Annotated in this window: 46 protein-coding genes (1 of these 46 running past the window's edge); 29 read left to right on the top strand and 17 right to left on the bottom strand. The window is 74.4% G+C overall.

Annotated elements, in window-relative coordinates; all coding sequences use genetic code 11:
* The 3 genes from recC to AB7F12_RS25935 all read right to left on the bottom strand — a co-directional run.
* Positions 1–2,914, bottom strand: the 5' portion of a protein-coding gene (gene recC / locus AB7F12_RS25945; protein WP_428499006.1) for an exodeoxyribonuclease V subunit gamma. It extends 452 nt beyond the left edge of the window; only the first 2,914 of its 3,366 coding nucleotides appear in the window; it begins with the start codon at positions 2,912–2,914; its stop codon lies off the left edge, out of view.
* Between the two features lie 72 nt (positions 2,915–2,986).
* Positions 2,987–4,462: an SDR family NAD(P)-dependent oxidoreductase gene (locus tag AB7F12_RS25940; protein ID WP_428499005.1), complete on the bottom strand. Its 1,476-nt coding sequence runs from the start codon at positions 4,460–4,462 to the stop codon at positions 2,987–2,989.
* Positions 4,463–4,469: 7 nt separating this feature from the next.
* Entirely contained in the window at positions 4,470–4,865 is a 396-nt protein-coding gene (locus AB7F12_RS25935) for a DUF6319 family protein (RefSeq protein WP_428499004.1), read from the bottom strand.
* 148 nt (positions 4,866–5,013) lie between these two features.
* On the opposite strand from AB7F12_RS25935, the gene AB7F12_RS25930 reads away from it, so the two are divergent.
* Genes AB7F12_RS25930 through AB7F12_RS25920 form a run of 3 tightly spaced genes read left to right on the top strand, consistent with a single transcriptional unit; the run spans position 5,014 to position 6,208 of the window.
* Positions 5,014–5,487 carry a MarR family winged helix-turn-helix transcriptional regulator gene (locus tag AB7F12_RS25930; protein ID WP_428499003.1) on the top strand — a complete coding sequence of 158 codons (474 nt, stop codon included), beginning with the start codon at positions 5,014–5,016 and terminating at the stop codon, positions 5,485–5,487.
* Positions 5,484–5,705, top strand: a complete 222-nt coding sequence (locus AB7F12_RS25925) for a hypothetical protein (protein WP_428499002.1) — start codon at positions 5,484–5,486, stop codon at positions 5,703–5,705. The genes AB7F12_RS25930 and AB7F12_RS25925 overlap by 4 nt, the downstream gene beginning before the upstream one ends.
* A complete protein-coding gene (locus tag AB7F12_RS25920; protein ID WP_428499001.1) occupies positions 5,702–6,208 on the top strand; it encodes a universal stress protein in 507 nt (168 codons plus the stop codon). Before AB7F12_RS25925 ends, AB7F12_RS25920 begins: the two co-directional genes overlap by 4 nt.
* Positions 6,209–6,340: 132 nt before the next feature.
* Here the strand turns inward: AB7F12_RS25920 and AB7F12_RS25915 are convergent, their stop codons facing one another.
* Positions 6,341–6,700 carry a DUF3040 domain-containing protein gene (locus AB7F12_RS25915; RefSeq protein ID WP_428499000.1) on the bottom strand — a complete coding sequence of 120 codons (360 nt, stop codon included), beginning with the start codon at positions 6,698–6,700 and terminating at the stop codon, positions 6,341–6,343.
* Between the two features lie 136 nt (positions 6,701–6,836).
* Here AB7F12_RS25915 and AB7F12_RS25910 point away from each other — a divergent pair, with 136 nt between their 5' ends.
* The 4 genes from AB7F12_RS25910 (at position 6,837) to AB7F12_RS25895 (ending at position 14,378) form a co-directional block, all read left to right on the top strand.
* Positions 6,837–8,033, top strand: coding sequence for an acyl-CoA dehydrogenase family protein (locus AB7F12_RS25910; RefSeq protein WP_428498999.1), 1,197 nt, complete (start codon positions 6,837–6,839; stop codon positions 8,031–8,033).
* A complete protein-coding gene (locus AB7F12_RS25905) occupies positions 8,026–9,231 on the top strand; it encodes an acyl-CoA dehydrogenase family protein (RefSeq protein ID WP_428498998.1) in 1,206 nt (401 codons plus the stop codon). Before AB7F12_RS25910 ends, AB7F12_RS25905 begins: the two co-directional genes overlap by 8 nt.
* Positions 9,228–12,509, top strand: coding sequence for a carboxyl transferase domain-containing protein (locus AB7F12_RS25900; protein ID WP_428498997.1), 3,282 nt, complete (start codon positions 9,228–9,230; stop codon positions 12,507–12,509). The genes AB7F12_RS25905 and AB7F12_RS25900 overlap by 4 nt, the downstream gene beginning before the upstream one ends.
* 72 nt (positions 12,510–12,581) lie before the next feature.
* A complete protein-coding gene (locus tag AB7F12_RS25895; protein ID WP_428516908.1) occupies positions 12,582–14,378 on the top strand; it encodes an acyl-CoA dehydrogenase in 1,797 nt (598 codons plus the stop codon).
* On the opposite strand, the gene AB7F12_RS25890 is transcribed toward AB7F12_RS25895, so the two are convergent.
* Genes AB7F12_RS25890 through AB7F12_RS25875 form a run of 4 tightly spaced genes read right to left on the bottom strand, consistent with a single transcriptional unit; the run spans position 14,282 to position 16,955 of the window.
* Complete coding sequence (locus tag AB7F12_RS25890) at positions 14,282–14,878, bottom strand: hypothetical protein (RefSeq protein ID WP_428499663.1); 597 nt, start codon at positions 14,876–14,878, stop codon at positions 14,282–14,284. The genes AB7F12_RS25895 and AB7F12_RS25890 overlap by 97 nt on opposite strands.
* Before the next feature lie 33 nt (positions 14,879–14,911).
* The gene (locus AB7F12_RS25885; protein ID WP_428499664.1) at positions 14,912–15,670 is read right to left on the bottom strand and encodes an AIM24 family protein; all 759 of its coding nucleotides are present in this window, start codon (positions 15,668–15,670) and stop codon (positions 14,912–14,914) included.
* Between the two features lie 8 nt (positions 15,671–15,678).
* The gene (locus tag AB7F12_RS25880; protein ID WP_428499665.1) at positions 15,679–16,329 is read right to left on the bottom strand and encodes an AIM24 family protein; all 651 of its coding nucleotides are present in this window, start codon (positions 16,327–16,329) and stop codon (positions 15,679–15,681) included.
* A 2-nt stretch (positions 16,330–16,331) separates the two neighbouring features.
* Positions 16,332–16,955 (bottom strand): AIM24 family protein, encoded by a 624-nt coding sequence (locus AB7F12_RS25875; RefSeq protein WP_428499666.1) that lies wholly within the window; start codon positions 16,953–16,955, stop codon positions 16,332–16,334.
* A gap of 196 nt (positions 16,956–17,151) precedes the next feature.
* On the opposite strand from AB7F12_RS25875, the gene AB7F12_RS25870 reads away from it, so the two are divergent.
* The 7 genes from AB7F12_RS25870 (at position 17,152) to AB7F12_RS25840 (ending at position 25,479) form a co-directional block, all read left to right on the top strand.
* Positions 17,152–19,743 (top strand): MFS transporter, encoded by a 2,592-nt coding sequence (locus tag AB7F12_RS25870; RefSeq protein ID WP_428499691.1) that lies wholly within the window; start codon positions 17,152–17,154, stop codon positions 19,741–19,743.
* 10 nt (positions 19,744–19,753) lie between these two features.
* On the top strand, positions 19,754–20,287 hold the full coding sequence (locus AB7F12_RS25865) for a MarR family winged helix-turn-helix transcriptional regulator (protein ID WP_428499667.1): 534 nt from the start codon (positions 19,754–19,756) through the stop codon (positions 20,285–20,287).
* A 169-nt stretch (positions 20,288–20,456) separates the two neighbouring features.
* The gene (locus AB7F12_RS25860; RefSeq protein WP_428499668.1) at positions 20,457–21,602 is read left to right on the top strand and encodes a thiolase family protein; all 1,146 of its coding nucleotides are present in this window, start codon (positions 20,457–20,459) and stop codon (positions 21,600–21,602) included.
* Between the two features lie 45 nt (positions 21,603–21,647).
* On the top strand, positions 21,648–22,409 hold the full coding sequence (locus AB7F12_RS25855) for a 3-hydroxyacyl-CoA dehydrogenase (RefSeq protein ID WP_428499669.1): 762 nt from the start codon (positions 21,648–21,650) through the stop codon (positions 22,407–22,409).
* 53 nt (positions 22,410–22,462) lie between these two features.
* On the top strand, positions 22,463–23,614 hold the full coding sequence (locus tag AB7F12_RS25850) for an acyl-CoA dehydrogenase family protein (RefSeq protein ID WP_428499670.1): 1,152 nt from the start codon (positions 22,463–22,465) through the stop codon (positions 23,612–23,614).
* Positions 23,615–23,640: 26 nt separating this feature from the next.
* On the top strand, positions 23,641–24,279 hold the full coding sequence (locus AB7F12_RS25845) for a TetR/AcrR family transcriptional regulator (RefSeq protein WP_428499671.1): 639 nt from the start codon (positions 23,641–23,643) through the stop codon (positions 24,277–24,279).
* Between the two features lie 240 nt (positions 24,280–24,519).
* Positions 24,520–25,479 (top strand): methionyl-tRNA formyltransferase, encoded by a 960-nt coding sequence (locus tag AB7F12_RS25840; protein WP_428499672.1) that lies wholly within the window; start codon positions 24,520–24,522, stop codon positions 25,477–25,479.
* Between the two features lie 104 nt (positions 25,480–25,583).
* Here the strand turns inward: AB7F12_RS25840 and AB7F12_RS25835 are convergent, their stop codons facing one another.
* Complete coding sequence (locus AB7F12_RS25835; RefSeq protein ID WP_428499673.1) at positions 25,584–27,068, bottom strand: pyridoxal-dependent decarboxylase; 1,485 nt, start codon at positions 27,066–27,068, stop codon at positions 25,584–25,586.
* A gap of 50 nt (positions 27,069–27,118) precedes the next feature.
* Here AB7F12_RS25835 and AB7F12_RS25830 point away from each other — a divergent pair, with 50 nt between their 5' ends.
* Positions 27,119–28,306 (top strand): MFS transporter, encoded by a 1,188-nt coding sequence (locus AB7F12_RS25830; protein ID WP_428499674.1) that lies wholly within the window; start codon positions 27,119–27,121, stop codon positions 28,304–28,306.
* 57 nt (positions 28,307–28,363) lie between these two features.
* Positions 28,364–29,119: an SDR family NAD(P)-dependent oxidoreductase gene (locus AB7F12_RS25825; RefSeq protein ID WP_428499675.1), complete on the top strand. Its 756-nt coding sequence runs from the start codon at positions 28,364–28,366 to the stop codon at positions 29,117–29,119.
* Between the two features lie 79 nt (positions 29,120–29,198).
* Here the strand turns inward: AB7F12_RS25825 and AB7F12_RS25820 are convergent, their stop codons facing one another.
* Together AB7F12_RS25820 and AB7F12_RS25815 are read right to left on the bottom strand one after the other, a co-directional pair.
* Entirely contained in the window at positions 29,199–29,525 is a 327-nt protein-coding gene (locus AB7F12_RS25820; RefSeq protein WP_428499676.1) for a histone-like nucleoid-structuring protein Lsr2, read from the bottom strand.
* Positions 29,526–30,488: 963 nt separating this feature from the next.
* Positions 30,489–31,247: a hypothetical protein gene (locus AB7F12_RS25815; RefSeq protein WP_428499677.1), complete on the bottom strand. Its 759-nt coding sequence runs from the start codon at positions 31,245–31,247 to the stop codon at positions 30,489–30,491.
* Positions 31,248–31,266: 19 nt separating this feature from the next.
* On the opposite strand from AB7F12_RS25815, the gene AB7F12_RS25810 reads away from it, so the two are divergent.
* The 5 genes from AB7F12_RS25810 (at position 31,267) to AB7F12_RS25790 (ending at position 39,232) form a co-directional block, all read left to right on the top strand.
* Positions 31,267–31,449 carry a hypothetical protein gene (locus tag AB7F12_RS25810; protein ID WP_428499678.1) on the top strand — a complete coding sequence of 61 codons (183 nt, stop codon included), beginning with the start codon at positions 31,267–31,269 and terminating at the stop codon, positions 31,447–31,449.
* 45 nt (positions 31,450–31,494) lie between these two features.
* Complete coding sequence (locus AB7F12_RS25805; RefSeq protein ID WP_428499679.1) at positions 31,495–33,060, top strand: acyl--CoA ligase family protein; 1,566 nt, start codon at positions 31,495–31,497, stop codon at positions 33,058–33,060.
* 107 nt (positions 33,061–33,167) lie between these two features.
* Positions 33,168–36,668 carry an indolepyruvate ferredoxin oxidoreductase family protein gene (locus tag AB7F12_RS25800; protein WP_428499680.1) on the top strand — a complete coding sequence of 1,167 codons (3,501 nt, stop codon included), beginning with the start codon at positions 33,168–33,170 and terminating at the stop codon, positions 36,666–36,668.
* Between the two features lie 382 nt (positions 36,669–37,050).
* Complete coding sequence (locus AB7F12_RS25795; protein WP_428499681.1) at positions 37,051–37,929, top strand: M23 family metallopeptidase; 879 nt, start codon at positions 37,051–37,053, stop codon at positions 37,927–37,929.
* A 244-nt stretch (positions 37,930–38,173) separates the two neighbouring features.
* On the top strand, positions 38,174–39,232 hold the full coding sequence (locus AB7F12_RS25790) for a DUF4192 domain-containing protein (protein ID WP_428499682.1): 1,059 nt from the start codon (positions 38,174–38,176) through the stop codon (positions 39,230–39,232).
* A 68-nt stretch (positions 39,233–39,300) separates the two neighbouring features.
* Here AB7F12_RS25790 and galE read toward each other — a convergent pair whose 3' ends face one another.
* A complete protein-coding gene (galE, locus tag AB7F12_RS25785; RefSeq protein WP_428499683.1) occupies positions 39,301–40,263 on the bottom strand; it encodes a UDP-glucose 4-epimerase GalE in 963 nt (320 codons plus the stop codon).
* 177 nt (positions 40,264–40,440) lie between these two features.
* On the bottom strand, positions 40,441–41,163 hold the full coding sequence (locus AB7F12_RS25780) for a metal-dependent transcriptional regulator (protein ID WP_428499684.1): 723 nt from the start codon (positions 41,161–41,163) through the stop codon (positions 40,441–40,443).
* A gap of 138 nt (positions 41,164–41,301) precedes the next feature.
* Between AB7F12_RS25780 and AB7F12_RS25775 the strand changes: the two genes are divergently transcribed.
* The 3 genes from AB7F12_RS25775 to AB7F12_RS25765 all read left to right on the top strand — a co-directional run bounded on the left by AB7F12_RS25775 (position 41,302) and on the right by AB7F12_RS25765 (position 46,189).
* Positions 41,302–42,471 carry an acetoin utilization protein AcuC gene (locus AB7F12_RS25775; protein WP_428499685.1) on the top strand — a complete coding sequence of 390 codons (1,170 nt, stop codon included), beginning with the start codon at positions 41,302–41,304 and terminating at the stop codon, positions 42,469–42,471.
* Positions 42,464–45,277 (top strand): GNAT family N-acetyltransferase, encoded by a 2,814-nt coding sequence (locus AB7F12_RS25770; protein ID WP_428499686.1) that lies wholly within the window; start codon positions 42,464–42,466, stop codon positions 45,275–45,277. Before AB7F12_RS25775 ends, AB7F12_RS25770 begins: the two co-directional genes overlap by 8 nt.
* A gap of 66 nt (positions 45,278–45,343) precedes the next feature.
* Positions 45,344–46,189, top strand: coding sequence for a serine hydrolase (locus tag AB7F12_RS25765; protein ID WP_428499687.1), 846 nt, complete (start codon positions 45,344–45,346; stop codon positions 46,187–46,189).
* A 170-nt stretch (positions 46,190–46,359) separates the two neighbouring features.
* On the opposite strand, the gene AB7F12_RS25760 is transcribed toward AB7F12_RS25765, so the two are convergent.
* Positions 46,360–48,018, bottom strand: coding sequence for a fumarate hydratase (locus AB7F12_RS25760; RefSeq protein WP_428499688.1), 1,659 nt, complete (start codon positions 48,016–48,018; stop codon positions 46,360–46,362).
* Between the two features lie 231 nt (positions 48,019–48,249).
* Here AB7F12_RS25760 and AB7F12_RS25755 point away from each other — a divergent pair, with 231 nt between their 5' ends.
* The 3 genes from AB7F12_RS25755 to AB7F12_RS25745 all read left to right on the top strand — a co-directional run bounded on the left by AB7F12_RS25755 (position 48,250) and on the right by AB7F12_RS25745 (position 52,434).
* Positions 48,250–50,625 (top strand): xanthine dehydrogenase family protein molybdopterin-binding subunit, encoded by a 2,376-nt coding sequence (locus AB7F12_RS25755; RefSeq protein ID WP_428499689.1) that lies wholly within the window; start codon positions 48,250–48,252, stop codon positions 50,623–50,625.
* 256 nt (positions 50,626–50,881) lie between these two features.
* On the top strand, positions 50,882–51,715 hold the full coding sequence (locus AB7F12_RS25750; protein WP_428516906.1) for a fumarylacetoacetate hydrolase family protein: 834 nt from the start codon (positions 50,882–50,884) through the stop codon (positions 51,713–51,715).
* Entirely contained in the window at positions 51,712–52,434 is a 723-nt protein-coding gene (locus AB7F12_RS25745; protein WP_428502642.1) for a maleylpyruvate isomerase family mycothiol-dependent enzyme, read from the top strand. The genes AB7F12_RS25750 and AB7F12_RS25745 overlap by 4 nt, the downstream gene beginning before the upstream one ends.
* Positions 52,435–52,626: 192 nt before the next feature.
* On the opposite strand, the gene AB7F12_RS25740 is transcribed toward AB7F12_RS25745, so the two are convergent.
* Positions 52,627–53,283: a hypothetical protein gene (locus AB7F12_RS25740; RefSeq protein ID WP_428518017.1), complete on the bottom strand. Its 657-nt coding sequence runs from the start codon at positions 53,281–53,283 to the stop codon at positions 52,627–52,629.
* A gap of 80 nt (positions 53,284–53,363) precedes the next feature.
* Positions 53,364–53,531, bottom strand: coding sequence for a hypothetical protein (locus tag AB7F12_RS25735; RefSeq protein ID WP_428502640.1), 168 nt, complete (start codon positions 53,529–53,531; stop codon positions 53,364–53,366).
* Positions 53,532–53,961: 430 nt separating this feature from the next.
* Here AB7F12_RS25735 and AB7F12_RS25730 point away from each other — a divergent pair, with 430 nt between their 5' ends.
* Positions 53,962–55,386, top strand: a complete 1,425-nt coding sequence (locus AB7F12_RS25730; RefSeq protein ID WP_428502639.1) for an RNB domain-containing ribonuclease — start codon at positions 53,962–53,964, stop codon at positions 55,384–55,386.
* A 25-nt stretch (positions 55,387–55,411) separates the two neighbouring features.
* On the opposite strand, the gene AB7F12_RS25725 is transcribed toward AB7F12_RS25730, so the two are convergent.
* Positions 55,412–56,026: a nitroreductase family protein gene (locus AB7F12_RS25725; protein ID WP_428502638.1), complete on the bottom strand. Its 615-nt coding sequence runs from the start codon at positions 56,024–56,026 to the stop codon at positions 55,412–55,414.
* 363 nt (positions 56,027–56,389) lie between these two features.
* Between AB7F12_RS25725 and AB7F12_RS25720 the strand changes: the two genes are divergently transcribed.
* Positions 56,390–57,517, top strand: a complete 1,128-nt coding sequence (locus AB7F12_RS25720; RefSeq protein WP_428502637.1) for a glutamate-cysteine ligase family protein — start codon at positions 56,390–56,392, stop codon at positions 57,515–57,517.
* Positions 57,518–57,671: the final 154 nt, after the last annotated feature.

Raw genomic sequence — 57,671 nt, 5'->3', positions numbered from 1 at the left:
GCACCCACGCCCCGATCCGGTGCTTGGCGCCGAGCCGGGAGAACCCGGCCGCGACGAGGTCGCCGGTGGCACCCGGCCCCGACCCGGTGCGCACCACCCCGCCGACGGTCCCGACGAGCCGCACCCCGGCCACGGTCGCGGTGACGTCGAGCGACTCGGGTGGCGAGGTGCGCAGCGGCAGGGTGGCGGCCACGAGCGGCTCGACCTGGGCGACCACGTCGTCGAGGATCCGGCGGCCCAGGGCGCCGGGCGGGAGCGCGCCGCGGCGCCACTCCGCGGCCGTGCAGGCGGCGAGATCGTGCCCGGCGAGCCGGTCGGCCAGCAGCCGCGCCCCGATGTGCCAGCGCTGCAGCTGGTCGAGCTCGACGGGCAGCGCGTCGTCGGGGTCGTCGTCGGGGGCGAAGACCGACACCCCGACCCGCTGGCGCAGGAACGCGCGCGCCGGGCCCTCCAGGAACCGGACCAGGTCGTCGAGCTCGACCTCGGCGGGGGGCGGCGGCGTGGGCAGCGGGCCCGGCAGCAGCGGCGGTGGCGGCGTGCGGACACCGGTCGCGGCGATCGCGCCGGCGAGCGCGGCCCGGTCGAAACTGAACGGCCGCGGCCCGCCCAGGGCGCCGCCGGTGAAGTTGAGGGAGTCGAAGGGCTGCAGCGGATGCCGGACCACGACGTGGTCTCGGGCACGTCCGCCGCCGGGGCCGACCGCGACGGTGTCGAGCGCGTCGAGCAGCTCCCCGACCGGCACCGACGGGGGGCGGCGGACTCCGGTGCGCTCGTCGGCGCCCGAGTGCACGACGACGAGGTGCTCGGTGGCGGCGCCGATCGCGTCGAGCAGGAGCTGGCGGTCCTCGCTGCGCGGGTCGCGCTCCCCGACGCGCGGGTCGCGGGCCAGGACGTCGTCGCCGTCGGGTTCACCGGCGCGGGGGAAGGCGCCGTCGTCGAGCCCGAGCAGGCACACGACGCGGTGGGGCACCGAGCGCATCGGCACCAGCGTCGCGACCGTGAGCGTGCCGGTGCGGAAGTTCGCCCGCGTCGGGCGCCCGCGCAGCCGGTCGGTGAGCAGGCCGCGCACGTCGGGCAGGCCCAGCGGCACCGTCGAGCCGTGCGGGCCGGCCGACGCCGTGACCTCCGCCAGCTCGGCGCGCGCCTGCGCGGCCTGCCACGCATCGGTCGGGGTGGTCGTGGTCAGCGCGTCCAGGCCCGCGGTGAGGGCGGCGCCCCACTGGGCGAGGGTGCGCTCGCCGCGCAGCCCGGCCAGCACGGCGGCGAGCCGCTCGACCAGCTCCGCGAACCGGCCGACGGTGTCGACGTCGGAGCTGCCGACGTCGTCGAGCGGCAGGGCGGTGCCCAGGTAGTGCCGGTCGGCCTCGTCCATGGCGACACCCAGCAGCATCCGGTCGAGACCCGCCGACCACGTGTTCTGCGGGAACCCGCCGAGGGCGAAGGGGGCGCGGTGCCCCGCGTCGAGGCCCCACCGCACCCCGGCGTTCACGACGAGCTCGCGCAGCCGGTCGAGCGCGTCGTCGTCGAAGCGGAACCGCCGCCGGACCGGTTCGGTGCCCGCGAGGTCGAGGACCTGGGTGGCGGTGAGCCGGGCGTCGGCCAGCTCCAGCAGCGTCGCCACCGTGTCGAGCAGCGGGTTGACCTGGCGCAACGCCCGGTCCGCCAGCCGGACCGGGAGCCGGTGGCCGGGGTGGCCGTCGTGCTGGGGGTCCTCGGTGGCCAGCCCGAACGTCGCCGAGACGAGCGGGGCGAACGTCTCGATGTCGGGGCACATGACGACGACGTCGCGCGGCTCCAGCGACGGGTCGTCGGCCAGCAGCCCCAGCACGACCTCGCGGAGCACCTCGACCTGCCGGTCGGGCCCGTGGCAGGCGTGGACCTGCACGCTGCGGTCGTCCGGGCCGAGCACGGTGGGCAGGGCGCCCGGGGGCGTGTCGTCGCGCAGCGACCGCTGCAGCGCCCCCAGCAGGGTCGCGGGCGGCGGGGCGCCCCGGTGGTGGACGTCGACACCGACGGGCAGGCGCAGCTGCAGCTCCCGCACGTCGCGCCCCAGCGAGGCGAGCAGCGGGTTGGCGACGGCGGCCGCGCTGGTGTCGTCGGCGCGCCGCGGCGCGGTGCCCGCCTGCGCCGACAGCGCGCCCCACAGCGCAGGTGAGGGGTGGGCGATCCACAGGTGGACGTCGCGGTGCGCGGCCAGCGCGTCGAGCACGGCGAGGCGGCTCGCGGCGAGCCGCGTGGGACCGAACACCGACAGCCGCGGCGGCAGCGCCGCCCGGTCCGGCTGCTCGCGCAGCACCGCGCACGCCGCGCCGGCCCGCTCGGCAGGCCCCGGGACGCCGATGTGCGTGCGCAGCCGCCGCCACAGCTCGGCCTGCCAGCGCAGGTCGGGCGAGAGCGGCGAGCCGGCCGGCCCGTCGACGTCGGAGCCCGCGAGCCACGCGGCCAGCATCCCGGGCCGGTGCGCGGCATAGGCGGCGTAGAGCTCGGCGAGCCTGCGCGCCAACGCGTACCGGCGGCCGCGCCGGTGGCCGTCGGACGTGCCGGTGCCCAGGTGGGCCCCGAGCAGCGCGAACCTCGCCTCGCCCGCGGCCTCGTCGATCAGCTCCAGCAACGGCCACACCGCGCGGGCGGGACGCCACGGGTCGTCGTCGGGGTCGGTCCCCGTCGCGGCACACACCGCCGCGTCGACCACCTCGGCGGGCGAGGGGAACCGCACGTTGGCGCACACCCCGTCGCCGCGGCCCTCGCGCGTGCCGAGCCGGTGCGCCAGCCGCTGCGCGAGCCAGCGCTCGACGCCCCGCTCGGGCACCGCGACGACCTCCGCGGCGAACGGGTCGGCCGGGACCTCGGCGAGGATCGCGGCCAGCGCGTCGGCGAGGGTGTCGGCGCGCTCGGCGCGGTGGACGTGCAACACGCCCGGCACGTTATCGACCACCACCGACGATCTTGCGGGCCCGGTCCCGGCCAGTCCGTGACCGGCCGTGTGTCACCAGTTGGACGGCTCGTAGTCCTTCAGGAAGCAGCCGTGCAGGTCCTCGCCCGCCTCGCCGCGGACGATCGGGTCGTACACCCGGGCCGCACCGTCGACGAGGTCGAGCGGGGCGTGGAAGCCCTCCTGTGCGAGCCGCAGCCGCATCGGGTGGGGCCGCTCGTCGGTGATCCACCCGGTGTCGACGGCCGTCATCAGGATCCCGTCGGTCTCCAGCATCTCCGTCGACGACGTGCGCGTGAGCATGTTCAGCGCCGCCTTCGACATGTTGGTGTGGGGGTGGCCGGGGCCCTTGTAGGCGCGGTGGAACTGCCCCTCCATCGCGCTCACGTTGACGACGTAGGTGCGCCGCGCGGGCGAGGCCGCCAGCGCCGGCCGCAACCGCGAGATCAGGATGAACGGTGCCGTCTGGTTGCACAGCTGGACCTCGAGCAGCTCCAGCGGGTCGACGTCCTCGACGGGCTGGGTCCAGCTGTTGACGTGCGCGGTGTCGGGCAGCAGGCCGCCCGCGTCGATCGAGACGATGCCGGCCTCGACCCGCTCGGGGTCGGCGCTGCCCGCGGTGAGCGCGAGCTCGGTGAGCGCGTGCGGCGAGAGCGCCGCCGACTCCAGCGTGGCCGGGCGCAGCGCCCCGGTGAGCGCAGCGGGGTGGGCCGCCGACACGTCGCCGAAGCGCACGACCTCGGGGACCGTCCCGGCGGGCAGCGCCTCGTGTTCGGCGGCGACGAGCGCGGAGTAGGAGCCGGGGGAGCGGCGCACCGTCTGCGCCGCGTTGTTGATCAGGACGTCGAGGTGCCCGCGGGCGGCGACGTCGTCGGCGAGGCGCACGACCTGTGCCGGGTCGCGCAGGTCGATGCCGACGATCCGCAGCCGGTGCAGCCAGTCGGCGCTGTCGGGCATCGCGGCGAACCGGCGGGCCGCGTCGTGGGGGAACCGGGTGGTGATCGTCGTCTCCGCGCCGTCGCGCAGCAGCCGCAGCGCGATGTACATGCCGATCTTGGCGCGCCCGCCGGTGAGCAGCGCCCGGCGGCCGGTGAGGTCGGTGCGGGCGTCGCGGCGGGAGCGGTTGAGCGCGGCGCAGGGCGGGCAGAGCTGGTGGTAGAACGCGTCGACGAGGGTGTAGCGCTGCTTGCAGGTGTAGCAGGACCGGGCGCGCTGCAGGGTGCCCGCGGTGGCGCCCGGCGTGGCCGACACCAGCGGGACGCCGCGGGTCTCGTCGTCGATGCGGCCGGGGGCGCCGGTGGCGGTGGCCTCGGTGACGGCCCGGTCGGCCTCGGTGACGGCGTCGCGCTTGGCCTTGCGCCTGCGCTGGCGCACCGACTTCCAGATGCCTGCGGTGGCGCGCCGGATCGTGACGGCGTCGGGGTGTTCGGTGGGCAGCGCGTCGACCTGGGCGAGCACGCGCAGGCAGACGGCGAGCTCCTCGGGGTCGAGGCCCTCGACGAGCGGTGGGGTGTCGGTGGATGCGGTCACGGCAGGCTCAGGCGAACTCTTCGAGGGCCTTGCGGGCCTGTTCCAGCTCGGCCTCCAGCGCGGCGACGCGGGCCTCGCGCTCGGTGCGCGCGGCGGCGACGACCTCCTCGATGGGCCCGGCGAGGTCGGCGTGCAGCTCGGCGGCCGCGCGCGTCACCGCGGTGGCGGTGACGGGCAGCGCGCGGGCGACCCAGTCGGTGCCGCGCTTGAGATCGGCCTGCCACTCGCCGTCGGCGCTGCCGCTGACGGTGAGCGTCAGCTCGATCAGGCGGGTGCGCCGGGCCGCGGAGGCGGATCCCTTCGGACGGCCACGACGCCGTGGCGCAGCCGCCTCGGCACCCGCCTCGGCGGAACCGGGGGTGGCCGTCGGGCTCTCGGGCCGGGGGTCGTCAGGGGTCGTCACGTGCACGCCTCTCGTGGTCGCTCCACCGAACAGGGTGATCGTAGAACGGCTGTTCGAATCGTCCGGATGCGGGTACGTGGCGTGGATCGCACGCCCGTGGGCCCACGGCGTCGTGCATTTATATCGACGCCCGATGTAAATTCGGGGTATGTCCGCACCTGCCGACGCCTGCCGCACCGGCGACGCCCCCGAGCTCACCCGCCTCGCGGCCACACTGGAGCAGGTCAGCAGCTGGGTACGCCGGTCGAGCCCGCCCGCCGAGTGGAACCTCGTCGCCCTCTCCACCCTCGACTCCCTCGACCGCTCCGGCCCACAACGGGTCTCGGACCTGGTCGCCCGCGAGTCGATCTCGCAGCCCGGCATGACCGGGCTCGTCGCCCGCCTCGCCACCGCCGGCCTCGTCACCCGTTCCCCAGACCCCACCGACGGCCGCGCCACCCTCGTCTCGCTCACCGATGCCGGTCGCGACTACATCCGCGAGCGCCACCGGCTGCGCGCCGAGACCGTCGTGACGCACCTGCGGGCGCTGTCCGCGGCGGAGCGCCGCGCCCTGCTGGCCGCCGTGCCCGCCCTCGGCCGGCTCGCCGACCAGGCCACCGAGCCCCCGCCGGAGTCCGAATGACCGCGCACCCCGCGGTCGTCGCCGGGGCGCTCCTGCTGCACACCGTCGCCCCCGCCCTCGACGCCGCCGACGCGGAGGCCGCCCGCGCCGCCGAGGACGCCGCCGCGCAGGAGGCCGTCACCGGGGTGCCCGCGGCGGCGGAAGCGGCCGTGCTCGCCGAAGAGGCCCTGACCAGGCGCAGCCGCGGGGACCACGCGGTCGGCGGGAGCAACCGGTGACCGCGGCGTCGTCGCAGCCGGGGGAGGAGCCGGAGGAGCTGCGGCCCGCTCCCGGCCACCGCCACCGGTTCGAGCTGGGCTGCGACGGCCCCTCGACGCTCGTCGTCGGCATCGACGGGTCGGACACGGGCTGGCGCGCCCTGTACTACGCGGTGGGGCAGGCCCGGCGGCAACGCAGCCGGGTCGTCGCGGTCCACGCGGAGCGGCAGACGCCGTTGATGGCGACACCGACGATGGTCCCGATCGTCGACGGCGAGGCCGACGAGGCGTTCCGCCGGTCGCTGGCCGCGACCGTCGCGGAGCTGGGGGAGGAGTTCGGCGTCGCGACGGAGCTCGTCGTCCGCGTCGCCGACCCCGTGGTCGCGCTGCTGCAGGTCGCCGAGCAGGTGCGGGCGGACGCGATCGTCGTCGGTGCCAGCGTGCAGGCCGGGCACCGGCTGTTCGGCTCGGTGGCCGTCAGGACGGTGAAGGCGGGTCAGCGCCCGGTCACCGTCGTCCCGTAGCGCCGGTGGCGCCCCGGGCCGTCGGCCACGCCGCGCTGACCGGAGCCCGACGTGTCACCAGTGCGGCTCCGCTGCGCTGACGACACGTCCGACGGTGGGGCGGCGGCCCGGGCTGTGGCGGGACCGCGACGGTCAGGTCGGAGGCGTGGCCGGGGAACCGGTGCTGGGGGCCGCGCCGGGGGTGGCCCGCTGCGCGCGGCGGCGCATCAGCGCCGGGACCCCGAACACCAGGACCGCGGTGACGCACATCGCCGCCAGCTCCGCCGCACCCAGTCCCGGCCCGCCCAGCAGGACCGCCGCCACGAGCAGGCTCACCGCGAGGACCGCGGCGAGGGCGAGCTCGGGCGAGGGCACCGGTGGGCGACGGCGTCGGCGCTTTCCGCGCAACGCGTCGTCGAGGTCGGGGAACTGCACGACCAGTTGGCGTTCCAGCTGCTCGAGACGCTGCCGCTCCGCGGAGCTCAGCGGCGTCTCCGGTTCCGGGGGAGTCACACCTGCTGCTACCCCGTTCGGAGGCTGTTCACACCCGTTCGCCGACCATCCTCGGCAGCGCGGGTGCCGTCGTCGTACGGTCGGCGGACCGTCGCTGCCGACGATCACCGCGCAGACGATCACCGCCGGGGGGACCATGAGCACAGCCGTCGACGCCACACGGGTGGAGGAGGTGGCCGCGCAGGTCGTCACCGATCACGACCCGCGCCGCGTCCCGGTCCAGGAGTTCCTCGGCGCCTGCTTCGACGCGGGGCTCTCGTGGGTGCATTTCCCCGAGGGCCTGGGCGGGCTGGGGGTGTCGCGGGGGCTGCAGGCGTCGGCCGACGCGGTACTGCAGGCCGCGGGCGGGCCGGTCCCGTTCTGGCTCAACCCCATCGGCTACGGGATGGCCGCGCCCACGCTGTCCGAGCACGCCCGTTCCCCCGAGCTGGCCCGCTCCTGGCTGCGGCCGCTGGCCACGACCGAGGACATCTGGTGCCAGCTGTTCTCCGAGCCGGGCGCCGGGTCCGACCTCGCGGGCCTGGCGACCAGCGCGGTGCGCGACGGTGACAGCTGGGTCCTCAACGGCCAGAAGGTGTGGACGAGCCTCGCCCACCGCGCGAAGTGGGCCCTGCTGCTGGCCCGCACCGACCCCGACCAGCCCAAGCACAAGGGGCTGACCTACTTCGTGCTGGACATGCAGGCCGACGGGGTGCGGACGCGGCCGCTGCGCCAGATGACCGGGCAGGCCGAGTTCAACGAGGTCTTCCTCGAGGACGCCCGCATCCCCGACGAGCACCGGCTCGGCGCGGTCGGCGACGGGTGGCGCGTCGCGATGACGACGCTGATGAACGAGCGGTCGGCGATCGGGGCGGGCGGCGCGGAACGCGGGTCGGGGCCGATCGCCGACGCGCTGGCGCTGTGGGCGGACCGTCCGCACCGGCGCACGCCGGTGCTGCGCGACCGGCTGGCGGCGCTGTGGACGCGCGCGGAGGCGCAGCGGCTGACCGCCGCCCGGGCGCGGCGCACGGCCACCGCGGGCTCGCCCGGCCCCGAGGGCTCGGTGAGCAAGCTGGTGGCCGCCGAGCTCAACCAGGACGTCTACGAGTTCTGCATGGACCTGCTCGGGCCCGAGGGCACGCTGTACGGCTCCTACGAGGTGCGCCGCGAGGGCGGGCGCGACGCCGACTGGCGGGGCGCGGTGCAGCAGCGGTTCCTGCGGTCGCGGGCCAACACGATCGAGGGCGGCACGTCGGAGGTGCTGCGCAACGTCCTGGGCGAGCGGGTCCTGGGGCTGCCGGGTGACCTGCGCGCGGATGCGGGCAAGGCGTGGAAGGACGTGCCGCGTGGCTGACACCGTGACCGACGCCGAGGTGGGCGCCGCGCCCGCCGAGTTCGACGTCTCCGCCGAGCAGCAGGAGCTGCGTGCCGCGGTGCGGCGGTTCTGTGCCGTGCAGTCCGACTCCGCGGCGGTGCGCCGGCACATGGAGTCCGACACGGGTTTCGACGCGGCCGTCTGGTCCCGGCTGGGCCGCGAGCTCGGCGTGCTCGGGCTCGCGGTGCCGGAGGAGCTCGGTGGTGCCGGGGCCGGGATGGTCGAGCAGGCGATCGTCGCCGAGGAGCTGGGCGCGGCGCTGCTGTGCGGGCCGGTGGTGGGGACGATCGGGCTGGCGCTGCCGGCGCTGGTGGCGTCGTCGGCGGGGCCGTTGCGCGCGGAGCTGGTGCCGCCGCTGGTGGCGGGCGCCCGCACCGCGGCGCTGGCCGCGCCCGAACGGGCCGGGCTGTTCGATCCGCACGCCATCACCGTCGGCGCCGTGCACGCGGGCGAGGGCTGGGAGCTGACGGGGGTCGTGCCCCAGGTCGTCGACGCCGCGGGCGCCGACGTCCTGCTCGTCGCCGCCAGCGGGCCGGAGGGCATCGCGCTGTTCGCCGTGCCCGGTGGGATCGAGCAGGTCGAGACCGAGCCGCTGACGACGCTGGACCTGACGCGACGGCAGGCGACGCTGCGGATGCGGGAGGCACCCGCCCGGCTGCTCGCGGGCGCCGACGAGATCGACGGCGTCCTCGGCCACGCGTTCTACGCGGCGTCGGCGCTGCTCGCGGCCGAGCAGGTCGGCGGGGCGCAGCACATGCTGGACGTGACCGTCGCCCACGCGAAGGAGCGGCTGCAGTTCGGCCGCCCGATCGGCTCGTTCCAGGCGGTGAAGCACCGCCTCGCCGACATGCTCGTGCTCGTCGAGCACGCCCGCTCGACCGCGCAGCACGCCGCGTGGGCGTTGCAGACCGGCGGCGACGACCCGTTCCTCGCGACGAGCATCGCGCAGGCGACGTGCTCGGAGGCGTACTACCGGGTGGCCGCCGACGCGATCCAGCTGCACGGCGGCATCGGGTTCACCTGGGAGCACGATGCGCACCTGTACTTCAAGCGGGCGGTGACCGACGCGGCGCTGCTGGGCGGGGCGGAGATCCACCGCGACCGGATCGCGGCGGCGGTGCTCGACCACGTCCGCGCCACACCCGGGGTGCCGCCGGTGGCGGACGGCCGGGCATGACGGTGCTCCCGAACCGCGTCCTCGTGGCGAACCGTGGCGAGGTCGCGATCCGGATCCTGCGGACGTGCGCGGAGCTGGGCGTCGGGGCGGTGGTCGGCTTCTCCGCCGACGACGCCGACGCCCCGCACGTGCGCGCCGCCCCGGCCTCGGTGGCGCTGCCCGGCGAGGGCCCCGCGGCCTACCTCGACGTCGACGCGGTCGTCGCGGCGGCGCGCGAGTCCGGCTGCGACACGGTGCACCCCGGCTACGGCTTCCTGTCGGAGAACCCCGCGCTCGCGCGGGCCTGCGCCGACGCCGCGCTGACGTTCGTCGGCCCGTCCGCGGAGGCGCTGGAACGCTTCGGGGACAAGACCCGCGCCCGGGAGGTCGCGGTCGCGGCAGGAATCCCGGTCCCGGAGGGCACCGACGGCCCGGTCGACCTCGACGGCGCCGCCGCGTTCCTCGACGCCCTGGGTGAGGGCGCCGCCGTGGTGCTCAAGGCCGTCTCGGGCGGCGGTGGGCGGGGGATCCGGCCGGTGCGCGACCGCGCCTCGCTGCCCGCGGCGTACGCGTCGGCGGCCCGGGAGGCGGCCGCGGCCACCGGCGGGGGCGGGGTGTACGTCGAACGGCTCGTCGCCGACGCCCGCCACGTCGAGGTGCAGGTCGCGGGCGACGGGGAGCGTGCGGTCGCGCTGGGCGACCGCGACTGCAGCGTGCAGCGCCGCCACCAGAAGCTCGTCGAGATCGCGCCCGCCCCCGGCCTGTCCGACGCCGTCCGCGAGCGGCTCGCCGCCGCCGCGGAGGCGATCGTCGGCAGCGGCTACCGCGGACTGGGGACGGTCGAGTTCCTCGTGTCCGGTTCCGCCGTCGCCTTCCTGGAGGTCAACCCGCGGCTGCAGGTCGAGCACCCGGTCACCGAGGAGGTCAGTGGCCTCGACCTGGTCGCGACCGGGCTGCGGCTGGCCGCCGGCGCGACCCTCGCCGAGCTGGGCCTCGGCGAGCGGCCGCCCGCGCCGCGCGGCACCGCGATCCAGCTGCGTGTCACCACCGAGACGGTCACGCCCGACGGCCTGTACCCGGCCGCGGGGACGATCACCGAGCTGGCGCTGCCGTCGGGACGCGGGGTGCGTGTGGACGCTGCCGCCCACCCCGGCTACGCCACGAACCCGCGCTTCGACCCGTTGCTGGCCAAGGTGATCGCGCACGGCGCCGACCTCGGTGCCGCGCTCGCCGTGGCTCGCCGGGCGCTCGCGGAGACGGTCGTCGGGGGCGTGGACACCACCGTCGGCCTGCTGCGCGCGGTGCTCGACGACCCGGACTGGGTGCCGGGGGAGTCGGGCACGGACTTCCTGGACACACACCTGCCGGCACTCGCCGCGGTGGCGGGCGCGTCGGCACCGTCCGCGGTGGCGGGCGCATCGGCACCGTCCGCGGTGGCGGGCGCATCGGCACCGTCCGCGGCGGCAGCCGGGCCGGGGCTGCCGCGACCGGCGGTCGACGGCGCGCTCACCGTCACCGTGCCCACGACCGGCACCGTCGTCACCGTCGACGTCGGTGAGGGTGACGAGGTCGCCGCGGGCGCCACGCTGCTGGTGCTCGAGGCGATGAAGATGGAACACCCCGTCGTCGCGCCCACGGCGGGTGTCGTCCGGCGCGTCGACCTCGCCGTCGGCGACACCCCGCCCGCAGGCGCCGCGGCGGTGCACCTCGAGGAACGCGCGGCCGCGGGTGGTGTGGCCGCCGAGGCCGCGGACCTCGATCCCGGTCACATCCGCGACGACCTCGACCAGGTGCTGCGCCGCCGGGCGGTCGGCCTCGACGCCGCCCGCCCCGACGCCGTCGCCCGACGCCGCGGCGCGGGGCGGCGCACCGCCCGGGAGAACCTCGACGACCTCGTCGACCCCGGCACCTTCGTCGAGTACGGCGCGCTCGCGATCGCGGCGCAACGCCGCCGCCGCACCGTCGACGACCTCGTCGAACGTACCCCGGCCGACGGTCTCGTCGCCGGGACCGCGGACGTCGGCGGCCACCAGGTCGTGGTGATGTCCTACGACTACACCGTCCTCGCCGGCACGCAGGGCGCCCACAACCACAAGAAGAAGGACCGGCTCTTCGAGCTGGCCGAGCAGCGGATGCTGCCGCTGGTGGTGTTCTGCGAGGGTGGGGGTGGGCGGCCCGGCGACACCGACGGCAGCTGGGTGTCGATGCTCGACGTGCCCGCGTTCCACCTGTTCGGCCGGCTGTCGGGGCGGGTGCCGCTGGTCGGGATCGTGTCCGGTTACTGCTTCGCGGGCAACGCCGCGCTCGCCGGCTGCTGCGACGTCGTCATCGCCACCGAGGACGCGAACCTCGGCATGGGCGGCCCGGCGATGATCGAGGGCGGCGGGCTGGGGGTGGTCGAGCCGGGCGAGATCGGGCCGATGCGCGACCAGGTGCCCAACGGCGTCGTCGACGTCCTGGTCGCCGACGAGGCCGAGGCCGTCGACGTCGCCCGCCGCTACCTGTCGTACTTCCAGGGCCCGCGCGAGGTCTGGGAGGCGCCGGACCAGCGGCTGTTGCGGCACGTCGTGCCGGAGAACCGGGTGCGGGTCTACGACGTGCGCGCGGTGGTCGAGGGCCTGGCCGACATCGGGTCGGTGCTGGAGCTGCGCCACGGGTTCGCCGCCGGGATGGTCACCGCGCTCGTGCGGGTCGAGGGCCGCCCGATGGGGCTGCTGGCCAACGACCCGACCCACCTGGGCGGGGCGATCGACCGTGACGGCGCCGACAAGGCCGCCCGCTTCCTGCAGCTGTGCGACGCGTTCGGGCTCCCGGTCGTCTCGCTCGTCGACACGCCGGGGTTCATGGTCGGGCCGGAGTCGGAGCGCACGGCGACGGTGCGGCACTTCTCGCGGATGTTCGTCGTCGGCGCGAACGTCGACGTCCCGATCGGGATGGTCGTGGTGCGCAAGTGCTACGGCCTCGGTGGGCAGTCGATGGGCGGCGGCTCGACGAAGGCGCCGCAGTTCTGCGTCGCGTGGCCGACCGGTGAGTTCGGGGGTATGGGGCTGGAGGGTGCGGTGCGCCTGGGCTTCCGCAAGGAGCTGGCGGCGGTGGCGGACCCGGTGGAGCGGGACGCGTTGTACCGCAAGCTCGTCGCGGAGATGTACGAGCAGGGCAAGGCGACCAACACCGCGAGCGTGTTCGAGATCGACGACGTCATCGACCCGGTCGAGACGCGGCGCTGGATCGTCGAGGGCTTCCGCGGTTATGTGCCGCAGCACATGGGTGCGCGTCGCCCGAACGTCGACACCTGGTGAGCCGGGCGTCGGGCGGCCCGGCGCCGGTCGGGCCGCGCGGCGCGCCGGCCGGGTGGGTGGCACGGTGTGCGGATGCGATCGCTGTTGTTGTCGAGGCGGGATCTCGACTTCCTGCTCAACGACTGGTTACAGGTCGAGAAGCTGACGTCGCGACCCCGCTTCGCCGCCCACGACCGTGACACCTTCGCCGCTGTGCTCGACCTGGCCGAGGAGGTCGCCACCGAGCACTTCGCCCCGCACCGCAAGCTCTCCGACGCCCACGAGCCGGTGTTCGACGGCGAGCGCGTCCACCTGCCCGCGGAGGTCGGTGAGGCCCTGCGGGTGCTCGCCGGCACCGGGATGATCGGTGCGGCGATGGACGAGTCGGTCGGCGGGATGCAGCTGCCGCAGGTCGTCGCGCAGGCCTGTTTCCTGTGGCTGCACGCCGCCAACGTCGGCACCGCCGCGTATCCGTTCCTGACCGTCGCCAACGCGAACCTGCTGCTCGCGCACGGTTCGCCCGAGCAGGTCGACACGTGGGTGCGGCCCATGGTGGAGGGTCGCTTCACCGGGACGATGTGCCTGTCCGAGCCGCAGGCCGGGTCGTCGCTGTCCGACGTCACCACCCGCGCCGAGGCCCGTCCCGACGGCACGTACCGGGTGACCGGCACGAAGATGTGGATCTCCGGCGGGGACCACGAGCTGTCGGAGAACATCGTCCACCTCGTGCTGGCCCGCATCCCCGGCTCGCCGCCCGGGGTCAGGGGCATCTCGCTGTTCGTCGTGCCGCGGTTCCTGATGGCCGCCGACGGCGCGGTCGGGGAGCGCAACGACGTCGTCCTCGCCGGGCTCAACCACAAGATGGGCTACCGCGGCACCGTCAACACGCTGCTGAACTTCGGGGAGGGCCGGTTCACCACCGGCGGGGAGCCGGGTGCCGTCGGCTACCTGGTGGGGGAGCCGGGACAGGGGCTCGCCCAGATGTTCCACATGATGAACGAGGCCCGGGTCGGGGTGGGGGGCGGCGCGACCGCGCTCGGCTACGCGGGCTACCTGCACGCGCTCGACTACGCACGGACCCGTCCGCAGGGCCGCCTGCCGGGGGCGAAGGACCCGTCGGCGCCGCAGGTCCCGCTCGTCGCGCACGCCGATGTGAAGCGGATGCTGCTGGCGTCGAAGTGCTATGTGGAGGGCGCGCTCGCGCTGGTCCTCTACTGCGCGCGGCTGCTCGACGAGGAACGCACCGCCGCCGACGTGGGCGACCGCGAGCGGGCCCACCTGCTGCTGGAGGTGCTGACGCCGGTCGCGAAGAGCTGGCCGGCGCAGTGGTGCCTGGCCGCGAACGACCTCGCCATCCAGGTCCACGGCGGCTACGGCTACACCCGCGAGTACGACGTCGAGCAGCTCTACCGCGACAACCGGCTCAACGCCATCCACGAGGGCACCCACGGCATCCAGGCCATCGACCTGTTGGGGCGCAAGGTCGTCATGCAGGGCGGCGCCGGGCTGACGCTGCTGGTCGAGACGATCCGGGCCGCGACGGCGCGGGCCGCGGACGTGGACGGGACCGCGGGGGAGCTCGCGGCGGCCCTCGACGCCGCGGTGGCGCGGGTCGTCGGTGTCACCGCGACGCTCTGGGCGGCGGGCGACCCGGCGGTGTCACTGGCGAACGCGTCGGTCTACCTGGAGACGGTCGGGCACGTCGTCGTCGGCTGGATGTGGCTGGAGCAGCTGCTCGCCGCGGGGGACCGGCCGGGCGAGCTGTACGACGGCAAGCGCGCCGCCGCCCGCTTCTACCTGCGCCACGAGCTCCCGCGCACGGGCCCGTGGCTGGACCTGCTGGCGAGCGTGGACCGCACCACCGTCGACATGAAGGACGAGTGGTTCTGAGAGGCGGCGTCGAGGTCGCGCTCCACCCGGTCGAGCGCCGTGCGGATCGTCTCGCGGTAGCCGGCGGTGGCCTCGTCGTCGGGGAGGTCGCCCATCCGCGCCCGGGCGGCCTCGACGTGCTCGCGGGCCCGCCCGTGATCGCCGAGGCGGCGCAGCACGTCGGCCAGGTTGAGGTGCAGCGACGGGTAGAACCCGGCGATGCGCAGCGACGGGTGGTGGGCCTGGGCGCTGTCGTCGCTCGCGCCGGCGGCCGCCGCGAGCGCCCGCTCGTCCCACAGCAGCTCGGCGTGCGGGTCGGGCTGCACGTCGGCCGCGTAGTGGGCGAGCACGCAGCGGTGGAACGGGTCGCCGTCGGGGCCGGTGAGCTCGTCCCACAGCGCGTCGAACTCCGCGGCGGCGGCCTCGACGTCGCCCCGGCGCGACCGTTCGACCGCTGCGGTGATGCGGTCCATGACCGGCGCGGCACCCGTCGGTGAGGTCGGCGCGGCTGTCTCGTCCATGCACCGGACGTTAGCGGTGGGTACCGACAGGAATCAGCGCTCCCGCGCGAGCTGCTGCGTGATCACGGTCTGCAGGTGTGTGAGCCCGGGCGTGCCCAGCCCGGCGATCTGTGACTCCAGCTGCCGCAGCAGGTGCGGGTCGTGCACGCCGGACTCGCTCGACTGCAGCAGCACCGTGCCGGCGCCGGTGAAGTCGAACTGGCGTTCCTCCCCGGAGTTCGTGCCGAAGAACCCCATGGCCGACTGCAGGAAGCCGGTCATCCAGGTCGCGTCGTAGTGGTGCGACGGCGAGGGGCAGTCGGCCCAGCCGACGAGCGCCTGCGGGTCGACCCGGATCGGCGGTTCGGCGAAGATCACCGGCCCGGAGCTGGACGCGAGGAACTTGCCGGTGCCGATCAGGGTGAGGAAGCCGGGCACGATCGACTGCTTGAGCTCCAGGGTCTCGTCGAAGGCCAGCAGGTTCGACGCCCGCAGCGTCAGGTTGCCCTCGTCGAGGTCGTAGCTGTTGATGTCGTAGCCGCGGTCGCCCAGGATCAGGTGCCCGGCGCCCGTCGCGACCACCCAGTCGCGGGTGTAGAGCGGCGCGGAGAAGCGCGTCGCGACCATGCCGCCGATGCTCGCCGACGACAGCGGCTCGAACCGGATCGGCTGCCCGCCGGGGCCGGGGTAGTAGGCGATCATCCGGCCGGTCTGCATGAACAGCCGGCCGTCGAGGCGCACGCAGTAGGCGTAGTGGTTGCCGGGGACGTTGTCGTTGTCGGGCAACGTGTCGGGCGAGAGAGGCGTGATCACGGAGAACCTCAGATCTTCTGCTCGGACGCCTGGACGAAGACGGTGCCGTGGCCGGTGAGCTTGAGCTGGACGGCCTCGCCGGAGCCGCGGCCGACGGCGTCGCGCCAGCTCGCGTTGAGCGAGATGTCGGCGGTCACCTGGCCGACGTGCGCGACGAAGGCCTGGGGGTCGACGGTCGTGGTGACGCCGGGGCGGACGTCGAGGGCGATCGTGCCGCCGTGGGAGAGGACCGCGGCGGCGCCGACGCCGTGCAGCTGGGTGGTGAACAGGCCCTGCCCGCTGACGGCGCCACGGACGGCTCCGCGGATTCCGCCCTGCGAGCCGAGGAACACCACGGCGGACTGCAGGTGGGCGTCGTGGGCGACGAGCCGGTCGGCCTCCACGGTGAGCGGGCCGGACCCGTCGAGCTCGACGACGGTGACGTGCAGCCCGCGGTGTCCGTAGTAGACGGTGCCGGTGCCCTGGGCGACCATCATCGGCACCTGCTCGCCCGCCATCATGCGTCCGGCCATGCCGCCGAGCCCGCCCGCTCCGGCGTGCACGGGGGCGAACCCGACGGAGCCGGTGTAGGCGAGCATCGCGCCGCGGCGGGCGAGGACCTCGCGGCCGGGGGCGACGTCGGCGGCGACGACCTTGTGGTTGATCTCGGTGAAGCCCACGGTCAGCGCTCCTCGGGCTGGATGTAGACGACGCCCTTGCCGTCGAAGCGCAGGGAGAACGCCTCGCCGGAGCTCTCCCCGACGAGGTTGCGCCAGGACACGTCGGTGACGAAGGTCTGGTCGAGCTGTCCCCGGCTCGCGATGAACGCGTCGGGGTCGACGACCAGGGGGTACTGCGGGGAGACCTCCAGGGCGATCGGCGGGCCGCCTGCCGAGAGCAGGGCGACGGTGCCGTGGCCGGACACGGTCGTCGTGAAGAGTCCCTGCCCGGAGGTGGCGCCGCGCAGTCCGGAGAAGGCGACGTCGGTGGACAGGCCGTCGGACAGGGCGAGCAGGCGTTCGGACTCGGCCCGCAGGGTGTCGCCGCCGAGCTCGACGACCAGGACCTCCATGGCGTCCTTGGCGAAGCGGACGACGCCGGTGCCGCTGCACTGCATCAGGGAGATGGACTCGCCGGTGGCGCGGCGTTTGAGCGCGGCGCGCAGGCCGTCGCCGCCACCCATGCCGGCGTTCTTGAAGCTGACCTCGCCGTCGTAGGCGATCATCGATCCGGTCGCCGCGCGGACGGAGCCGCCGCGCAGGTCGACCTCCAGGATGCGGGTGCCGTGGAGCCGGAAGGGCTGCATGCCCGCGATCCTGGCATGGCCGTCCGGTTCGTCGCGGACGTCCCGCTCCGTGGCGCCGACCCGGGTGTTCTGTGAGGCCCGACACCGGCGGAAACGGACCAATCGCATCGCTTGCTTATGCATTTTTTCTTAGTGTAAAGCAACTAAATGTACGTGACGTAGGAGTTGGTGACACGTGGCGCCTGCACGGTCGACGGTGCGGGAGAACGATCCCGGAGCCGCGGGAACAACGACAGGACACGACGAACCCGATCCCCGCTACAAGTGGATCGCGCTGTCCAACACGACACTCGGCCTGCTGATGGCGACGATCAACTCCTCGATCGTCCTCATCGCGCTGCCGGACATCTTCCGGGGGATCGGCATCGACCCCCTCGGACCCGGCAACACCAGCTACCTGCTGTGGATGATCATGGGTTTCCTGGTCGTCACCGCGGTGCTGGTCGTCGGCTTCGGCCGCCTCGGCGACATGTACGGCCGCGCCAGGATGTACAACCTCGGCTTCGCCGTCTTCACCATCTCGTCGATCTTCCTGGCGGTGACCTGGCAGCACGGCGACGCCGCCGCCTGGTGGCTGATCATCTGGCGCATCATCCAGGGCGTCGGCGGCGCGTTCCTGATGGCCAACTCGAGCGCGATCCTCACCGACGCCTTCCCCGTCCGCCAGCGCGGCATGGCGCTGGGCATCAGCGGTGTCGCCGCCATCGCGGGCTCCTTCCTCGGCCTGGTCATCGGCGGCCTGCTCGGCCCGGTGAACTGGCACCTCGTCTTCCTCGTGTCCGTGCCCTTCGGCGTCTTCGGCACGATCTGGGCCTACCTCAAGCTGCGCGACACCGGCGAGCGCAGGCGCGCCAAGATGGACTGGTGGGGCAACGCGACCTTCGCGGTCGGCCTCATCGCGGTCCTCGTCGGCATCACCTACGGCATCCAGCCCTACGGCGGCCACACCATGGGCTGGACCAGCCCGCTCGTGCTGAGCTGCATCATCGGCGGCGTCGTCGTCCTGATCGCCTTCGGCGTCATCGAGACCCGCGTCGCCGTGCCGCTGTTCGAGCTGTCCCTGTTCACGAACCGGGCATTCACCCTCGGCAACATCGCGAACCTGCTCGCCTCGCTCGGCCGCGGCGGGCTGCAGTTCATGCTGATCATCTGGCTGCAGGGCATCTGGCTGCCCCAGCACGGGTACAGCTTCGAGGAGACGCCGCTGTGGGCGGGCATCTACATGCTCCCGCTGACGATCGGCTTCCTCGTCGCCGCGCCGCTGTCGGGCATCCTGTCCGACCGCTGGGGGACCCGCTGGTTCACCAGCGGCGGCATGGTCGTCTCGGCGGCGACGTTCCTGCTGCTGGAGCTGCTGCCCGTCGACTTCGACTACTGGGCCTTCGCCGCACTGCTGCTGGTCAACGGCGTCGGCATGGGCCTGTTCGCCTCGCCCAACCGCGCCGAGATCATGAACAGCCTGCCCGCGGGCTCCCGCGGCGCGGGCGCCGGCATGACCGCCACGTTCCAGAACTCGGCGATGGTGCTCTCGATCGGCCTGTTCTTCAGCCTCATGATCGCGGGCCTGTCGACGAACCTGCCCGGCGTCATGCAGTCCGGTCTGCTCGAGCACGGTGTCCCGGCCGCCGACGCGTCGACCATCGCGAACCTGCCGCCCGTCGGAGTGCTGTTCGCCGCGTTCCTCGGCTACAACCCGATCCAGCAGCTGCTCGGCAACGTCCTCGACAGCATCCCGCCGGACCAGGCGGCGTTCCTCACCGGGCGCAGCTTCTTCCCGAACCTCATCTCGCAGCCGTTCTCCGACGGCCTCGCCGCCGCCTTCCTGTTCGCCGTCATCGCCTGCCTCGTCGCCGCCGTGGCGTCGTTCTTCACCGGCAGCCGGCGCGCGACCGGGGCCCGGCACGACCAGGCCCTGGGCCGCGAGACCGTCGGCGCCGAGCTCGCCGCGACGGCGGGCGAGGCCGTCGGCGGCCCCAGCGAGATCGTCGACGGGGCCCGGCCGGCGGCCCGCGGGCCCGTCCCGGCCGGTGAGCTGGTCGGCCGGGTGCTCGCCGCCTACGGCACCGAGCTCGGCGACGGCGTCGTCGTCGTCACCGCGGGCGACGGCAGCCAGGTCGGGCGCGCGGTCGTCGCACCCGACGGCAGCTACGCCCTGAGCGGGCTGGCGCCCGGCACCTACACCGTCGTCGCGACCGCACCCGGGTTCCAGGCCGACGCCGTCGCGGTCACGCTCAACGGCAGCGGCGTCGAACGTGACTTCAGCCTGCAGGGCGGCGGGTCGGTCCGCGGCGTCGTCCGCCCGGTGCCGGCGGGCGAGCCCGCGACGGTGCTGGCCACCGACTCGGCCGGGCGCGTCGTCGGCCGGGCCACCACGGCGGCCGACGGCACCTTCGCCCTCGCCGGGCTGCCGGCGGGGGAGACCACGCTCACCGCGAGCCTGCCCGGGCGTCGGCCCCGGGCGGCGACGGTCCGGGTCGGCACGGGCGCCCCGGTGGTCGTGGACCTCGAGCTGGCCGACGCCCTCACCCGCCTCGGCGGTGTCGTCACCGGACCCGGCGGCGCCCCGCTCGCCGGGGCGACCGTGACGGTGACCGACGACCACGGCCACGTCGTCGCGGCCGTCGTGAGCGGCCCCGGCGGTGGGTACGAGGTCCAGGGTCTGCGCCCGGGCCAGTACACGGTCACGGCGTCGTTCGGGGGTCCGGCGGCGCAGCGCGTCGACCTCGCCGGTGACGGCCCCGCCCATCTCGACCTGCGGCTCGGCGCCACGCCGGCCGCGGCCGGCTGAGGCGCGGGCCATGACCGTGGTGCCGTCGACGAGGCCGGCCACCACCTCGCCCGGCCGGGAGACCGTCGCCGAGCTCGCCGGGCGGCTGCGCATCGCGCTGAGCAGGCTCGGCCACGCGCTGCGGGCCCCCGACGACCAGGAAGGTCTCACGCCCACCCGGATCGCGACGCTGTCGATCCTCGAGACCGCGGGTCCGCTGCGGGTGGGTGCGCTGGCCGAGCGGATCGGGATCAGCCCACCGACGATGACCCGGCTCGTCGACTGCCTCGGCGAGCTGGACATGGTCCGCCGCGACCCCGATCCCGACGACCACCGGGCCACCCGGGTCAGTCTCTCCGCGCACGGGGCGGCGCTTCTCGTGGGGCTGCGGCACCGGGGCACCGGGATGCTCGCCGAGCAGATCGCCGCCCTCGACGCCGACGCCCTCACCACGCTGGGCGATGCGGTCCCGCTGCTGGAACGTCTCGCCGAGTCGATGCTCCCGCACCAGCGGACACCCCGCGCGCAACCTCACTGCTCCGGACCGGCCTGCGGGCGACCGTGAGGTTGCGCGCGGGGTGGAGGTTGCGCGCGGGGTGTCCGCGTCGCACGCCGTGACCGTGGCGCGGGGCGGTCGCGTCCGACGTCACAGTCAACGCTGACTGTTCGACTGCTAACGTCGGGCGCGGCGGCGTGGCGGACGCCGCCGACACGCTGAGCAGTAGGAGGCTGACGTGCGCGATGCGGTGATCGTCGAGGCGGTGCGGACCCCGGTCGGCAAGCGCAACGGAGGGCTGTCGGGCGTGCACCCGGCCGACCTGTCGGCCCACGTGCTGAGGTCGCTCGCCGCGCGTTCCGGCCTCGACCCCGCGGTCGTCGACGACGTCGTCTGGGGCTGTGTCTCCCAGACCGGCGAGCAGACGTTCGACATCGCCCGCACCGCGGTCCTGTCGGCCGGCTGGCCCGAGACCGTGCCCGGGGTGACCGTCGACCGTCAGTGCGGTTCGAGCCAGCAGTCGGTCCACTTCGCGGCCGCCGGGCTGATCGCCGGGCAGTACGACGTCGTCGTCGCCGGTGGTGTCGAGTCGATGAGCCGGGTCCCGATGGGCTCCACCTTCGCCGACGCGAGCCCGTTCGGCGCCGACTTCGACGCCCGCTACGGCGGTGTGTTCCCGAACCAGGGCGTCGGCGCCGAGATGATCGCCGAGAGGTGGGGCCTGTCCCGCACCCAGGTCGACGAGTTCGCCCTGGTCAGCCACGACAAGGCCGCCACCGCGCAGGACGACGGCCGCTTCGAGGCCCAGATCGCGCCCGTCACCACGCCCGACGGCACCGTGGTCGCCGCCGACGAGGGCATCCGCCGCGGCGGCACCCTGGAGAAGCTCGGCCAGCTCAAGACCGTCTTCAAGGAAGACGGCGTCGTCACCGCGGGCAACGCCTCGCAGATCTCCGACGGCTCCGCCGCGCTGCTCATGACCACCTCGGAGAAGGCCGCCGAGCTGGGCCTGACCCCGATCGCCCGCGTCCACACCGCGGTCCTCGCCGCCGCCGACCCGGTGATCATGCTCACCGCGCCGATGCCGGCCACCGAGAAGGCGCTGAAGCGTTCCGGGCTCGCGCTCGACCAGATCGGCGTCTTCGAGGTCAACGAGGCGTTCGCGACGGTGCCGCTGGCCTGGCTCGCCGACATCGGCGCCGACCCCAAGACCCTCAACCCCAACGGCGGGGCCATCGCGCTCGGCCACCCCCTCGGCGGGTCCGGCGCCCGGATCATGACGACGATGGTCCACCACATGCGCGACAACGGGATCCGCTACGGCCTGCAGACCATGTGCGAGGGTGGCGGCCAGGCCAACGCCACGATCCTCGAGCTTCTCTGACGCCCGGCCCCTTCTGACGTATCGACCCGGAGGTAGGACACCCCCATGGACGTGAACGGTTCCGTAGCCCTGGTCACCGGCGGCGCGTCGGGCCTCGGCCTGGCCACCACCGAGACGCTGCTCGACGCGGGCGCGAAGGTCGTCATCCTCGACCTGCCCGGCTCGCCCGGCGAGCAGGTCGCCGAGAAGCTGGGCGACGCCGTCCGCTTCGCCCCGGCCGACGTCCGCGACGAGGCGGCCGTGTCCGCCGCGCTCGACGTCGCGGCCGAGCTGGGCACGCTGCGCGTCGCGGTCAACTGCGCGGGCATCGGCCCCGCGGCCAAGACCGTCGGCAAGAACGGCCCGTTCCCGCTCGACGTGTTCACCCGGGTCGTCGAGATCAACCTGATCGGCACGTTCAACGTCATCCGGCTCGCCGCTGAGCGCATGACGGCGGCCGACCCGGTCGACGGCGAGCGCGGCGTCATCATCAACACGGCCTCGGTCGCGGCGTTCGACGGCCAGATCGGGCAGGCGGCCTACTCCGCGTCGAAGGGCGGCATCGTCGGGCTGACGCTGCCGGTGGCCCGCGACCTGGCGAGCGCGATGATCCGGGTCGTGACGATCGCGCCCGGACTGTTCGACACACCGCTGCTCGCGAGCCTGCCCGAGGAGGCCCGCGACTCGCTGGGCAAGCAGGTCCCGCACCCGTCGCGGCTGGGATCGCCGTCCGAGTACGGTGCGCTGGCCGCGCACATCGTCGCCAACCCGATGCTCAACGGCGAGGTGATCCGCCTCGACGGCGCGATCCGGATGGCCCCCCGCTGACCTGCTCCCGCTGGTGACCCTGTTCTGCTGATCCCGGACCGAGGAGGACCGCGATGAGGCGCACCCTGTTCGAGGACGACCACGAGGCGTTCCGCGACTCGTTCCGCAAGTTCGTGCAGGCAGAGATCGTGCCGCACCACGACGAGTGGGAGCAGGCGGGCATCGTCCCGCGGGAGCTGTTCGCCACGGCCGGCCGCTCGGGCTTCCTGGGGATCGAGATCCCCGAGGAGTTCGGCGGCGGCGGGGTGCGCGACTTCCGGTTCAACGCGGTCATGGACGAGGAGCTCATGGGCTGCGGCGCCGCCGCGGCCGGGCTGGGCCTGTCGTTGCACAACGACATCTGCCTGCCCTACTTCATGGCCTACTGCAACGACGAGCAGCGGGCCCGCTGGCTGCCGGGCATCGCCTCGGGCGAGCTGATCACCGCGATCGCGATGACCGAGCCGGGCATCGGGTCGGACCTCGCGTCGATGACGACGACGGCGATCCGCGACGGCGACCACTACGTCGTCAACGGCGCCAAGACGTTCATCACCAACGGCATCAACTCCGACCTGGTGATCACCGCGGTGAAGACCGATCCGGCGGAGAAGCACAAGGGCATGTCGCTGGTCGTGCTCGAACGCGGCATGGAGGGCTTCGAGCGGGGCCGCAACCTCGACAAGCTGGGCCAGCACGCCCAGGACACCGCGGAGCTGTCGTTCACCGACGTCCGGGTGCCGGTGGCGAACCTGCTCGGCGAGCAGGAGGGGCAGGGCTTCGCCCAGCTCGTCGGCAACCTCCCGCAGGAGCGGCTCTCGATCGGGTACGCGGCAGTGGCGTCGGCCCGCTACGCCCTCGGCCTGACGCTGGAGTACGTCAAGGAGCGCAAGGCGTTCGGCACGCCGATCGGGTCGTTCCAGAACTCCCGGTTCGTGCTCGCCGAGCTCGACACCGAGATCGACATCGCCCAGCACTACGTCGACGCGTGCGTGCGCGCCCTCGACGCGGGCGAGCTGACCGCCGCCGACGCCAGCAAGGCGAAGTACTGGTGCACCGAGCTGCAGGGGCGCGTCGTCGACAGGTGCGTGCAGCTGTTCGGCGGCTACGGCTACATGACGGAGTACCCGATCGCGAGGGCGTTCGCCGACGCCCGCATCACCCGGATCTACGGTGGCACCACCGAGATCATGAAGGAAGTCATCGGGCGGTCGTTGGGCCTGTGACCCGTCCACCGCCCGATGTGCGCCCCGTGCCGGACCCCGCTGTGGCGGGGCCGGGCACGGGGCTGCGCACGCGCGCCCAGCGCGCCGAGGACGGGCGGGCCCGGATCCTCGACGCGGCGGTCGGGTGTCTGGGCGCGGAGGGCTATGCGGGGGCGTCGACGCTGGCGATCCAGGCGGCCGCCGGCGTGTCGCGCGGGCGGCTGCTGCACCACTTCCCGTCGCGGGACCTGCTGCTGGTCGCCGCGGCTCAGCACCTTGCGGCGCAACGGGTTCGCGACACCGAGGACAGGGTCCTCGCGCTCGTGGGCTCGGAGGTCCGCGGGGCCGAACGCATCGACCGGGTGGTGGTCGCGCTCTGGGCGTCCTTCCACGAGTCGCATTTCTGGGCGGCGCTGGAGCTGTGGACGGCCGCCCGCACCAACCCCGGGATCGCGGCCGCGCTGCTGCCGGAGGAGCGCCGGCTCGGCGCGGTGATCCGGGCGTCCATCGCCCGGATGGTGGGGGAGCCGTACTCGTCGCACCCGCGGTTCCGTCAGGTGCGTGACCTCCTGCTCACGAGCATGCGCGGCGCGGCCCTCACCTACGCGTTCGACAGCCGTGAGGCCGGCGCGGACCCGATGGTCGCGCAGTGGCAGGACATGGCCAGGACGCTGCTCTCGGCCTGAGCTCCCGACGTCACGCGTTCCTCGCGCACGGTCGGTGACGGCCCCGGTCGTTCTGTGGAGCAGCTCACTCGGATGGCTCTCCGGCTCTCCGGCTGCTTTAGTTAGCCTTCCCTTACGTCAGGAATGGCGAGCCTGGCCGGGTCGTCCCGGCCGGGTCCGGAAGGATGGCCCGGGGCCCCGGGACCGCCGTCGGCACGACCCCGGTACCGCGCCGGGGCGGAGGAACGAGGAGATTTCCGCATGCGCGTGGTGTGCTTCGGCTACATGACGTGGGGGCGACGCACCATCGAGGCCGTCCTCGGCGCCGGCCACGAGGTGCCGCTGATCGTGACCCACGCCGACAGCGACAACGCCTACGAGAAGATCTTCAACGAGTCCGTCGCCGAGCTCGCCGCCGACCACTCCATCCCGCTGCTCGTGCGCGACCGCGCCGACGACGACGAGGTGAAGGCCGCGATCGCCGCGGCCGGGGCCGACGTCATGGTGGTGTCCAACTGGCGCACCTGGCTGCCGCCCGAGGTCTACTCCGTCCCCAGGCTGGGAACGCTCAACGTCCACGACGCGCTGCTGCCCGCCTACGCCGGGTTCGCGCCGCTGAACTGGGCGCTGATCAACGACGAGCCCGAGGTCGGCGTGACCGCGCACATGATGAACGCCGAGTTCGACGCGGGCGACGTCGTCCTGCAGTGGGCGACGCCGGTCAGTGACGACGACACGATCGTCGACCTGTTCGACCGCACGCTCGCGATGTTCGGCCCGATCACCGTGGAGGGCCTCGCGCTGCTGGAGTCGGGTCGCACCGAGTGGCCCGCGCAGGACCGGCGCCGTGCCTCGTACTTCCACCGGCGCACCGACGAGGAGAACCGCGTCGACTGGACCTGGCCGGCCCGCGACATCTTCAACCTCGTCCGCGCCCAGGTCGACCCCTACCCGAACGCGTACTGCTACCGGGGCGCCGAACGGATCCGCATCCTGGCGGCGTCGGTCACCGACGACGCGGTGGGCGGCACGCCGGGGCGGGTGCTGATCCGGCGCGGGAGGAGCGTCGTCGTCGTCGCGGGTGCCGACGCGCGCCGTGGCCGCAACCGGGGCGTGCTGATCCACCGGGTGCGCCTCGACGACGGCCGCGAGCTCGACGCCGCCGACTACTTCCCGCGGATGGGCGAGTACCTCACCGCCCACCCGCGGGACGGGGTGTAGCGGCGAGGTCAGGTCCCCTGGTAGGCCTGTGCCGGCTGGGGGACCACCGCGTCGAGGGCCGTCGGCGGGCTCGGCGGGCTGCCGAAGCCGTCAGCCTGCCCTTGTCAATGCGACGACGTCGAGGGCCCCCGCACCGCCGCGGCCTCACGCCGCACCTGCTCCCACAGCGCCTCGACGTGCGCCGCCTCCGTGACCACACCCCCGACCGCGATCCTGAGCACGTACCGCCCGTCGACGACGGTGTGGGTGACGAACGCCGCCCCCGAGGCGTTGACGCGCTCCAGGACGGCGCGGGTGGCCGCGTCGTCGGGACCGCCGTCGGCGGTGACGCAGCGCAGGCACACGAGCCCGAGCGTCGGCGGCGCCGCGAGGACGACACCCGGCTCCGCGCGCACCCGGGCCGCGAGGGCCACGGCGGCGGCGACATGGCCGCGCAGGTGCGCCCGCAGCCCTTCCAGCCCCGCCGCGTGCACGACCGCCCACAGCTTCAGCGCCCGGAACCGGCGCCCCAGCGGCACCTGCCAGTCGCGCAGGTCCACGACCGCGCCCGACTCCGACGCGGCGTTGCGCAGGTACTCCGGCGTCACCGACAGGGCCGCGGGCAGCGCCGCCGCGTCGCGCACCCACAGCAGGGAGGCGTCGAACGCCGTGAGCAGCCACTTGTGGGCGTCGGTGCAGAACGAGTCGGCGAGCCCGGCGCCGTCGAGCACGTGCCGCAGCTCGGGGCACAGCCCGGCGACACCCGCCCACGCGGCGTCGACGTGCAGCCACGCCCCGTGGGCCGCCGTGACGGCCGCGATGTCACGGACCGGGTCGACCGCGCCCGTGCCCGTCGTCCCGACCGTCGCGCACACCAGGACGGGGCGCAGCCCGGCGGCGACGTCGGCGGCGACGGCGTCGGCGAGCGCGGCGGCCGACATGGCCTGCGTGCCGGGGACGGCGGCCACGACGCGCAACGCCCGCGCGCCCATCCCCGCGACCCGCACCGCCTTGGTCAGCGACGAGTGCGTCTCCGCGGTGACGTAGACGCGTTCGCGGCCGTCGACACCCGACTCCTGCCAGCGGGGGTCGGCCCGCTGCAGCGCCGCGAGCAGCGCCACCAGCGCCGCGGACGACGCCGAGTCCTGGATGACGCCCCCGCCCCCGCCGGGGAACGTGAACGCCTCGCCGAGCCCGAGGGCACGGGCGAACCCGTCGAGCAGCACCTGCTCGGTCTCGGTCGCCGCGGGGGAGGTGGACCAGAGCATCCCCTGCGCGCCGAGCCCCCCGGAGAGCAGGTCGCCGAGTACCGAGGCCAGCGAGGCGTTGGCGGGGAAGTAGCCGAAGAACGCGGGATGCTGCCAGTGCGTGCTGCCCGGGACGACCACACGCTCGACCTCGTCGAGCAGCGTGGCCAGGGGCTGCGGCGCCTCCGGCAGCAGGCCGTCCGCGAACGCCGCCCCGGGCCCGGACAGGGCGGCCGCGACCTCGCCCGGCCGGACGGGCGGAACGACGGGCAGCCCGGGCAGGGCGGCGCGGTGCTCGGCGACCCAGTCGACGAACGCGTACCCGGCACGCCGGAACTCGTCGGGGTCGAGATCGGCGGTCACGGAGATCACCTCGGGAGGTCGGCGGCACTCGGCGTGTCTAGGGTTGCCAAGTGTCCGACACGTCCGGTGGGTCCGTCGAACCGGACGTCCCCGACGGCGCGGCACGGCTGCGGCTGCTCCAGCTCTCCGCGCTGACCAGCACCGTCGACCGGTTCGCGATCGCGCCGCTGCTCGTCGAGATCGCCCGCGGGTTCGGCAGCTCGCTCGTCGCCGTCGCTGCCGTCGCCAGCGGGTACTTCCTCGCCTACGGCCTCATGCAGCTCGTCTGGGGCCTGCTCAGCGACCGGTTGGGCCGCGTCCGGGTCATGCGGATCGCACTCGCCGGGCTGGCCGTCGCCGGCCTGGTGTCGGTCCTGGCGCCGAACCTGGCGGTGCTCGCCGTGTCGCGCGTCGTGGCCGGGGGCACCGCCGCGGCGCTCATCCCGACGACCCTCGTCTACATCGGTGACACCTGGCCCATCGCCGTGCGCCAGCGTGCCCTGTCGGACCTGCTGGCCGCGTCGGCGGTGGGCACCGCGGTGGCGACGGTCGGCGCCGGGCTGATCGCGCAGCTCGTCGGCTGGCGGGCGGTGTTCGGGCTGACCGGAGCCGCGGCCGTCGTCCTGTGGTGGGCGCTGCGCCGGCTGCCCGAACCCGACCGGCCCGAACCCGGCCCGCTCCTGCGGCCGCTGCGCCTGGTGGTGCGCCGCGGTTGGGCCTGGGTGGTGCTGACGCTCGCCCTCGTCGAGGGCGCCGTCGCCCTCGGCACGCTCACCTACCTCGCGCCCGCGCTGCAGCACCAGGGGTGGTCGTCGGCCGTCGCGGGGCTGGTCGCCGCCGGCTACGGCGTCGGGGCGCTGCTGACCTCACGGCTCGTGCGGCGCCTCGTCGGGCGGGTGTCCCCCGCCGGGCTCGCCGCCGTCGGCGGCGGGGTCCTGGCCGTCACCTGGGTGCCGACGACGGTCTCGGTGAACGTCGTGACGGTGCTCGCGTCCGGCCTGCTGCTGGGCATCGCCTGGGCGTTCCTGCACACGACCCTGCAGACGTGGGCGACGGAGGTCGTGGCGCAGGCCCGGGCCGCGGCCGTCGCCCTGTTCGCGACGGTGCTGTTCCTCGGCAGCTCCGTCGGCACCGCCCTGGCGGCCCCGCTGGCCGACGCCGGCGAGTTCGGCACGGTCTTCGCGATCGCGCTGACGGCCTCGGTCCCGTTCGCGGTCGTGGCCGTCGCGGCCCGGGCCCGCTACGCGCGTGTGAGCTGACGCCCGGGTGGGGCTTCTCACGGTCTGGCAGGTCCGCGGTTCCGGCAGAGTGGGCCCATGATCGCAGCAGACCACGAACGCAGGGTCGCGCTCGTCACCGGCGGCTCCCGCGGGATCGGCTTCGACATCGCCCTGCGCCTCGCCGGGGAGGGCTTCGCCGTCACCGTCGCGGCCCGCAAGCAGGCCGGAGTCGCCGCCGCCGTCGAGCGCATCGAGCAGGAGACCGGCACCCCGGCGTTCGGTGTCGCCGCCGACATGGCCGACGAGGCCGCGATCGGCACGCTTGCCGCGGCGCACGCGGAGCGGTTCGGCCGGCTCGACGTCCTGGTGCTCGCCGCGGGCCTCGGCGCCGAGGAGCCGGTCTCGGCGATCCGCACGAAGGCCTACGACCTCCAGATGAACGTGAACCTGCGCGCGCCCGTGCTCCTGGTGCGGGAGCTGTTGCCGCTCCTGCGCGCGACGGCGGCCGCGCACCCGGAGCGCGGCAGCCGCGTCGTGGCGCTCTCGTCGATCACCGGCGTCGCCGCCGAGGCGGGGCTCTCCGTCTACGGTGCCACGAAGGCGGCGTTGCTGTCGTTCTGCGAGACGTTGTCGCTGGAGGAATCCGGGAACGGCGTGAACGCGACCGCCGTGGCCCCCGGATACGTCGACACGGACATGACGGCACATCTGCACGGACGGTTCGAACGCGAGTCGATGCTGGGGGTCTCCGACGTCAGCGAAATGGTGCTCGGACTGACGCGGCTCTCCGCCCGCGCGGTGGTACCGAGCATCGTGCTCAGTAGAGCGGGTTCACAGCTCTGGCGCGCCTGAGAACGCGTCCGGCGTGGCTCTCGGGACCCGCGGATCGGTATTTGCTCGGCGAACAACAGATCGTGTATACCGGGGCGGTTCAGTGGTTCTTGCGGTAGGCCTCGAGAACATTGGTGGGGATGCGCCCGCGCTCGGAGATCTTCATGCCCTGCTGGAGTGCCCATTCCCTGACCGCCTGGTTCTGCTCGCGGTCGGACGAGGCGCGGGCCGGGCCCGGCCCCGAACGGCGCGACGGGGAGCGACGGGCCGCATTGATGAACGGATCGAGCGCAGCACGGAGACGCTTCACATTCGCGGAGGACAGGTCGATCTCGTACGTCTTTCCGTCGAGGGCGAACTCCACCTGCTCGGCGGCCTCGGAGCCGTCGAGGTCGTCCACCAGCGTCACCGTCGTCTGCTTCGCCACGGGTAACCCTTCACGATGTAACCGGGCACGCAGACAACTCCGAACGGAACAGGGGTTTCCAACGGAGTGTCGTGCATGCGCATGATTTCTTCCTGCGGTAATCGTAATGGAGTCCGCCGTTCAATGTCGAATGGGGGGCGGCCCGACTCCGCGAGTACCGAGTGCGTACCGTCGTCATCCGTGCGGAGCGCGACTGTTCTGCGCCGAGTCCCGGCGGGAGTTCACCCGATGCGCTGCACAGAACACTCCGCGTACCCGTAGCCGTGCGGCGGCCCACGCGCCCCGAGCGGAACCGGGTAATCCGGATGAATGGCGGCGCGGACCGGGTGGAAAGGTTTCAGCCGATGGCCGTCCATCAGTCGCGGATACGCGGCGGGTCCAGCAGGTCCACCCGCTGCCCCGGCCGCGGTACGACCAGCGTGCCCCCCGCGTCCGCCGCTGCCACCGACAACCGCCGGACCGGCTCGGACCAGCCGTGGAATGCGAGGTTGGACGTGGACCGGTGGACCGGGACGAGTAATCCGCCGCGCAGGTCCGCATGGGCGCGAACCGATTCCTCGGGGTTCATGTCGGGCCGGCACGCGTCGTATGCGCCGCCGGGCAACACCGTGGCGTCGACCGGTCCGAAGCGGACACCCGCCCCCGCTGAATGCCGAGGTGTATCCGGTGTCGCCGCCGAAGTGGACACGCCGGGTCGGCCCCACGATCGCCCACGACGCCCATTGCGTCGTGTTGCGCGAACAACCGCCCCGAGAAGTGGCGCGCCCGCGCGCACGTGATCTCCGGGCCCGCGCCGGTCGTCGCGGCGTCCCGGTCCAGCTCGCGCACCCGGGCGTGCGGGACGCCCCGGCGCCGCAGGTGCGCGCCGATCCCCAGCGGCACGACGAACACCCCGGCGCCGGCCGGCGACGCGCGCGGGTCACCCGCACCGGCCTACGGGCGGACGGCGCGCGGCCCGGCCCCTCACCGGCCCCCGACGGTCACCGCGATCTCGCCGCCGAGCCCGAACCCGCCGGTCAGCGGGAGCCGGTCGCCCGACCAGAACCGCCCCGGGTCGTACCAGTTCGGGCGGTGAGCGGTGTCGAGCAGGCCCATCTCCTCGTAGGTCACCGCGACGACCTCGGCGCAGTACGCCGTCTCCAGCCCGGGCTCGGCGAGCGCGACGCCGGGGACGTCGGCCGTGCCGTTCTCCGCGTCCGTGCGGCGCAGCACGTCGCGCACCCGGCCCGCGCGCAGGTCGCGCAGCGTTGCCCGCGCCTCGTCGCGTGCCCGCGCCGCCGCCTGCACCGCACCCGGCATGCGGCCCCGCGCCCACCGCGACGCGAGCCGCGCCGTCGACGGGAACGGGGTGCCGTCCAGGCGCGCGACCGTGCGCAGGGCCGCGTCCTCCTGCTCGCGGCCGACCGTCGGCTCCAGCTGGCGCAGCCACGCCCGCTGCCCGTACCGCTCGTGCCAGGTGACGACGGCGTCGCGCAGGTCGTGCAGCTGCACGCCGCGCTGGTGGCGGCCCGTCCACACGTCGGGCAGCGACCTCCCCAGCTCGGCGTGCCACATCAACGGCGGCAGGTCCTCCACGACGATCGCCATCCCGACGTGGTTCACCGGCGAGTTCGTGAGGCTCTGGATCGCGCGGTCGGCGCCGCTGCGGCCACGGAAGAGCCACACGTCCCCGGTGCGGGTCAGGTCGACCGCGCGGTCGAGGGAGATCATGGTGCCGGTCACGGCCGAATACCCTACGGGGATGCGCTGGTGGAAGTGGGCAGGACTGGCCGGGCTCGCCGGGGTGGCCGCGACGGGCGTCGTCGCCGCGCGGGACGAGCGGCGCCGCCGCGCCTACACCCCGGAGGAGATCCGGGAACGGCTGCAGGCCCGCGTCGCCGACGCGGTGGAGAGACGTCCGTCGCAGGCCCCGCCGCAACGGTGAGGTTCACACCCGCGACGGGGCCCCGGGTCTGGCAGTGTCCGGAGGATGCAGCCCGACCTCTCGTTCGAGCCGTTGACACCGGTGTCCTACCTCGACCGGGCCGCCGCCGCGCACGGTGACCGCGTCGCCGTCGTCGACGGGGACCTGCGCCTGACCTACCGGGAGCTGCACGGGCGCTGCCGCCGGTTGGCGGGCGGTCTCGCCCCGCTCGCCGACGGCCGGCCCGTCGCGTTCCTCGCGCCCAACACCCACGTGCTCCTGGAGGCGAACTTCGGGGTGCCGTGGGCCGGCTCGCCGCTCGTCGCGATCAACACGCGGCTCTCGGCGGCCGAGGTGGCCTACATCCTGGAGCACTCCCGGTCGGCGGTGCTGGTGCACGACCCGGTCTTCGACACCCTCGTCGACGACGCGTTCTCCCGGATGGCGGCCGCGCCGCGCCGGGTCCGGGCGGGCGCCGAGTACGAGGCGCTGCTCGCCGACGCCACACCGCTCGCGCGCACCCCCACGGACGAACGTTCGCTGCTGTCGATCAACTACACGTCCGGGACGACCGGGCGGCCCAAGGGCGTCATGTACCACCACCGCGGCGCCTACCTGCAGGCCCTGGCCATGGTCGGGCACACCGGGATGTCCCCGTCCACGGTCCATCTGTGGACGTTGCCGATGTTCCACTGCAACGGCTGGTGCTTCCCCTGGGCGGTCACCGCAGCCGCGGGCACCCATGTGTGCCTGGACAAGGTCGACCCCGCGCGGGTGTGGCAGCTGATCCGGGAGGAGGGCGTCACCCATCTCAACGGCGCCCCGACGGTGCTGTCGATGCTGGCCTACGCCGAGCAGGCGGGCGACGGCGTCCCCGGCGACCGGGTCGTGAAGGTCGCGACCGGCGGGGCGCCCCCGTCGCCCGCGATCCTGCGGCGCATGGCCGAGCTGGGCTTCGACGTCACCCACCTCTACGGCCTCACCGAGACCTTCGGCCCGGCCATGATCTGCGACTGGCGTCCCGAGTGGAACGGCCTCGACGGCGCCGAGCAGGCCCGGCTCAAGGCCCGCCAGGGCGTCGGCAACATGATCGCGTGCACGATCCGCGTCGTCGACGAGAACGGCGCCGACCTCCCCGCCGACGGAGCCTCGGTGGGACAGATCGCGCTGCGCGGCAACAACGTCATGCTCGGCTACCTCGACGACCCCGAGGCCACCGCCGCCGCGGCACCCGACGGCTGGTTCCGCACCGGTGACCTCGGCGTGCTGCACCCCGACGGGTACGTCGAGCTGCGTGACCGCTCCAAGGACGTGATCATCTCCGGTGGCGAGAACATCGCGAGCGTGGAGGTCGAGCAGGCCGTCGCCGAGCACCCCGCCGTCCTCGAGGTCGCGGTGATCGCGGTGCCCGACGAGCAGTGGGGAGAGGTCCCCGCCGCCTTCGTGACCCTGCACGCCGGCGCGTCGGCGACCGAGCAGGAGATCATCGAGCACGTCAAGGACCGGCTGGCGCGGTTCAAGGCACCCAAGACCGTCGTGTTCGGGGAGCTGCCCAAGACCTCGACCGGCAAGATCCAGAAGTTCGTCCTCCGCGACAAGGCCTGGGCAGGCGTGGAGCGACGCATCCAGTAGCACGTTGCGCTGATCGGAACGGGCGCTCCGCGCAACCCCGGTCGCGATGAGAAGGTGTGCACGTCGTCCCGACCACATGGGCGGCGTCCGACCGGCGAGGTGAATGCATGACCGTGCAGGACAGCGAGCCGCGGGCCCCGGGATCGGCCGAGGGCACCGTCGACTTCTCCCTGACCGACCGCTACCGACCGGGCACCGGTCCGGTACTGCTCACCGGCGTCCAGGCGATCGCCCGTCTGCTCGCCGAGCAGCACGCGGCGGACACGCGCGCGGGACTGCGGACGGCGTCGTTCGTCTCCGGCTACCAGGGCTCCCCGCTGGGCGGGCTGGACAAGACGCTCGCCGCCGCGCCCGAGCTGGTCGAGACCGCGGGGCTGACGTTCGTGCCCGGCGTCAACGAGGAGCTCGCCGCGACCGCCGTCTGGGGCAGCCAGGTCGAGGTGCCCGGGCACGGCCGGACCGTCGACGGCGCCGTCGGCGTCTGGTACGGCAAGGCGCCCGGCGTCGACCGGGCCGGCGACCCGTTGCGGCACGGCAACATGTGCGGGGCCCACCCCCGCGGCGGCGTCCTCGTGCTCGCCGGGGACGACCCGAGCTGCAAGTCGTCGACGATTCCCTGCATCTCCGAACGCACCCTCTACGGCTACGGCCTGCCCGTGCTCTACCCCGACAGCGCCGCCGACATCGTCCGGCTCGGCCGCTACGGCGTCGCGCTCTCGCGGGCCTCGGGCATGTGGGTCGGAATGAAGATCACCGCCGACGTCGCCGACGGCATCTGGACCCTCGACGCCGACTGCGGCGACGTCGACATCAGCGTGCCCGACCTCGAATGGGGGGGCCGGCCCTGGCAGTACCGGCAGATCCCGACGCTCGTGCCGCCCGACTCGCTCGACGCCGAGGCCCAGCTCTACGGGCCGCGCCGCGCGATGGTCGAGGCGTTCCTCGACGCCAACCCGGTCAACACCGTCGAGCTCGACACCCCCGGCGCGTGGCTGGGGATCGTCGCCGCGGGCAAGGCGTTCACCGACACCCGCCAGGCCCTGCGCGACCTCGGGCTCGACGACGACGCCTGCCGCCGCGCCGGCATCCGCCTGCTCCGCATGGGCATGGTCTCCCCGGTGCAGCGCAGCGTCGTGCGCGGGTTCGCCGACGATCTCGACACCGTCCTCGTCGTCGAGGAGAAGACCCCGTTCCTGGAGACGGGGGTGCGCGACGCGCTGTACGGGTCGACGTCGGCGCCGGTCGTGCTGGGATCGACCGACGACACGGGCCGGCCGCTGGTGCCGGTCGCGGGGGAGCTGACCGCGGGCACGCTGGCGGGGCCGTTGCGGCGGGTGCTGTCCGCCCGGGTCGCGCTGCCCGCGCCGCTACGGGCGCCGGCGCCGCTGGAGCTGCTCCCGGTCGCCCGCACCCCCTACTTCTGCTCGGGGTGCCCGCACAACCGCTCCACCGTCGTCCCCGAAGGCGCGGTCGCCGGTGGCGGCATCGGCTGCCACGCGATGGTCGCGCTCACCCACCGGCCGGTCAGCGAGGTCTCCTCGATCACGCAGATGGGCGGCGAGGGCGCGCAGTGGATCGGGCAGTCGCCCTTCACCGACGCCCGGCACATGTACCAGAACATGGGCGACGGCACGTTCGCCCACTCCGGCCAGCTCGCCGTGCAGGCCTGCGTCGCCGCCGGCGTGTCGATCACCTACAAGCTCCTCTACAACCGGGCCGTCGCCATGACCGGTGGCCAGGACGCCGAGGGCGGGCTCGAGGTCCCCGCGCTCGCCGCGAAGCTGCTCGCCGAAGGCGTCACCCGGGTCCTCGTGTGCGCCGACGAACCGTCGCGCTACCGGTCGCTGCCTGCGCTGCCACGGGGTGTCGACCTCTGGCACCGCGACCGGTTCGACGAGGCCCAGCGCGTGTTGGGGGAGACCGAGGGCGTCACCGTCCTGATCTACGACCAGCGCTGCGCCGCCGAGTCCCGGCGCCTGCGCAAGCGCGGCGAGCTCGCCGTGCGACCGACGCGCGTCGTCATCAACGAGGAGGTGTGCGAGGGCTGCGGCGACTGCGGGGTGAAGAGCAACTGCCTGTCGGTGCAGCCCGTCGACACCCCGCTCGGGCGCAAGACCCGCATCGACCAGTCGTCGTGCAACACCGACTACTCGTGTCTCGACGGGGACTGCCCGTCGTTCGTGACCGTCCGCGCGCCGTCCGGCCGGGCTGCCTCCGCCTCCTCGCGACCCGAGCCTCCGGCGGTCCCGGCCGCCGCGACCGCGCCGGCCGGTGACGTCTTCCTGGCCGGGATCGGCGGAACGGGGATCGTCACGGTCAACCAGGTGCTGGCCTCGGCGGCGGTCCACCAGGGCCTCGCCGTGCACGGGGTCGACCAGACCGGGCTGTCGCAGAAGGCCGGGCCCGTCGTCTCGCACCTGCGCGTCGCGGCGTCTGAGGCCGAGCTGGGGCCCGCCAACCGTGTCGGGCCCGCCCAGGCGCGCTGCTACCTGGCGTTCGACGCCCTGGTCGGGGCCGACGCACGCAACCTCGGCTACGCCTGCGCCGACACGACGACGGCGGTCGTGTCGGTCTCCCCGGTGCCGACCGGTGCGATGGTCCGCGACGCCGGGGTCGCGGCGCCGGACGTCGACGCGCTCGTCGCGCGTATCGCCGGGCGGTGCGCCGACGTCGTGGCGCTCGACGCCTCCGGGGCCGCCGTCGCCCTGTTCGGCGACGCGATGCCCGCCAACATGCTGCTGCTCGGTGCCGCCTGCCAGGCCGGCGCGCTGCCGATCGGCGCCGAGGCCGTGGAATGGGCGATCGGGCTCAACGGTGTCGCCGTCGCCGTCAACACCTCCGCGTTCCGCTGGGGCCGGGTCGCGGTGGCCGACCCCGCGGCGTTCGCGGCGGCCGTCGGGGTCGTTGCCGCGGCCGCACCGCGGACCCCTCCCGCGGGCCTGGGGCTCGACGCCCTTCCCGCTGCCGTCCGCGAGGTCGCCGAGGACCGGGCCGCACGGCTCGTCGGGTTCCAGTCGGTGCGGACCGCCCGGGAGTACGCGGCGGTCGTGCGTGAGGTCTGGGAGGCCGAGCACACCGCCGGGGGCGCGGGCGCGTTCGCCGAGGCCGTCGCCCGCGGTCTCTACAGGCTCACCGCCTACAAGGACGAGTACGAGGTCGCCCGGCTGCTCACCGACCCGGCCTTCGAGGCGGCGCTCGCCGCCGAGGTCCCCGGCGGCACGGGGATGCGCTACCGGCTGCACCCACCGGCCCTGCGGGCCGCCGGCCGGTCGAAGAAGATCGCCTTCGGGCCGTGGATGCGGCCGGTGCTGCGGACGCTCGCCCGCGGCAAGGCGCTGCGCAGCACACCGCTCGACCCGTTCGGCCGGACCGCCGTGCGCAGGCTCGAACGCGCCCTGCGCGACGAGTACCGCGCGACGGTCCGGGGACTCGCCGCCGCGCTCACCCCGGACTCGCTGCCGACGGCCGTGGAGGTCGCCCGCACGGCCGATCTCGTCCGCGGGTACGAGGACGTCAAGCTCGCCGCGGTCGAGCGCTACCGGGTGCGACGGGCCGAGCTCGGCCACCCCGTCTCCAGACTTGACGGGACGCAGCCCGCGCGTTCCTGATCTCCCGCAGGTCAGCCGCCCGACCGGTCCCCGGACGACGACCGGTCGGACGGTGTGGCGCGCGTCCCGTCCACGCTGCGGAGGGCAACAGGATCTCACTCCGCGTGTCTGTGAATCGGCGCCCTGCCTGCCCCGGAACGGTGAACGGCCGGTGACTCGGACGGCGTGTCTGCTCGACGCGCCGAGCCAGCCGTTCACCGCGTCACCCGATCCGGTTGCCTCAGCAACGTCCCGGATCGGCAACCCGGCCCGCCCGCCCGGCTAACGTCCGTCTCGGATCGCATCACGGCGCGGTCACGGAACGGACACGGATCGAACCCCCGATCGATCCACCCGCCCCCACGGGACGTCCGGCCGCGGCGCAGGATCCGGAAGGAAAGTCGTGTCACGGCATCGCTCCCCCAGTGGCCGTAGCGCGCACCAGCGGTCCCCGTGGCCCGTCCTCGCGACGGGCCCGGGGACCGGCGGTGCGCACCGCGCCACCCCCCTGTCCGGCGCGCTCCCTGCGCGCATCATCGCGACCGTCGTCGCCGGCGGCGCCGTCGCCGTCACGGCTCAGGCCGTGCACAGCGGCGCCATCTCGCCACCCGACGTCACGGCCCTGCTGAGCACCGGCACGTCGGTCGGTGGTGCGGCCGCAGCGCCCGCCACCGAGTCGGCGCCGGTCACCGGCGCCGACGTCGTGGCCCTCGCCTCCGACGACACTCCGGTCATCTCACCCGACGTCCTGCAGGTCGTCTCCGAGCGCGGTGCCGACCTCGTCGCCTCCACCCGCCAGCAGGTCGACGCCGCCCTCGCCCGGCAGGCCGCCGCACAGCAGGCCGCCGCCGCGAAGGCGGCCGAGCAGGCCCGGGCCGCGGAGGAGGCCGCCCAGCGGGCGGTGCAGGTCGTCACCGGACGCGTCAGCTCCGGCTTCGGCATGCGCGGCGGCGTGACGCACGCGGGCCTCGACATCGCGGCGCCCATCGGCACCCCGATCCGCGTCCCGCTCGACGGCGTCGTCATCAGCTCCGGCCCGGCCAGCGGCTTCGGCCTGTGGGTCCGGGTCCAGCACACCGACGGCACCATCACCGTCTACGGCCACATCAACCGGTCGCTGGTCAAGGTCGGGCAGAAGGTGACCGCCGGGCAGCAGATCGCCGAGGTCGGCAACCGCGGCCAGTCCACCGGCCCGCACCTGCACATCGAGGTCCAGACCCCCGGCGGGAAGAAGATCGACCCGCGCGGCTGGCTCAACTCGCACGGCTTCCGCTACCAGTGACGGTGCCGCCCGCGATGTGAGCAGCTCCCGGGTACGTGGGGGAGCGGCCCGCCGGGTGACGTGCCCCCGCCCGCCCGCGCGGGCCCCGACGCGGGGTGGCACGGTCCGACACTCCGCGTCGTCGCGCGAGCGGGCGGCCGGGATCCATCCACATCGCGGTCTCGCGGTTCGTCTCGGACCCGGCTGTCCACAGGCGACCGGTCCGCCGGCGTCGGACGGCGGCCGGGGCCCGCACGATAGCGCCATGACCCCCGCAGGCCCCTCCCGCTCGGCCCGCCACCCCGCCGGCCGCCGCACCCCCACCTCGGTACGCGGACCCGGCGAGCTCGTCGCCGCCGTCCCCGTGCTGCTCGGGTTCCATCCCGCACGCTCGCTGGTCGTGGTGTCCACGCACGGTCCGGGCCTCCGCACCGTCGGTGTGACGCTGCGCGCCGACCTGCCGGGCCCACCGGGTTGCGCGACCGCCGCCGAGGTCGACGAGCTGTGCGCCATGGTGGCGCGCAGCCTCGTCGAGGCCGCCGGTGCCGGACCGGTCGGCGCGGCCGTCGTCGTCGTGGACGCCGCGGTCGACGGTGGGCCGGCCCCCGGCGTCGCTGCCCTCGCCGACGCCGCGGCCGCGGCACTGCTCGCCGCCGGCGTGGGCGTCGTCGGCACGCAGGTGTGGGCCGCGGCGACGACCGCCGGTGCCGCCTGGGCCTGCACGGCGCCCTGCGGGTGCGCCGGAACGGTCGCCGACCCGGAGGCGCTGCCGCTGACCGCCGCCGCCGTCGTCGCCGGCGCGGTGGTGCGGGCCTCCCGGGCGGAGCTCGTCGCCGCCCTCGAGGCGCCCGACCCCGACGACCTGCGCCGGCGGTCCGCGCTGTTCGACCGTGAGCTGGAGCTGCGCGCGGCGTGCCGTGACGAGGCGTCGCGGGCGGCCGCGCTGGAGTCCGCGCTCGACGCGACCGCCTGCGGAACCCTCGTCCTCGACGACGCGACCGTCCTCGACCTGGCCCTCGCCCTGCAGACACCGCAGGTGCGCGACGTCGCCCTGCGCGCGTGCGTCGGCCCGCGCGCCGCGGTGGCCGAGCAGCTGTGGGCCGCGCTCGTCCGCGAGACCCCCGAGCCGGAGTCGGCCGAGGCGGCGGTGCTGCTCGCCGTCGCCGCCCTCGGCCGCGGCGACGGGGCGCTCGCCAACGTCGCGGTCGACCGGGCCCGCCGGGCGTGGCCGGGGCACGGCCTCGCCGAGGCGCTCGCCGAGGCCCTCGGGAACGGGTTCGGCCCCGCCCAGGTACGGGCCTGGCTCGCCGACGGCCCGGCGTGACCGCCGCGGTGCGGTGTGGTGTTGCCGCCGCGGTGCGGTGTGGTGTTGCCGCCGCGGTGCGGGTGGCCTCAGGCGTGCTGTCGTTGCTGGGCGAAGCGCCACGCGTCGCCGACCATGGCGGCCAGCGTGGTCCGGGTGGGTGTCCAGCCCAGCTCGCTGCGCGCCCGCTCGCTGGAGGCGACCAGGACGGCCGGGTCGCCCGCCCGGCGCGGCGCGACGACGGCGGGGACGGGGTGCCCGGTGACCTCGCGGCACGCCTCGACGACCTCACGCACCGAGAACCCGTGGCCGTTGCCCAGGTTGTAGATCGCGTGCACCCCCGGCGTCGCCCGGTCCAGTGCGCGCAGGTGGGCGTCGGCCAGGTCGTCGACGTGGATGTAGTCGCGCACGCAGGTGCCGTCCGGGGTGTCCCAGTCGTCGCCGAACATCTGCACCGACTCCCGCGTCCCGGCCGCCACCTGCAGCACGATCGGAATCAGGTGGGTCTCCACGGTGTGCCGCTCGCCGAAACGACCGTGGGCGCCGGCGACGTTGAAGTACCGCAGGCTCGTCGCGGCCAGGCCGTGGGCGGCCGCGTAGGAGCTGATCATGTGGTCGATCGCGAGCTTGCTGGCGCCGTACGGGTTGGTCGGGCGGGTGGGGGAGTCCTCCCGGATCGGCACGCTCTCGGGCTCGCCGTAGGTCGCCGCGGTCGAGGAGAACACCAGCCGCGCCGTGCCGTGGGTACGGATCGCCTCCAGCAGCCGCAGCGTCGTCACGACGTTGCCCTGCCAGTAGATCTCCGGCTTCTGCACCGACTCGCCGACCAGCGACCGCGCGGCGAAGTGCAGCACGCCGTCGAAGCCCTCGCCCAGCAGGTCGCCCGCGGCCTCCGCGAGATCGGCCTCCACGAACCGTGCGCCGTCGGGGACGGCGTCGCGGTGCCCGGTCGACAGGTCGTCGAGGACGACGACGTCGTGGCCGGCCTCCAGCAGATGGGCGGCGCACACGCTGCCGACGTAGCCCGCCCCACCCGTGACCAGCAGCTTCACGCGATCCTCCTCGCACGGCGACACCCGGGCGCCGTTGCCCGCGGGCGCGGAACACCGACGGCGCACGCAGACGCTCTCACGTCACCGCAACGGCATGATCTCGGGGGACGACCGTGGGCCGCTCCGGTGACGGTGGGCGTCGGTACGCGCGGACGGATGGGCGGATCGGGTCGTGGGTCAGCGGGCGCGGACGAGGACCGCGTGGGCGATCAGCGGGGCGACCGTCGACTCGTCGTCGTCCGCGACCACGGGCACCGAGTCGCCGAAGCGGGAGATCGGGCGCACCTCGACCTCGCGTCCGGGCACGATGCCCACCAGCTTGAGCTCACCCATAAGGTCGGCGTCGACCTGCACGTGCTCGGCGATCCGGCGCACCTCGACCTTGCCGCCGCCGCGGCGGGCGAACTCGTCGAGCCGCTGCAGACCCACCTCCAGCGGAGGCGGTGCCGCCGCGTTCGACGGACCCGTCAGGTCCTGCGGCTCCGACAGCTCACCCAGTCCCGGGATCGGGTTGCCGTACGGCGAGATGGTCGGGTTGTCGAGCAGCGCGACGAGCTTGCGCTCGACGGCGTCGCTCATCACGTGCTCCCATCGGCACGCCTCGGCGTGCACGAGCTCCCACTCCAGACCGATGATGTCGGTGAGCAGGCGCTCGGCCAGGCGGTGCTTGCGCATCACGGCGATCGCGCGCGACCGCCCGCCCTCGGTCAGCTCGAGGTGGCGGTCGCCCGCCACGACGACGAGACCGTCGCGTTCCATCCGCGCCACTGTCTGACTGACGGTCGGGCCACTCTGTCCGAGGCGCTCGGCGATCCGCGCGCGGAGCGGGACGACACCTTCTTCCTCGAGCTCGTAGATCGTCCGCAGGTACATCTCGGTGGTATCGATCAGATCGTTCACGGGTCGGCCCCTTCGTGTCCAACGGCCATACTATCGGTGCAACGTCATCAGCAGCGCCGCCGCGTCCCGGCCGGTCAGGCCGGGCTTGCGGCGCGTGGGCACAGCCGTGACCGCCCCGCTGGCCTACGGTCGGCAACCATGAGCGCCAGCAGCGCGGCAGTCGTGTGGACCCCGGGGTTCCTCGACTACCAACTCTCCGAGGACCATCCGCTCAATCCCGTCCGTCTCGACCTCACGATGCGCCTCGCGCGCGGCCTCGGAGTTCTCGACGGCGTGCCCCTCCTGGAGCCCGAACCGGCCACCGACGAGGAGCTCGAACGCGTGCACTCGTCGTCCTACCTGACGGCGGTCCGCTCGGCGCCCGAGCTGCCCTTCGGGGTCGGCCACGGCCTCGGGACCAGCGACAACCCGGTCTTCTTCGGCATGCACGAGTCCAGCGCGCTGATCGCGGGCGGCTCGCTGCTCGCCGCCCGGCGCATCGCCGAGGGGGCCGACCGGGCCGTCAACATCGCGGGCGGCCTGCACCACGCCATGCGCGACCGGGCCGCGGGTTTCTGCGTCTACAACGACTGTGCGGTGGCCATCCAGTGGCTGCTCGACCAGGGCTACGAGCGGATCGCCTACGTCGACGTCGACGTCCACCACGGCGACGGCGTCCAGGCCGCGTTCTACGACGACCCGCGCGTGCTGACCGTCTCGATGCACCAGCACCCGCTGACGCTGTGGCCGGGAACGGGGTGGGCGAGCGAGCTCGGCACCGGCGACGGCGCGGGCTACGCGGTGAACGTGCCGCTCGCGCCCGGCACCGGCGACGCGGGCTGGCTGCGGGCGTTCGAGGCGATCGTGCCGTCGCTGCTGACCTCGTTCCAGCCGCAGGTCCTGGTCAGCGAGTGCGGCGCCGACACCCACTCCGACGACCCGCTGGCCAACCTCGAGCTGTCCGTCGACGGGCAGCGGGCGATCTACCGCCGGATGCGCGAGCTCGCCGACACGACGGCCGGCGGCAAGTGGCTCGTCCTCGGCGGCGGCGGGTACTCGCTGTTCCGCGTCGTGCCCCGGTCGTGGACGCATCTGCTGGGGATCGTGCTCGACCGCGACGTCGACCCGAACCGGCCGCTGCCGGCCGACTGGGTGGCCCACGCCGCGAGCCTCACCGGCCGCCCGCTGCCCACCGACATGACCGACGGCGCCAACGCGTCGTTCGAACCGTGGGGTGGTGACTTCGCCGCGGTCGACCCGACGATCGTCGAGGTCCGCCGCGCCGTGTTCCCCCTGCACGGCCTCGACCCGGACGACCCCCGTGACTGAGCCGGCAACCACGTCCCCGGCCGGGCAGCCCGTGACCGATCCCGGCTACCCGCGCCACTGGGAGGCCGACGTCGTCGCCTCCGACGGCGGCATCCTGCACCTGCGCCCGATCCTGCCCGCCGACGCCGACGCGCTGCTCGACTTCCACTCCCGGCTCTCCGAGCGCACCCGGTACCTGCGCTACTTCGGCCCCTACCCGCGGATCCCGCAGCGCGACCTCGAACGGTTCACCACCGTCGACCACCACCGGCGCGTCGCGTTCGTCTGCCTGCTCGGCGACGAGATCGTCGCCGTCGGCCGCTACGAGGGGCTCGGCGACGCCCCCGGCGGGTCGGCCGAGGTCGCGTTCGTCGTCCGCGACGACCACCAGGGCCGGGGCCTCGGGTCGATCCTGCTCGAGCACCTTGCCGCGGCGGCCCGGGAGAGCGGCCTGCGCCGGTTCGAGGCGGAGGTGCTCGTCGAGAACCACACCATGGTCCGGGTGTTCCGCGAGGCCGGGTACCAGGTCAGCCGCGCCTACGACGGCGGCGTGCTGCACCTCGAGTTCGACATCGACCCCACCGAGCGGTCGCTGGCCGTGCGCGACGCGCGCGAGCAGGCGGCCGAGGCGCGCAGCGTGCACAACGTGCTGCACCCGCGCTCGGTGGCGGTCATTGGCGCCTCGACCGATCCGTCGAAGATCGGGCACGCCGTGTTCCTGAACCTGTTGCGCGGCAACTTCGGTGGCGCCGTGTACCCGGTCAACCCCGACGCCCGGTCGGTGCGCGGGGTGCGGGCCTACGCGTCGGTCACCGAGATCCCCGACGAGGTCGACCTCGCCGTCGTGGCCGTGCCCGCGGCCGGCATCGACGAGGTCATGGACTCCTGTCTGGCCAAGGGGGTCAAGGCGCTCATCGTCGTCAGCTCCGGGTTCGCCGACGCCGGCACCCACGGCCTCGTCGCGGAGCGCCGCATGGTGCAGGCGGCGCGGGCGCACGGGATGCGGGTCGTCGGGCCCAACGCCCTGGGGGTGGCGAACACCGCGGCGTCGGTGCGGCTCAACGCCACCCTCGCGCCGGCGCTGCCCGGCGCCGGTCGGGTCGGGTTCTTCGCCCAGTCGGGCGCGCTGGGCATCGCGCTGCTGCAGGCGGCCACCCGCCGCGGCCTCGGGTTCTCGACGTTCGTCTCCGCAGGCAACCGCGCCGACGTCTCCGGCAACGACCTGCTGCAGTACTGGCAGAGCGACCCGGACACCGACGTCGTCCTGCTCTACCTGGAGACGTTCGGCAACCCGCGCAAGTTCGGCAGGCTCGCCCGCCGGCTGGCCCGTACCACTCCGGTCGTGGCGGTCAAGAGCGGTCGTCGGGTGCCCCTGCCGTTGCGGTCCTCGCGCGCGGTCCCGATCGATGACTCCAGTGTCCAGGCGCTGTTCGAGCAGTCCGGCGTGATCCGGGTCGAGACGGTCGCGCAGCTGTTCGACACCGGTCTGCTGCTCGCGCACCAGCCGCTGCCCGCCGGGCCACGGGTCGCCGTCGTCGGCAACTCGACGGCGCTGGGGGTCCTGGTCGCCGACGGCATCGCCGACGAAGGACTCGACCTCGTCGGTGACCCGGTCGACATCGGCGCCGCGGCCGGACCGGAGGAGTTCGCGACCGCGGTGTCCGCGGCGATCGGGTCCGACGACGTGGACGCGCTCGTCGCGGTGTTCGTCCCGCCGGTCGCGACCGACGGCGGCCCGTACGCGCGGGCGCTGCGGGAGGCCGTCGCGGGATCGGGCAAGCCGGTGGTGACGACGTTCCTGGCGGGCGACGAGATCCCCGACGAGCTCGCGGAACGCGGCATCGACGGCGCTCCCGGCCCGGGCTCGGTGCCGAGCTACGCCAGCCCCGAGCGGGCCGTCGCGGCGCTGAGCCGGGTGGTGCGCTACGCCCGCTGGCGGGCCACCCCGCTGGGTGAGTTCGTGACCCCGGAGGGCACCCGTACCGACGAGGCGCGCGCGTTGGTGGCGCGGTTCTGCTCCGCCACCGGCTCCGGACCGGACGTAGCCGGCGGCACCGCCGGTCCCGACCGCGCCGGTGACCCGGTCGGTCCCGACCTGGCCGGTGCCGACCGCGCGGGTGCCGACCGGGCCCGTGCCGACCGGGCCGGGGTCGGTGTCGAGCTGGCCGACGCCGACGTCCTCGCGATCCTCGACTGCTACGGGATCGGTGTGGCGCCGTTCCGGCTGGTGTCCTCGGCCGACGAGGCGGCCGCCGCGGCCGCGGAGCTCGGCTACCCGGTGGCGATCAAGTCGGCGGCACCGCGCTGGCGTCATCGTTCCGACCTCGTCGGGGTGCGGCTCGACCTCGACGGGCCCGAGGCGGTCGGCGCGGCCTACGCGGCCCTGGTCGCGGAGACCGCGGAGCAGCGGGTCTACGTCCAGGTGATGGCACCGCGGGGCCTGTCGTGCGTGCTGGAGGTCGTCGACGACCCGTCGTTCGGGTCGCTGCTGTCGTTCGGGCTGTCGGGGCTCGCGACCGAGCTGCTCGGCGACCGCGCGTTCCGGGTGCTCCCGGTCTCGACGGCCGACGCCGCCGCCCTCGTCCGCGCGCCACGGGCCGCGCCCCTGCTGGCGGGGTACCGGGGCGACCCGCCGGTGCGGCTCGAGGCCCTGGAGGAGCTGGTGCTGCGGCTCGGGACGTTGGCCGAGCAGCTGCCGGAGGTGCGGTCGGTGGTGCTCGACCCGGCGATCGCGAGCCCCGACGGCGTCGTGGTCACCGGCGCCCGGATGGTGCTGGGCCCGCCCCCGACGCGTGACGACGGAGGTGGTCCCCGCCGCCTCGGCTGATCAACCCGGCCGGGCGGCCCGACACTCCTGCGGCAGCGACCGGCAGCGACCGGCAGCGGCGCTGCGGTGGCGGCGCACACCGGCGGCCAACCCGCGGCCGACCCCGAGGCGGCGGAACCCGCGGCCGACCCGGAGGCGGCGGAACCCGCGGCCGACGCGGAGGCGGCGGAGCTGTCGGCCGCAGCGGTGGCGGCGTCGACCCGGGCCGTCGACGAGTACGCGGCCGGTACCGACGCCACGATCGCGGTCGCGGTCCGCGACACCGCGCAGGGACAGGAGTCGGTGGGGGCGGCGGGCGCACAGCAGATCTACTCGGCGTCGGTCTCGAAGCTGTACACGGTGGTGTCGGTCCTGCATCGCGCCGACACGGGCGAGGTCACGTTGACCGACGACGACCGTGCGGACATCGACGCCGCCCTGACCAGCAGTGACGACGGCGCCATGAACGCGCTGTGGGTGAAGTTCGGCGGGCCGGAGTCGATCCGGGACACGATCGCGCTGGCCGGCCTGACCGACTCGGCCCCGCCGCAGGACCCGTCGCAGTGGGGCGAGACGCTGATCTCGGCGCGCGACGTCGTCGCGGTCTACGACTTCGTGCTGACCGGGCTGTCACCGGCGGGCCGGGACCTGGTCCTGGATGCGCTCGGTGCGGCGACCCGGGAGGGCGCGGACGGGTTCGACCAGGCGTTCGGCCTGCTCGACCCGGCGCAGGTCGGCGGCGCCGACGCGAAGCAGGGCTGGATGTACTACGGCTCCCGGCTGTACCTGCACAGCGCCGGCCTGGTCGGCACGGGCGACCGGTTCGTCGTGGCCGTGCTGACCGTCGGCCCGACGTCGGCGGGGGCCGATGCGGGGCGCTCGGTCGTCGACGGGGCGGTCGCGGCGGCGCTGGCGCCCCTGGACGCCGCCTGACCCGCCCGGCGCCGGGCCCGCCCTGCGGCGGACCCGGCACCACGGACCGCCTGCGGCCGGCCACCCCGGCCGGCCGCAGGCACCTCACGCACCGAGAACGCCAAGAACCCCGAGAACCCCGACAACGTCGAGAACGTCGAGAACGTCGAGAACGCCGAGAACGCGGCAGGTCAGCGGCGGAAGCCCACCTGCAGCGTGGGCTGCGACGTCGAGGCGAAGAAGTCCTCGCCCTTGTCGTCGACCACGACGAACGCGGGGAAGTCCTCGACCTCGATCTTCCAGACCGCTTCCATGCCCAGCTCGGGGTACTCCAGGACGTCGACCTTGCGGATGCAGTCCTGTGCGAGGCGGGCGGCGGGCCCGCCGATGGAGCCGAGGTAGAACCCGCCGTGGGTGGCGCAGGCGTCGGTGACCTGCTTGGAGCGGTTCCCCTTGGCCAGCATGACCAGTGACCCGCCGGCGGCCTGGAACTGCTCGACGTAGGAGTCCATCCGGCCGGCGGTGGTGGGCCCGAAGGAGCCCGAGGCGTAGCCGTCGGGCGTCTTGGCGGGGCCGGCGTAGTAGACGGGGTGGTCGCGCAGGTACTGCGGCATGGGCTCGCCGGCGTCGAGACGTTCGGCGATCTTGGCGTGCGCGATGTCGCGGGCGACGACGAGCGGCCCGGTGAGCGAGACCCGGGTCTTGACGGGCAGCGTCGAGAGCTGGGCGCGGATCTCGTCCATCGGCCGGTTGAGGTCGACGCGCACGACCTCGTCGGACAGGTCGTCGGCCTCGGTGTCGGGCAGGTAGCGGGCGGGGTCGCGTTCGAGCTGCTCGAGGAACACGCCGTCGGCGGTGATCCTGGCCTTGGCCTGGCGGTCGGCCGAGCACGACACGGCGATGCCGACGGGCAGCGAGGCGCCGTGGCGGGGGAGCCGGATGACGCGGACGTCGTGGCAGAAGTACTTGCCGCCGAACTGGGCGCCGATCCCGAAGTTGCGGGTGAGCTCGAGGACCTGCTGTTCGAGGTCGCGGTCGCGGAAGGCGGAGCCGTCGCCGCTGCCGGCGTCGGGCAGCGAGTCGAGGTAGCGGGCCGAGGCCAGCTTCGCGACCTTCAACGTGAACTCCGCCGACATGCCGCCGACGACGATCGCCAGGTGGTAGGGCGGGCAGGCGGCGGTGCCGAGGGAGCGGAGCTTCTCGTCGAGGAACCGGGCAAGCTTCGCCGGGTTCAGCAGCGCCTTGGTCTCCTGGTAGAGGAAGGTCTTGTTGGCCGAGCCGCCGCCCTTGGCCATGACGAGGAACTCGTACTTGGGCTTCTCGCCGGGCGCGGAGTACAGCTCGACCTGGGCGGGGAGGTTGGTGCCGGTGTTGCGCTCGTCCCAGAACGACGTCGGCGCCATCTGCGAGTAGCGCAGGTTCAGCTCGGCGTAGGCCTCGTGGATGCCGCGGGAGATGGCGCGTTCGTCGTCGCCGCCGGTGAGCACGGTCTCGGTGCGCTTGGCGACGACGATCGCGGTGCCCGTGTCCTGGCACATCGGGAGGACCCCGCCTGCGGAGACGCAGGCGTTGCGCAGCAGGTCGGTCGCGACGAAGCGGTCGTTGGCCGACGCCTCGGGGTCGTCGACGATCGCGCGCAGCTGGGCCAGGTGCGAGGGGCGCAGCAGGTGCTGGATGTCGTTGACGGCCTGCTTGACCAGTGAGGTGATCGTCGTGGGATCGACCTGCAGGAAGGTGCGGCCGCCCAGTTCGGGCGCGGTGACGACGGTCCCGGGGTCGAGGTCGAGCCGCCGGTACTCGGTGTCGTCGGGGCCGAGCGGGAGCACGTCGATGTGGTGGAACTCGGGCATGGGAGGACCGTACCCACGGCAACCGCCCGGTGAGGTGGTCGGGAGGTCGGACCGGCCCCCGACCGGTCCGACCTCCCGGGGCACGCGACCGCCGGGGTGGGCCGGAGTCGCGGGGTGGGCGGGCGGAACGCCCTGTGCCCCACCCTCCCTGACCTGCTCCGAGCCGTCAACCCGCCCGGTGTGGTGGATCAGGCAGGGCCGTGACGGGGATCGGGTCGTAATGTGCGACACATGGCTGGATCCCTGCTGGGCACCGCGGTCCGACGGGTCGAGGACCCGGAACTGCTCACCGGTCGCGGGTCGTACGTGGGCAACCTCCCGATCGAGGGGTTGCTGCACGTCGCTTTCGTCCGTTCCCCATTCGCACATGCCGCTCTGACCGCGATCGACACGTCGGAGGCCGCCGCGGCCCCGGGTGTCGTGGCGGTCTACACGGCGGCCGATCTCGATCTTCCGGCCCATCACGGGCTGATGCCGGTCAACAAGGACATTCCGCGCCCACCGCTCGCGCGCGACAAGGTCAGGTTCGTCGGCGAGGTGGTCGCGATGATCGTCGCCGCGTCGAAGGCGGCGGCGGTCGACGCCGTCGAGCTCGTGGAGGTCGACTACGACCCGTTGGACGCGGTCGTCGACGCCGAGGAGGCGCTCGCGGCCGGTGCGCCGCTGGCGTTCCCGGAGCGCGGCACCAACCTGACGACGGGTCTGCGTTCGGGCGGGCCGGACCCGCTGGCGGGGGCCGACGTCGTCGTCCGGGCGCGGATGGTCAACCAGCGCCTCGCCGTGGTGCCCATGGAGGGCAACGCGATCGTCGTCGATCCGCGCGGTGACGACGGCCACGACCTGGTCGTCCACGTGTCGACGCAGATGCCGCACGGCTTCCACGCGCAGCTGTGCGGGCTGTTCTCCCTGGACAGGGATCGCACCCGGGTGATCGCGCCGCACGTGGGCGGCGGGTTCGGCGGCAAGGCGGGCATGATCGCCGAGCACACGGCGGCGGTCGGGGCGGCGCTGGCGCTGGGCCGCCCGGTGTCGTGGGTGGAGACCCGCTCGGAGAACCTCGTCTCGATGCCGCACGGGCGCGACCAGATCGGCTACTACGAGCTGGGGCTGACCCGGGAGGGCCGGTTCACCGGGATGCGGGCGCGGGTCGTCGGCAACGGCGGCGCGTACGCGTGGTTCGGCGGGGCGCTGCCGATGAACATGACCTACGTGATGGCGCCGGGCGTCTACGACATCCCGGCGGTCGGCTACGACGCGGTCGTCGCGATGACGAACACGACGCCGATGGGGGCGTTCCGCGGTGCGGGCCGGCCGGAGGCGGCGGCGCACCTGGAGCGGATCGTCGACATCGCGGCCGCCGAGCTGGGCATGGACCCGGCGGAGCTGCGGCGCCGCAACTTCCTCGACCCGGCCGCGTTCCCCCTGACGACGGTCGTGGGCGCGGCCTACGACGTCGGCGACTACGACCTGCCGCTGCGGGAGGCGTTGCGGCTGGTCGACTACGACGCGTTGCGGGAGGAGCAGCGGCGCCGGCGCGAGGCGGGCGACCCGGTGCAGCTGGGTATCGGGATCAGCGTCTACGTCGAGATCACGGCCGGTGGCGGCGGTACCGAGTTCGGTTCGGTGCGGGTGCACGCCGACGGGAGCGCGACGGTGTCGGCGGGCACGTCGGGCCACGGCCAGGGACACGCGACGGCGTTCGCGATGATCGCCTCGGACACGCTCGGGATCCCCATGGAGCGCATCAGCTTCGTGCAGTCCGACACCGCGCTGGTGCCGCGGGGTGGGGGCACGGGCGGGTCGCGGTCGCTGCAGATGGGTGGCTCGGCGGTCTCCGCGGCGGCCGACGACGTGCTCGCGCAGGCCCGTCGCCGGGCCGCGGAGCTGCTCGAGGCGGCGGCCGACGACGTGACGCTCGTCGACGGCAACGGCGCCGGCTCGGTGTTCGGTGTCGCGGGTGTGCCGACGGTGACGGTGTCGTGGGACCAGGTGGCGAGCGCGGCGTCCGACGCGGGGGAGGAGCTGTTCGCGGGTCTCGACGCGCGGCAGGCGGGGGCGACGTTCCCGTTCGGGGCGCACGTGTCGGTGGTCGAGGTCGACACCGACACCGGGCGCGTCACCATGCGCCGCCACGTCGCCGTCGACGACTGCGGCCGCATCCTCAACCCGCTGCTCGTGGAGGGGCAGCAGCACGGTGGGCTGGCCCAGGGCATCGCGCAGGCGTTGTACGAGGAGGTCCGCTACGACGACGCGGGGCAGCCGACCACGGCGACGCTCGCCGACTACCGGATGCCGTCGGCGGCCGACCTGATCAGCTGGGAGACGGCGACGACGGAGACCCCGACGCCGATGAACGTGTTGGGCGCCAAGGGGATCGGCGAGTCGGCGACGGTCGGGTCGACGCCTGCGGTGCAGAACGCGGTCGTCGACGCGGTCAGCCACCTCGGGGTGCGCCACATCGACCTGCCGTGCACCCCGGAGCGGGTGTGGCGGGCGGTGCAGGAGGCGAAGGCGGGTGGCCCGGCCGACCTGTGGCGCGAGCCGCCCGCGGTGTTCGCCGACCTGCCGGTGCGGGGCGGGGAGGCGGAGGAGACGGGCGCGATCTGAGCGGTCCGCGCCCGCGGGGCCGAGCTGGGTCGATCAAGGCGGCGCGAATCACATCGATCGCGCGCCGGGCTCCCGCGCGGGCGGCCCGCGAAGCCGTACGGGTGTCCTACCAGGACGTCGCCGGTCGGGACCACGTCCCGACCGGCGGTCCGGCACGGCCCGGACACGCGGCCGAAGATCGTCGTCGCCCACCCCTCCTCGGCAGGAGGGCACCGGGAGGGGGACACTGCCGGGCGTCCCGCACCGAGGAGGAACGATGAGACTGGCCACCATCCGCACCGCGACGGGGACCCGCGCGGTCCGCGTCGACGAGAGCAGTGCGGTGGAGACCGGGGACGCCGACGTGCGCGCCCTGCTCGAGCACCCGGACTGGGCGCGGCGCGCCGCCACCGCCGCCGGCCCCTCGCATCCGGTCGCCGACCTCGACTACGCGCCGCTCGTGCCGAGCCCCGAGAAGATCATCTGCGCCGGTCTGAACTACCGGGACCACGTCCTGGAGATGGGCCACGAGCTGCCCGAGTACCCGACGCTGTTCGCCAAGTACGCGCCCGCGCTCGTCGGCGCCCACGACGAGGTCGTGCTGCCCGCGGTGTCGGACAACGCCGACTGGGAGTGCGAGCTCACCGTCGTGATCGGATCGGCGGTCCGCCACGCCGGCGACGCCGCCGCGGCAGCCGCGATCGCCGGCTACACCGTGATGAACGACGTCAGCATCCGCGACTACCAGCGCCGGACGTCACAGTTCCTGCAGGGCAAGACGTTCGAGCGCAGCACCCCGCTGGGTCCGTGGCTGGTCACCCCCGACGAGCTGCCCGACGGGGGCTGGCGCATCACCACCGAGATCGACGGCGAGACCGTCCAGTCGTCGACCACCGACCAGCTGGTCTTCTCCGCGGTCGACCTCGTCAGGTACGTGTCGTCGATCGTCACGCTCAACCCCGGCGACGTCATCGCGACGGGCACCCCCGGCGGGGTCGGCGCGGCGCGCACCCCGCAGCGCTGGCTCGTCGACGGCACGGTGATGGTGACGACGGTGGAGGGCGTGGGACAGCTGCGCAACGTGTGCCGCAAGGAGACGATCTCGTCGTGACCCCGCCGGTCGAGGTGTCGCTCGCCTGGGCGGGCGACGGCGCGGCACACCTGCGTGGGCTGATGAACCGGCTCGGTGACGACGCGTTCGCCGCGCCGTCGGCGCTGCCCGGCTGGACCCGCGCGCACGTGCTGACCCATGTGGCCCGCAACGCCGACGCCATGATCAACCTGTTGACGTGGGCGCGGACGGGTGTGGAGACGCCGTCGTACGCGAGCGAGACCCAGCGCGACACCGACATCGCCGCGGGGGCCACCCGCACCCCCGCGGAGATCCGTGCCGACGTGGAGGAGACGTCGGACAGGCTGTCGCACGTCGTGAAGAAGATGCCGCAGGAGGCCTGGTCGGCGACCGTGCGCCACCGCGACGGCAGCGAGCTGCCGGCGGCGCGGATTCCGTGGATGCGGGCCCGCGAGATGTGGATCCACGCGGTCGACCTCGACGCGGGTGCCTCGTTCGCCGACATGCCCGTGCCGATGGCCGTCGAGCTCGTCGACGACGTCGCCGCGGACCTCTCGCGGCGTCCCGGCATCCCCGCGATCCGGCTGGTCACCGCCGAGGGCGACCGCGAGTGGACGGTCGGGGACGTGTCGGGGCCGGCGGTCCGGGTGGTCGGGCCGTTGGCCGACCTGGCGGCGTGGCTGTCCGGGCGTGGCCGCAGCCGCGCGGTGCGTCGCGAGGACGGCACGGCGCCGCCGGACCTGCCCGGCTGGCTCTGATCCCGGGGCAGGGCCCGCCGCCGCGGCGACCCCCGTGGACGCGGACGTGGGCACGGACGCGACGCGGCCCGTCCCTGCGCCCGATGACCGGTCGGGCGCGGCGACGGGCCGCGTCGTTCGTGCCGGCGAGCCGTCCCGGCCGTCGGCGTGACCACTGCCGCCGGCCGGGACCCGGCGCCTTTCCTGCCGTGCTCAGCCTTCCTGCTCGTCGGGCTCGCGGGTGCGGGTCAGGTCGTCGAGGCGCTGCTGCACCTCGTCGAGCCTGGCCTGCAGGAGTGCGAGTTCTGCACCGAGGACGGCGACCGCGCCCGGCGACTCCGCGCCCACCAGGGTCTGCGTGGTGGCGAGTCCTGCGAGCGGGCCGACCGGTCCCGCCGCGCTGGGTTCTGCCGTCACGACGATGGTGCCTCCGCTCAGCCTGGCGAAACCGTCCGCCGTGAGCACGGGCCGGTCTCCGACACAGGTCGGGCAGATCGGGAGGAGCTTGCGCCAGCCGAGGCTCCCCGTTCCCGAGTCGGACAGGACCGAGGCGGACCGCCCGCACTCGCACCTGCCCAGCTCGACCGTGCGCACCCGCTGACGCGAGTAGCGCAGGCCGCGCTCGTACCGGCGGTACCGGCCGGAGACGGCGACCTCGAGGAGGACCGCTCCGCGGTAGTCCGGTTCGCACGCCAGGTCTCGGGCGGCCCTGGCGTCGTTGAAACAGTAGAACCCGCAGTCGCACCAGCGGGACGGGCAGCTGTGCCGGGATCCGTGCACGCAGATGGCGTCGTCGACCGCGCGGTAGACGTGTGCGCGACCGAGTGTCACCCCGCTGAAGCCGGTCGCCGTGCCGTCTGCCGACAGCATCGGGTAGGCCAGCTTGAATCCCGGGAGCGGCTTGTCCGACTGTTCGCGTGGGACGCGAGCGGCCGGCCACACCATGCGGATCAGACCCCGGCGTGCCGCTCGACGCGAACCTCGGCCCGCTTCTCAGCGGTGACGGGGGCCTCGGTGCGGGTGTTCTCGGGCTCGGTGGGGGTTTCCGCTGACGCGACCTTCGGCTCGGCGTCGAGGTCGACGGCGACACCCTCGGCGATCTTGCGACCCAGCTTCATGCTTCCTCCTGAGACCGGAACGATATTGCTTCGTGACCTCAATGTGGACCCGTGCCGGGCCGTTGTCCAGTCGGGCGCGACGCGGTCCGCTGCGCATCCGGACATGGCGTCGACCTGGGAACCTTCGGCCGCGGCGGTGCCCGCTCGGGCTCCTCGGGGCGACCCGGCCCGCGGTCGGGGCCGTGATGATCTCGTGACCGTTGCGGCGCAGCAGGAGCTGGTCCGACGTCGTCGGCCCGCGGGGGGCCGCGCACGACGCAGGGGGGCATGGCGGGGCCTCGCAGGGAGCCGGTCCGGGCGGTGCGGTGATCCACGACACGCCGGGTCCGCCACGCCGCTCCCGGGCGTGTCGCGCACGACGGGTGACACGTCGCAGCGCCGGTGGGCGCGTGGCGTGTCGCGCAGCGGCTGATCGTGACACCCTCGCGCCGTGCCTGCCGAGCCCGCCGCCGCGACCGTCCACCCCGACTTCGACGCCGTGCGGACGGAGTTCGCCCTGCCCGCGGAGTTCCCGGCCGCGGTGTTGGCCGAGGCGGCCCGCGCCGCCGCCGACGACGTGCCGGGCGTCGGGCCCGGCCGCCGCGACGCCACCGCCGTCGAGCTGGTGACGATCGACCCGCCCGGCTCCAAGGATCTCGACCAGGCCGTCGGGATCGTGGCGCGCGGCAACGGGTTCCGGGTGCACTACGCGATCGCGGACCTGGCCGCCGTCGTCGCCCCGGGGGGTGTGCTCGACGAGGAGGTCCGCCGCCGCGGGCAGACCGTCTACCTGCCCGACGGGGCGGTGCCGCTGCACCCGCCCGTGCTCTCGGAGGGCGCGGCCAGCCTGCTCCCCGACGGGCCGCGCCCCGCGGTGCTCTGGACGATCGACCTCGACGCCACCGGTGAGCGGACCGCCGTCACGGTCGAGCGGGCGGTCGTGCGGTCGCGGTCGCGGCTCGACTACGGCGGCGTGCAGGCCGACCTCGATGCCGGCCGCCCCCTGCCGGAGGCGATCGCGTTGCTGCCCACGGTCGGGCGCCTGCGCCGCGAGCTGGCCGTGGCGCGGGGCGCGATCGAGCTGGAGCTGCCCGAGCAGGAGGTCCTCCCCGGCGGGAACGGGGGCTGGAGGGTCCGCGCCCGCGAGCGCGTCGACGTCGACACCTGGAACGCCGAGATCTCGCTGCTCACCGGCACGGCGGCGGCCTCGCTCATGCTCGATGCGGGTGTCGGTGTGCTGCGTACGCTGCCCGCTCCCGACGCCGACGCCGTGGCGGCGCTGCGTGCCACCGCGTCCGCGCTGGGCGTCGACTGGCCCGCCGCCACGACCCCCGCCCGGTTCCTGGCCGGTCTCCCGCTGGACACCCCGCACGCGCTGGCGCTGCGCCGGGCCGCGACGACCCTGCTGCGCGGCGCGGGCTACGCCGCGTTCGACGGCCCCGGCTCGCCGCCGCCCGCCGATCCCGGTCACGGCGGCATCGGCGCGCCCTACGCCCACGTGACGGCGCCGCTGCGACGGCTCGTGGACCGCTACGGCACGGAGGTGTGCCTGGCGGTCGCGTCGGGGCAGCCGGTGCCCGAATGGGTGCGCGCGGCCCTGCCCGGCCTGCCCGCGCTGATGTCGGCGTCGGACACGGTGGCGGGCAAGGTCGACCGGGCCTGCGTCGACCGCACCGAGGCCACCTTGCTGGCCGGGCGGATCGGGGAGCGGGTCGAGGTGACCGTGTTGCGCGAGGAGCCCGGCGAGGTCTACCTGCTCGACCCGCCGGTGCTCGCGCGCTGCCACGGGACGCTGCGGCTGGGTGAGCGGATCGCCGCGCGGCTGTCGGCGGCGGAGCCGGCGACGGGCCGGGTCGAGTTCACCGCGGAGCCGTGAGCCGCCGGGTCAGCGGGGGAGCGGCTCAGGTCAGCCAGGTGATCGCGGGCTCGACGACGGGCCGCGGTGCCGGCCGGGTGGTCGGTGTGCCCAGGTAGATCCAGCCGGTGATGTCCTCGTGGTCGGCCAGCCCGAGGTGGGCACGGACCTTCGGGGCCTCGCCGAACCAGCCGGTGCGCCAGATCGCGCCGTAGCCGAGCTCGTCGGCGGCCAGGACGACACCGTGGGCGACGCAGGCGGCGGTGGCGCGCTGCTCCCATGCGGGGATCGTCGGGTGCGGTTGCGGGGCGGCCACGACGACGACGATCGCCGGTGCCCGGTAGGCCTTGGCGCGCATGCGGTCGAGCTCGGCGGCGGTGGCCTCGGGGGCGCGCTCGGCGTGGGCCTCGGCCAGCGTCTCGCCGAGGGCGGCGCGGGCCGCGGTGTCGACGACGACGAAGCGGTACGGCGTGAGCCGGCCGTGGTCGGGGGCCGACATCGCGGCCGTCATCATCGCCCGCAGCTCCTCGGGGGTGGGCGCCGGTTCGGCGAGCCCCGCGCTGGATCGGCGTTCGCGCAGCCCGGTGAGGACGGCGTCGGCGGGTCCGGGGGCGGGCGCGTCGAGCTCTGCGGCTCTCGGTCCGGTGGCGGCTCTCGTCACGTGTCGGCTCCGGTGGGTCGGCTTGCGGGTGCGCCGCTGGGGGTGCGGCCGGGCGTGGCGTGCGGTGTGGCGTGCGGTGTTGCGCAGGCTGTCGCGTGCGGTGTCGCGGCCGGTGTCGCCGCGCCTCGGTGCTGTGTCCGGCCGGTGGGCCGAACGGGACGCCGCCCGCGGGTGGTGGCCCGGACCGGCACGCGTGTCCGGCTCGGTGCCGCCGGAATAGCGTAAGGCTACCCTTAATTCTCGCAGTGTGCGTCACTCCTGCGTGCGGTCACGGTCCGGGAGCGTTCTGTGACCACTTTCGTCCCATCAGTCCCATTGGTCCCACCAGTATCACGCTGGTGGCTGCTGCACGAGGAGTTCCGGGTGGTCCGACACCCGTCCCAGCGTTCATTCCGTTACGGAATCGAACACGAGTGCGCGCTCCTGAGCGCCGACGGAAGATTTGCCGATTTCACCCGACTGGGGTTCGCCGAGGCGCAGGCCCTCGTCGACGCCCTGCCCGAGGATCCGGCCGACCTCACCGACCTGCGCGTCGGTGACCAGGGCATCAAACGGAAGCGGTGGTACGTCGAAGGGTTCGAGCGCTTCGACGACGACGGCGGGTTCGTCCGCTGCGACCCCAAGGGCATCGAGATCCGCACGCGCATCCACGACTCCGTCGACGGCGCCGTCGACGCCATGCGCGCCGACCAGCAGGCCCTCGACGCCGTCGCCGCCGCGGCCGGGTTCACGACGGTCGCGATCGGGTTCAACCCGATCCGCTCCAGCTACCCCGTCGACCCGCCCTACAACGCGTGGGAGGTGCGGCACCGCACCGGCTCGCCGGAGGAGCGCACCGCGCACCTGCACATGGTCACCTACGGCCCCGACCTCAACCTGTCGTGCGCGGGCATCGGTGTCGACGAGCTGATCGACGTCGGCGCCAAGCTCACCCACTACAGCCCGTGGCTGGTGCCGCTGTCGTTCTCCTCGCCGTTCCGCGACGGTGTCGCGTGGGGCGGGCTCTCGGCGCGCACCGCGGTCCGGACCGGCGCACGGCCCGCCGCCATGGTGTTCCTCGACGGCGTCGCCGACCGCGACCGGATGCTCGACACCGACCCGTCGCTCACCCAGCCCGCGCGGCTGCCCGCCGAGGTGGGGCGCATCGAGTTCAAGGCCTTCGACGCCTGCCCCGACCCGGCCCTCTACGGCGAGCTGCTGAGCCTGCTCACCGGCCTGGTCCTCGACACCACGCTCGGTGGCCGCGCCCTCGTCCCCGACGCGGCGGCCCACCAGCGCGCCGCCGTCGCGGGGCTGGGCGATCCGTGGGTCGTCGAGGGCACGACCGCGCTGCTCGCCGCCGCCCGCGCCGCGCTCACGGGCCGCGACGACGACCTCGCCCGCCTCGACCGGCTCACCGAGCGGGCGGCCGCGCGGGCATGCCCGGCCGTCGACATGCTGGCGCTCTTCGCCGACGGCCACCCGGTGGCGGGCCTGCGCCCGACCCCCTGACCGACGAACGGCACAGTCGCGCCATCCGGGTGGATTCGTGGGGTCGTGGCAACACTGCTGTTAGTTCGGTGTGGGCAACACGGTAGCGAGACGTTGGGCTGGGCTGTCCCAGCCCAACGTCTCCCGCGGTCGGCCGTTGAGCTCCGCCGCGACG

It is taken from the genome of Pseudonocardia sp., from assembly GCF_050250275.1.
Lineage (GTDB): Bacteria > Actinomycetota > Actinomycetes > Mycobacteriales > Pseudonocardiaceae > Pseudonocardia.
The sequence above is the reverse complement of the archived record's forward strand: the minus strand, read 5'-3'. Positions and strand labels throughout refer to the sequence as shown.

Coding starts and splice junctions, on each gene's coding strand:
- AB7F12_RS25890 (WP_428499663.1), bottom strand. CDS start 14,878: ATGGACGAGACAGCCGCGCCGACCTCACCGACGGGTGCCGCGCCGGTC.
- AB7F12_RS25755 (WP_428499689.1), top strand. CDS start 48,250: ATGGCTGGATCCCTGCTGGGCACCGCGGTCCGACGGGTCGAGGACCCG.
- AB7F12_RS25735 (WP_428502640.1), bottom strand. CDS start 53,531: ATGAAGCTGGGTCGCAAGATCGCCGAGGGTGTCGCCGTCGACCTCGAC.
- AB7F12_RS25895 (WP_428516908.1), top strand. CDS start 12,582: ATGCGATCGCTGTTGTTGTCGAGGCGGGATCTCGACTTCCTGCTCAAC.
- AB7F12_RS25900 (WP_428498997.1), top strand. CDS start 9,228: ATGACGGTGCTCCCGAACCGCGTCCTCGTGGCGAACCGTGGCGAGGTC.
- AB7F12_RS25800 (WP_428499680.1), top strand. CDS start 33,168: ATGACCGTGCAGGACAGCGAGCCGCGGGCCCCGGGATCGGCCGAGGGC.
- AB7F12_RS25810 (WP_428499678.1), top strand. CDS start 31,267: ATGCGCTGGTGGAAGTGGGCAGGACTGGCCGGGCTCGCCGGGGTGGCC.
- AB7F12_RS25760 (WP_428499688.1), bottom strand. CDS start 48,018: ATGCCCGAGTTCCACCACATCGACGTGCTCCCGCTCGGCCCCGACGAC.
- AB7F12_RS25875 (WP_428499666.1), bottom strand. CDS start 16,955: ATGCAGCCCTTCCGGCTCCACGGCACCCGCATCCTGGAGGTCGACCTG.
- AB7F12_RS25825 (WP_428499675.1), top strand. CDS start 28,364: ATGATCGCAGCAGACCACGAACGCAGGGTCGCGCTCGTCACCGGCGGC.
- AB7F12_RS25855 (WP_428499669.1), top strand. CDS start 21,648: ATGGACGTGAACGGTTCCGTAGCCCTGGTCACCGGCGGCGCGTCGGGC.
- AB7F12_RS25840 (WP_428499672.1), top strand. CDS start 24,520: ATGCGCGTGGTGTGCTTCGGCTACATGACGTGGGGGCGACGCACCATC.
- AB7F12_RS25750 (WP_428516906.1), top strand. CDS start 50,882: ATGAGACTGGCCACCATCCGCACCGCGACGGGGACCCGCGCGGTCCGC.
- AB7F12_RS25790 (WP_428499682.1), top strand. CDS start 38,174: ATGACCCCCGCAGGCCCCTCCCGCTCGGCCCGCCACCCCGCCGGCCGC.
- AB7F12_RS25775 (WP_428499685.1), top strand. CDS start 41,302: ATGAGCGCCAGCAGCGCGGCAGTCGTGTGGACCCCGGGGTTCCTCGAC.
- AB7F12_RS25925 (WP_428499002.1), top strand. CDS start 5,484: ATGACCGCGCACCCCGCGGTCGTCGCCGGGGCGCTCCTGCTGCACACC.
- AB7F12_RS25865 (WP_428499667.1), top strand. CDS start 19,754: ATGACCGTGGTGCCGTCGACGAGGCCGGCCACCACCTCGCCCGGCCGG.
- AB7F12_RS25805 (WP_428499679.1), top strand. CDS start 31,495: ATGCAGCCCGACCTCTCGTTCGAGCCGTTGACACCGGTGTCCTACCTC.
- AB7F12_RS25740 (WP_428518017.1), bottom strand. CDS start 53,283: ATGCTGTCGGCAGACGGCACGGCGACCGGCTTCAGCGGGGTGACACTC.
- AB7F12_RS25930 (WP_428499003.1), top strand. CDS start 5,014: ATGTCCGCACCTGCCGACGCCTGCCGCACCGGCGACGCCCCCGAGCTC.
- AB7F12_RS25850 (WP_428499670.1), top strand. CDS start 22,463: ATGAGGCGCACCCTGTTCGAGGACGACCACGAGGCGTTCCGCGACTCG.
- AB7F12_RS25910 (WP_428498999.1), top strand. CDS start 6,837: ATGAGCACAGCCGTCGACGCCACACGGGTGGAGGAGGTGGCCGCGCAG.